34 protein-coding genes (2 of these 34 cut by a window edge) are annotated in these 57,671 nt (G+C 48.7%); 5 read left to right on the top strand and 29 right to left on the bottom strand.

Annotation, left to right across the window (positions count from 1 at the left end):
- From FGB90_RS09140 to FGB90_RS09120, 5 genes are all read right to left on the bottom strand, one after another.
- Window positions 1-228 carry the 5' portion of a sugar transferase gene (locus FGB90_RS09140; protein ID WP_138810514.1) on the bottom strand. It extends 1,152 nt beyond the left edge of the window, so only the first 228 of its 1,380 coding nucleotides appear in the window; the start codon lies at window positions 226-228; the stop codon falls past the left edge of the window.
- Window positions 229-332: 104 nt separating this feature from the next.
- A complete protein-coding gene (tuaD, locus tag FGB90_RS09135; protein ID WP_138810513.1) occupies window positions 333-1,661 on the bottom strand; it encodes a UDP-glucose 6-dehydrogenase TuaD in 1,329 nt (442 codons plus the stop codon).
- A gap of 9 nt (window positions 1,662-1,670) precedes the next feature.
- Window positions 1,671-2,564, bottom strand: coding sequence for a UTP--glucose-1-phosphate uridylyltransferase GalU (gene galU / locus FGB90_RS09130; protein WP_138810512.1), 894 nt, complete (start codon window positions 2,562-2,564; stop codon window positions 1,671-1,673).
- A 212-nt stretch (window positions 2,565-2,776) separates the two neighbouring features.
- Window positions 2,777-6,199 (bottom strand): peptidoglycan-binding protein, encoded by a 3,423-nt coding sequence (locus FGB90_RS09125; RefSeq protein WP_138810511.1) that lies wholly within the window; start codon window positions 6,197-6,199, stop codon window positions 2,777-2,779.
- A gap of 150 nt (window positions 6,200-6,349) precedes the next feature.
- Complete coding sequence (locus FGB90_RS09120; RefSeq protein WP_171051764.1) at window positions 6,350-10,708, bottom strand: peptidoglycan-binding protein; 4,359 nt, start codon at window positions 10,706-10,708, stop codon at window positions 6,350-6,352.
- Window positions 10,709-10,944: 236 nt separating this feature from the next.
- On the opposite strand from FGB90_RS09120, the gene FGB90_RS09115 reads away from it, so the two are divergent.
- On the top strand, window positions 10,945-12,639 hold the full coding sequence (locus tag FGB90_RS09115) for a beta-L-arabinofuranosidase domain-containing protein (protein WP_138810509.1): 1,695 nt from the start codon (window positions 10,945-10,947) through the stop codon (window positions 12,637-12,639).
- A gap of 49 nt (window positions 12,640-12,688) precedes the next feature.
- Here the strand turns inward: FGB90_RS09115 and FGB90_RS09110 are convergent, their stop codons facing one another.
- The 10 genes from FGB90_RS09110 to FGB90_RS09065 all read right to left on the bottom strand — a co-directional run bounded on the left by FGB90_RS09110 (window position 12,689) and on the right by FGB90_RS09065 (window position 26,640).
- The gene (locus FGB90_RS09110) at window positions 12,689-14,293 is read right to left on the bottom strand and encodes an ATP-grasp domain-containing protein (RefSeq protein ID WP_138810508.1); all 1,605 of its coding nucleotides are present in this window, start codon (window positions 14,291-14,293) and stop codon (window positions 12,689-12,691) included.
- 94 nt (window positions 14,294-14,387) lie between these two features.
- The gene (locus tag FGB90_RS09105) at window positions 14,388-15,989 is read right to left on the bottom strand and encodes an ATP-grasp domain-containing protein (protein ID WP_138810507.1); all 1,602 of its coding nucleotides are present in this window, start codon (window positions 15,987-15,989) and stop codon (window positions 14,388-14,390) included.
- Window positions 15,990-16,010: 21 nt separating this feature from the next.
- Window positions 16,011-17,606 (bottom strand): ATP-grasp domain-containing protein, encoded by a 1,596-nt coding sequence (locus tag FGB90_RS09100; protein ID WP_138810506.1) that lies wholly within the window; start codon window positions 17,604-17,606, stop codon window positions 16,011-16,013.
- 14 nt (window positions 17,607-17,620) lie between these two features.
- Window positions 17,621-19,114: an ATP-grasp fold amidoligase family protein gene (locus FGB90_RS09095; protein ID WP_138810505.1), complete on the bottom strand. Its 1,494-nt coding sequence runs from the start codon at window positions 19,112-19,114 to the stop codon at window positions 17,621-17,623.
- The gene (locus FGB90_RS09090; protein WP_138810504.1) at window positions 19,095-21,050 is read right to left on the bottom strand and encodes a glycosyltransferase family 2 protein; all 1,956 of its coding nucleotides are present in this window, start codon (window positions 21,048-21,050) and stop codon (window positions 19,095-19,097) included. The genes FGB90_RS09095 and FGB90_RS09090 overlap by 20 nt, the downstream gene beginning before the upstream one ends.
- A gap of 9 nt (window positions 21,051-21,059) precedes the next feature.
- Window positions 21,060-22,718: an ABC transporter ATP-binding protein gene (locus FGB90_RS09085; RefSeq protein ID WP_138810503.1), complete on the bottom strand. Its 1,659-nt coding sequence runs from the start codon at window positions 22,716-22,718 to the stop codon at window positions 21,060-21,062.
- 21 nt (window positions 22,719-22,739) lie between these two features.
- Window positions 22,740-23,513 (bottom strand): ABC transporter permease, encoded by a 774-nt coding sequence (locus tag FGB90_RS09080; RefSeq protein ID WP_138810694.1) that lies wholly within the window; start codon window positions 23,511-23,513, stop codon window positions 22,740-22,742.
- A gap of 77 nt (window positions 23,514-23,590) precedes the next feature.
- On the bottom strand, window positions 23,591-24,355 hold the full coding sequence (locus tag FGB90_RS09075; RefSeq protein ID WP_138810502.1) for a glycosyltransferase family 2 protein: 765 nt from the start codon (window positions 24,353-24,355) through the stop codon (window positions 23,591-23,593).
- Window positions 24,352-25,488 (bottom strand): glycosyltransferase family 4 protein, encoded by a 1,137-nt coding sequence (locus FGB90_RS09070; protein WP_138810501.1) that lies wholly within the window; start codon window positions 25,486-25,488, stop codon window positions 24,352-24,354. The genes FGB90_RS09075 and FGB90_RS09070 overlap by 4 nt, the downstream gene beginning before the upstream one ends.
- A 27-nt stretch (window positions 25,489-25,515) precedes the next feature.
- Window positions 25,516-26,640, bottom strand: coding sequence for a glycosyltransferase (locus FGB90_RS09065; protein ID WP_306419232.1), 1,125 nt, complete (start codon window positions 26,638-26,640; stop codon window positions 25,516-25,518).
- A 282-nt stretch (window positions 26,641-26,922) separates the two neighbouring features.
- Between FGB90_RS09065 and FGB90_RS09060 the strand changes: the two genes are divergently transcribed.
- Window positions 26,923-28,005, top strand: a complete 1,083-nt coding sequence (locus FGB90_RS09060; protein WP_138810499.1) for a YheC/YheD family protein — start codon at window positions 26,923-26,925, stop codon at window positions 28,003-28,005.
- A 220-nt stretch (window positions 28,006-28,225) separates the two neighbouring features.
- Here the strand turns inward: FGB90_RS09060 and FGB90_RS09055 are convergent, their stop codons facing one another.
- Complete coding sequence (locus FGB90_RS09055; protein WP_138810498.1) at window positions 28,226-28,900, bottom strand: N-formylglutamate amidohydrolase; 675 nt, start codon at window positions 28,898-28,900, stop codon at window positions 28,226-28,228.
- A 121-nt stretch (window positions 28,901-29,021) separates the two neighbouring features.
- Window positions 29,022-34,715, bottom strand: coding sequence for a pullulanase (locus tag FGB90_RS09050; protein ID WP_246056116.1), 5,694 nt, complete (start codon window positions 34,713-34,715; stop codon window positions 29,022-29,024).
- 402 nt (window positions 34,716-35,117) lie between these two features.
- Here FGB90_RS09050 and FGB90_RS19650 point away from each other — a divergent pair, with 402 nt between their 5' ends.
- Together FGB90_RS19650 and FGB90_RS09045 are read left to right on the top strand one after the other, a co-directional pair.
- Window positions 35,118-35,261: a hypothetical protein gene (locus FGB90_RS19650; protein WP_171051763.1), complete on the top strand. Its 144-nt coding sequence runs from the start codon at window positions 35,118-35,120 to the stop codon at window positions 35,259-35,261.
- A 119-nt stretch (window positions 35,262-35,380) separates the two neighbouring features.
- Window positions 35,381-36,535, top strand: a complete 1,155-nt coding sequence (locus FGB90_RS09045; protein ID WP_171051762.1) for a CapA family protein — start codon at window positions 35,381-35,383, stop codon at window positions 36,533-36,535.
- A 98-nt stretch (window positions 36,536-36,633) separates the two neighbouring features.
- Here FGB90_RS09045 and FGB90_RS09040 read toward each other — a convergent pair whose 3' ends face one another.
- From FGB90_RS09040 to FGB90_RS08995, 10 genes are all read right to left on the bottom strand, one after another.
- On the bottom strand, window positions 36,634-37,104 hold the full coding sequence (locus tag FGB90_RS09040; RefSeq protein WP_138810496.1) for a hypothetical protein: 471 nt from the start codon (window positions 37,102-37,104) through the stop codon (window positions 36,634-36,636).
- A 377-nt stretch (window positions 37,105-37,481) separates the two neighbouring features.
- Window positions 37,482-38,156 (bottom strand): beta-phosphoglucomutase, encoded by a 675-nt coding sequence (pgmB, locus tag FGB90_RS09035; protein WP_138810495.1) that lies wholly within the window; start codon window positions 38,154-38,156, stop codon window positions 37,482-37,484.
- A 25-nt stretch (window positions 38,157-38,181) separates the two neighbouring features.
- Window positions 38,182-40,452: a glycoside hydrolase family 65 protein gene (locus FGB90_RS09030; RefSeq protein ID WP_138810494.1), complete on the bottom strand. Its 2,271-nt coding sequence runs from the start codon at window positions 40,450-40,452 to the stop codon at window positions 38,182-38,184.
- Window positions 40,453-40,561: 109 nt separating this feature from the next.
- Window positions 40,562-41,569 (bottom strand): LacI family DNA-binding transcriptional regulator, encoded by a 1,008-nt coding sequence (locus tag FGB90_RS09025; RefSeq protein WP_138810493.1) that lies wholly within the window; start codon window positions 41,567-41,569, stop codon window positions 40,562-40,564.
- Between the two features lie 281 nt (window positions 41,570-41,850).
- Window positions 41,851-44,595 carry a phosphoenolpyruvate carboxylase gene (ppc, locus tag FGB90_RS09020; RefSeq protein ID WP_138810492.1) on the bottom strand — a complete coding sequence of 915 codons (2,745 nt, stop codon included), beginning with the start codon at window positions 44,593-44,595 and terminating at the stop codon, window positions 41,851-41,853.
- 519 nt (window positions 44,596-45,114) lie between these two features.
- Window positions 45,115-46,503 (bottom strand): argininosuccinate lyase, encoded by a 1,389-nt coding sequence (argH, locus tag FGB90_RS09015; protein WP_138810491.1) that lies wholly within the window; start codon window positions 46,501-46,503, stop codon window positions 45,115-45,117.
- A 148-nt stretch (window positions 46,504-46,651) separates the two neighbouring features.
- Window positions 46,652-48,883: a TRAP transporter permease gene (locus tag FGB90_RS09010; RefSeq protein WP_138810490.1), complete on the bottom strand. Its 2,232-nt coding sequence runs from the start codon at window positions 48,881-48,883 to the stop codon at window positions 46,652-46,654.
- Between the two features lie 35 nt (window positions 48,884-48,918).
- Entirely contained in the window at window positions 48,919-49,431 is a 513-nt protein-coding gene (locus FGB90_RS09005; protein ID WP_138810489.1) for a DUF1850 domain-containing protein, read from the bottom strand.
- A gap of 54 nt (window positions 49,432-49,485) precedes the next feature.
- Window positions 49,486-50,511, bottom strand: coding sequence for a TAXI family TRAP transporter solute-binding subunit (locus tag FGB90_RS09000; protein WP_138810488.1), 1,026 nt, complete (start codon window positions 50,509-50,511; stop codon window positions 49,486-49,488).
- 197 nt (window positions 50,512-50,708) lie between these two features.
- Window positions 50,709-51,737: an NAD(P)H-dependent amine dehydrogenase family protein gene (locus tag FGB90_RS08995; protein WP_138810487.1), complete on the bottom strand. Its 1,029-nt coding sequence runs from the start codon at window positions 51,735-51,737 to the stop codon at window positions 50,709-50,711.
- 219 nt (window positions 51,738-51,956) lie between these two features.
- Between FGB90_RS08995 and FGB90_RS08990 the strand changes: the two genes are divergently transcribed.
- On the top strand, window positions 51,957-52,868 hold the full coding sequence (locus FGB90_RS08990; protein WP_138810486.1) for a LysR family transcriptional regulator: 912 nt from the start codon (window positions 51,957-51,959) through the stop codon (window positions 52,866-52,868).
- A gap of 70 nt (window positions 52,869-52,938) precedes the next feature.
- Here FGB90_RS08990 and ggt read toward each other — a convergent pair whose 3' ends face one another.
- Window positions 52,939-54,720 (bottom strand): gamma-glutamyltransferase, encoded by a 1,782-nt coding sequence (gene ggt / locus FGB90_RS08985; protein ID WP_138810485.1) that lies wholly within the window; start codon window positions 54,718-54,720, stop codon window positions 52,939-52,941.
- A 624-nt stretch (window positions 54,721-55,344) separates the two neighbouring features.
- On the bottom strand, window positions 55,345-57,671 hold the 3' portion of the coding sequence (locus FGB90_RS08980) for a gamma-glutamyltransferase (protein WP_138810484.1). The gene runs 457 nt beyond the window's last position; only the last 2,327 of its 2,784 coding nucleotides appear in the window; the start codon falls outside the window, past its right edge — the gene reads right to left on this strand; the stop codon is at window positions 55,345-55,347.

Here is a 57,671-nt window from a genome sequence, read left to right as displayed (position 1 = left end):
GTCCCAGAGCGTATTTTTCCGATCCAGCGCATAGAGCTCATAAATACTCACAAAAAACAGCCCGATGAGGAGGATCCACGGAAGCAGGGCAATAAACGAGTTCCAGTTTTCCGCCGGAAAACCGCTGTAGCGGATGTAAAACGCACTGATGTATGCCAGCAGGATACAGAGCAGATCCGTCAGTATTAAAAATGATTTATGCGTTGTAAGTGAACTGCTGTTAGGCATGGTGTTTACATCTCCTCTTTCAAATCGGGCAGCAGCCCTTTGGCACAGTCTGCTTTATATAGACTAAATACACGGATTCATCCGCCCTTAAACCTTATAGCGGATTACTTCGGTACGTCTGCATAACGGTCAACATCCGGTCTTCCGATGGAATGATAGATGAGACCTGCTTCTTCCGCTTCTCCCAGTGTAAAACAGTTCCTTCCATCGATCAGTACAGGCATCTTCAGGCTGTCTCTTACCGCATTGAGGTTCATTTCCTTAATATCTTTCCAGTCCGTAAGAATCAGACATGCATCTGCATTTTTCACAGTTTCATAGAGATCTGTCGAATAGTTGATCATTTCCCCGAAATGCCTGCGCGCTTCCGGTACAGCCACCGGGTCAAATGCCTCTACTGCAGCTCCAAGCCTGAACAGCTCCGGAACAATCTCAAGCGAAGGTGCATCTCTCATATCGTTCGTATTCGGCTTAAAAGCAAGACCGAGAACCGCAATCTTTCTTCCTTTAAGATCAGGGAAAATCGACTGAAGTTTGGATACAACTTTTCGTTTCTGGTTTTCATTTGTTTCAATAACAGCTTTGGCCAGTTTAAAATCATAGCCGGCCTGTTCAGCGATATGAACGAGCGCCCGCGAATCCTTCGGGAAGCACGAACCGCCATAACCGATACCTGCCTGCAGAAACTGCGGGCCGATTCTCTTGTCGTACCCCATTCCTTCAGCCACTTTTGTAACATCAGCCCCCACGCGCTCACAGATATTCGCTATATCATTGATATAGGAAATCTTCGTCGCCAGAAATACGTTGGAAGCATATTTAATCATTTCGGCTGTTTCAAGATTTGTCCGGACGATATTCTTCGTAAAAGGCTCATGCAGTGCGGCAATAATATCCTCGGCATGAGTACTGGTTGCTCCCACTACGGCCCGTTCCATGTTCTTCGTATCGTATAGTGCCGACCCTTCCCGGAGGAACTCTGGGTTTGAAACTACGTCAAAACCGGCTTTACCTCCGCTTGCGTCAGCAATAATTTCCTGGACCATCCGCCCGGTACCAACAGGCACCGTGCTTTTATTCACGACGATTTTATATCCGTTAAGGTTTTCTCCTATCGTACGGGCCACATTCCTGACAAAAGTCAGGTCCGCCTCGCCATTTTCCGCCATTGGCGTGCCGACTCCGATATAAATAATTTCGGCATCTTTCACAGCAGAGGGAATATCTGTAGTAAAAGTAAGGCGTCCTTCACCGGTATTACGTTTGACGACTTCCTCAAGACCCGGCTCGTAAATCGGGATGATCCCATTGTTAAGAGAATCTATTTTATTCTGGTCAATATCACAGCACACAACCTGGTTTCCTGTGTCCGCAAAACACGTACCGGATACAAGTCCTACATAACCTGTGCCCATGACTGCTATTTTTCTCATATAAATCTCCTAACCTTTCAATGGAGTTAATCTTTCTTCGTATACCTGTTTGAGATAATCAGCCACATCCTCTGAAAGATCTTCCCGTTGAAGGGCAAAATCGACGGTCGCTTTAATAAAACCGAATTTATCTCCAACATCATAACGCACACCGTCAAAGTTATATGCCAGAACCGCCTGCTGCTGATTCAGCTCTTTAATAGCGTCTGTGAGCTGGATTTCTCCGCCTGAACCCGGCGGAAGGTTTTCAAGCACATCAAAGATTTCAGGACGAAGCACATACCGTCCCATTATAGCATAATTTGAAGGTGCATCTTCAAGGGCCGGTTTTTCCACAAGGGATTCAGCGTGAATAACATTCTGCTGAATTTCCTGTCCCTTCGGAGCCACAATGCCGTATTTGGAAACGTCCGAATCAGGTACTTCCTGCACCCCTACTACAGAAGAATGATATCTGTCGTAGACATCAATCAGCTGCTCCAGACAAGGCGTTTCAGACTGTACAATATCATCACCGAGAAGAACGGCGAAAGGCTCGTTTCCGATGAATTTTCTCGCACACCAGATGGCATGCCCAAGCCCTTTCGGCTCTTTCTGACGAATATAATGGATATTTGTCATACTGGAAATCTCACGCATCTGATTAAGCTGCTGCTGTTTGTTTTTCTTTTCGAGCGTTTCTTCCAGTTCAAATGATTTATCAAAATGATCCTCAATCGCTCTTTTCCCGCGCCCGGTTACGACAATAATGTCCTCGATCCCGGAAGCGATCGCTTCTTCGATAATATATTGAATCGTTGGCTTATCTACAATTGGCAGCATTTCCTTCGGCTGGGCCTTAGTAGCCGGAAGAAATCTCGTTCCGAGACCGGCTGCCGGAATGATGGCTTTTTTTACCTGCATGTGTTTCCACATCCTTTATGAACTTAGACTCAATTTTACAATATATAAATTATAGTACCTGTACCCGTTTGAGGCCAGCTTAACTACTAATTTTGTCGCGCATAATTTAAAAACGTTACATTTGTATGAAATAAAAGCAGGGTCAACGAGGACTTTCCCTCTCTACGCAAACAAGAAAAAACCCGCACCCATTTCGGGTACGAGTCATTTCCTTACTGAAAATAGTCTTTTACTCCATCAAGGATTCCTTTTGCTGCCCGATTTCGGTAAGCATTGTCTCTCAGTTTCGCTGCATCACCTTCGTGATCCATAAATGCGACTTCAAGCAGGGTACTCGGAATTCTTGTCTGGGTAATAACGGTGAAGTTCGCCTGTGCTACTCTGCGATAACGAGTTTCCATTTGACTGACAACGTTATTCTGCAGGTAGGTAGCAAGGTTCAGACTGTTTTGTCCTTCATATCTGGTGTTATAGAATGTTTCTGTTCCATTAGCATTTCCGTCGAATGCATTTGCGTGAACACTGATAAATATATCGGCATTCGAATCATTGGCAATTGCCGAACGCTGTGACAGTGTCAAGTAAACGTCAGTGGTTCTCGTCATGATGACGGTAGCGCCTTCAGCTTCAAGTAAATTACGAGCTCTCATGGATATATCAAGGGCAAGTTCACTTTCAACCATGCCTCCTGCTATAGCTCCTGGGTCACTGCCGCCATGGCCCGGGTCAAGAACGACCACTTTACCGGCAAGATCACCTGAACCGGAGACAATATTTACATACATTCCGGAAACGAATGCTGTGGAAGTTCCAAATTCTATTTCGTACCAGTTGTTACTCGTTTCATTAACAATTGTTACCTGGGACCCGTTCGGTAATGAACCGACCGTACTATAGCCTGTTCCCGGGCCTGATCTCACATTCAGAGAGGAGGCTGTAGTATAACCGATTTTTTTATCAGCCTCCCCCTGCTGAGCAAGCAGGAGCTGAATTTTTTCCAGCGTAATACTGTCTCCAATACCATTTACGATCAGATCGTTAGACTCCTGGAAGTCCATTACAACACCTGATGTAACAGAGCCATAGGCGTCGGAAGGTGACGTCGGGAAGTTTCCGTACCCTAACTCACTAAGATCCAGCTTCAGTTCCCTAACGTGATCTCCGCGCTGCCCGTCAGAGTATGGTGAGTTAAGCGTACTATGGATTGTTTCAAGAGTCTGTTCATCAGCAATCCCTGAGACAGGAAGACTGTAGTATGACTGAAGATCCTCTACAACTCCCATAGTAACTGGTCCATAGTTTTCGGATGGAGAAGATGGGAAATTCCCAAAACCGAGTGCTGTCATATTATTTTTTAATTCAACAACATGGGGACCCTGGTCTCCATTTTGGTATTGGCCGGAAAGCTGCTCTTCAATCAGATCCAGCGTAACTCCGTTTGCAGCCCCATTCACTTTAAGGCCGTTTGCTTCCTGATAATCACTTACGACACCTGATGTAACAGAACCATAACGGTCGGAAGGGCTGGAAGGGAAGTTTCCAAAACCAAGAGATGTGAGGTTAGTCTTCAGAATCACGATTCCCGGGCCTTCATCACCATCCTGGAACGTTCTCCCTAGCTCACTTTCAATCATGGCAAGAGTATTCTCGTCAGCAATTCCTGTGGCAGTCAGTCCATAATAAGTCTGAAAGTCTTCTACTACACCCATTGTTACCGGTCCATAATTTTCGGACGGTGATGATGGGAAAGTTCCAAAACCCAGAGTCGATAAATTCACTTTCAATTCAGTGACATGCGGACCCTGATCACCGTCATGATATGGCGGTACAGAATTGAGCTGCATGTCCAGTGTAGATAAAGTTTCTTCACAGGCAATGCCTGTTTCCGCAATACCATTGGCAGCTTGAAAATCTTCTACCACACCCATCGTTACTGGCCCATAGTTTTCAGATGGGTCTGACGGGAAGTTTCCAAATCCGAGTTCAGTAAGCTCGAGTTTCAGCTCCTTTACATGCGGACCCTGATCACCATCATGATAAGGGAGTGGAGAAAGCTGCATGTCAATTGCAGACAATGTTTCTTCACAGGCAATACCTGTTTCCTCGATGCCATTGGCAGCTTGAAAATCTTCTACCACACCCATCGTTACTGGTCCATAGTTTTCCGATGGGTCTGATGGGAAGTTTCCAAATCCGAGTTCAGTAAGCTCGAGTTTCAGTTCCTTTACATGCGGACCCTGATCCCCATCATGATAAGGCAAAGGTTTCAGGAGGCTGTCCAGCTTAGCAATGGTTACTTCACCGGTGACCCCTGTTTTCTCCAGTCCATTGGCGGCTTGAAAATCTTCAACGACTCCCATCGTTACTGGTCCGTAGTTTTCAGATGGTTCTGTCGGGAAGTTACCGAATCCCAATGCTGTTAAATCTTTTTTCAGTTCAACAATTTCAGGACCCTGATCACCATCAACGTACGGGATGTTCAACTCGTTTGATGAAGCATTCATGCTGAACGTACCGAAAGTCTGTACAGATGACTCTGATTCTTCTGAGTCCTTTCCGTCTTCTTTGGCTTTCAGATCTTTATCTTCCTCAGCTTCTTCTTGTGTTTCTTCAGTTGCTTCTTCTTTTGTTTCTTCTTTTGTTTCTTCTTTTGTTTCTTCTTGTGTTTCTTCTTTTGTTTCTTCTTTTGTTTCTTCTTTTGTTTCTTCAGTTACTTCTTCAGTTGTTTCTTCAGTTGTTTCTTCAGTTGTTTCCTCGGTTGTTTCTTCAGTTGTTTCTTCAGTTGTTTCTTCAGTTGTTTCTTGAGGAGCTTCTTTATCTTCTGCTGTTTCTTTTACATTATCTGCTTTTTCATCAGCAGTTTCTTCGTTTGTTTCTTCTTTAACTGCCTCTTCTTCTGATTCTTTCTCGTAGAGGACTCCTACATTAGATGTAAGAGAAAGGTTTTCATCTTCAACTTCAAAAGTGAGTAAATTCTCTCCCTCCTGAAGCTTGTCAGAGAGTTTGAACGTCCAGTCTTCCTCAACATCCAGAGTTCCCTCATCATAAATATTACCCTCATTCTCTACAGTGAACGTAACAGTTCCATTCTCCAGTACATCATTGAAATGGTACAGAAGGTTTCCTTCTACAACGTTATCAGATGTGCTGAGAACATCTTCTTCAGAATTCATTCCTGTGAAGGTAATGAAATCACGAAGGATTGTCAGGTCTTCCTGAACAAGCTGTTTTCTTTCACTATCCACGTAGGTTTCCAGAGAGAGTACATACTCCCCGGTTTCCACTTTCTCACGCTGTTCTTCATCAGCAGATTCATAAGTATAATCCCATGTGAATTCTGTGACTTCCTCTTCACCAGCGAGAGACCGAATAAGTCCCACTTTCTTACCGGTGGATGCCTCCAGCAGATAAATATGATGCTTGAGGTCCGTTTGCTCCATTGTCACACTTACCAGCATGCCTTCTTCATCCAAATCAGAATAAGGTGCTTCAACCTTAAGCTGTGGACCTTCTGTGATGTCCTCTTCAGATTTTTCTGACTCACCGGCTGCTGAGGCCGCAGAAGGAAGTGCAGTGGAGAGGAGCAGCAAGAACACGAGTCCGACTGTCAACCACTTTTGATACCACTTTCTCAAATCTCACATCTCCCATTTCTCTTTTTTTTTGACAAATGAACTTCTGCAGGACTGACGGCAATATGCCGCCTGGACCAGGCCTGCATTTTTTTCCATTTATCATATTTATATAAAAACAAGGAGGCCTCTTTAAGAGGCATCCTTGTTTTTTCACTTGTAATCGGGAATATCAAACGTTCTCGTCAGATAATCCAGTTTCTGATAGTGGTTGAACATGATGCTTGTCTGTTTTATTGCCCAGCCAATATCCGTTGCATACTGATGAAAGCCAGGCAGACCTGGATTCCATCGCATTTTGTAAAGCGTGTCCTGCTGATAGGTTTCATGATGGACATAATCATTGGCAATAAATTGTGCCCCGCCGATAATCGCTTTCTCCGGTGTTGTCCAGCCTTCGTTATATGCATGGATCGAACCGCGGGTATATGGACTGGCGTCGACTGCACGGATGCCGAACATGTTGTAGACAGCTTTCATATCCAGGCCGGATGTGTCGTAGCTGTCGACCTCTTCTTCATACCACGTGCTGCCGTTTCTTTCAGCAATAATATACCTGTGTCCGGATCCATCCCGGACAGGCTGAACCGAAAGCCATTTATTCTCTGAAATCTGCCCAACTTCTATGGATCCGTTGGACAGAGCAGACGTCCCGTGTCCTGTTTCAAGAATCGCGTGTGAGAGCAGATAGAATTCATTTACCTGTTTTGTTCTTCCTGCTTCCTGAAACGCTTTGCCCTGTCCATCCAGAATGCCTCTTCCTGCAAGCTGTTCATCAAGATACTCTGCAGAAACCCCGGATGCTTCAGAGAGAACAAGAAACTGGAACATGTCCCGTTCATCAGGATCGCGGGAAAAGCGATCCGGATCGATATACCTTTCCAAATCCGGTACCTGGGCAAATTGCCAGTGCTGCCCGTGATTAAATTCAATGGCATACCACTCACGATTTATTCCGGGAGCAGTATCCTGATGAGTACCCAGAATTCTAACCTCTGCACCCTCACTGAGCGTGCCCACCCGTGTAACACGGGTATTGGGTTCAAACCTGACATTCAAAGACGATGCAGTGACTGTACCTTTGTCTCCATCACTGTTTACATCAATGTAATCAGTAACAACATAGGCTACCCGCTCAGAATAAAGGTCGGTTCTCGGCCCCCGGTGGGATTGCAGTCTCACCATTTCATCAAGCGTAATGTTATAGCTGGAATAAATAATCTGCGTGATATTTTCAGCTCTGTCAGCAATTAATTCGAGCGTTTCCTGATCGGCGATGCCGGTCGCCTCCAGTCCGAAAACTTCCTGAAACTCTTTTACGACATCAGCTGTATCAGAGTCGTATGCATAGGAAGGGTTCGACGGAAAGCTTCCAAACCCGAGTGTCGACAGGTTCATCTTCATTTCCTGAATATAGACATTCCGGTCTCCGGGTTTAAACGGAGGAGTCAGAAGTGATTCAATCTTTTCAAGAGTTTCCTCAGTCACAAGACCGTTAGCAGGAATCCTGTGATCTGCCTGGAACTCTTCCACCACTCCCATCGTTACTGGTCCGTAATTACGGGAAGGATCGTCAGGAAAATTACCGTAATCAAGCTTCGTCAGCTGAATTTTCAGCTCTCTGATTTCATCGCTGGAAGCGCCATCGTAATACCCGAAACTGATAAGGTTATCAATCGTTGTAAGTGTCGCTTCATTTACTGTGCCAGTTTCCGAGAGTCCGTAAAACGCCTGGAATTCGGCAACAGTATCTCTTAGAGCGCGGTCATAAACATGTGATGGGCTGTCCCCAAAACCGCTGTAACCCAGTTTGGTCAGGTTTGATTTTAGAGCAGCTGTTTCTTCTCCTCCATCAAGAAGGTCAGAAATTACTTTCAGTGTTTCTTCATCTGCAATGCCCGTGACATCCAGACCAAACGCTTCCTGGAATTCTTTCACCACTCCGGAAGTAACAGAGCCGTAGGCGTAGGATGGCGAGCTTGGAAAGTTTCCGAAGCCAAGCTCAGTCAGATCCATTTTCATCGTCTGGATGTATACATGCCGGTCTCCTGACTGATATGGAGGCGCCAGTAATGAGTATATCTTTTCAAGTGTTGCCTCTGTCACTATACCATTGGCAGGCAGTCCCTGATCTGACTGAAATTCTTCTACAACCCCCATCGTTACCGGACCATAATTGCGTGAAGGGTCGGAAGGAAAGTTTCCGTATTCCAGTTTTGTAAGCTGAAGCTTCAGATCTCTAATGTCACTGCTGACAGCGCCATCGTAGTAGCCAAAGCTGATATGCTTTTCAATTTCCGCAATTGTTGCTTCATCCGGGGCACCTGAAACTTCCAGGCCATAAAAAGTCTGGAACTCTTCAAGTGCTTCTCTTAAAGCGCGATCATAGGCATTTGATGGATTTTCTCCAAAGTTACCGTAACCCAGCTTTTGAAGTTCTGCTTTAATTACTGCCACATCTGCATCGAGAAGCTCCTGGATCATTGTGAGTGTCTCCTCATCTGCAACCCCTGTCGCATCAAGTCCGTAGGCTTTCTGAAATTCCTTAACTACACCGGAGGTTACAGAACCGTATGCGTAGGAAGGAGTCGACGGGAAGTTACCGAAACCGAGGGCTGTCAAATCCTGCTTCATCAGCTGAATGTAGTAATGACGGTCACCTGATTCATAAGGAGGTGACAATAGGGCTTCGATTTTGGTGAGCGTTTCTTCTGTAACAATCCCGTTTGCCGGAAGCCCGTTAGCAGCCTGGAATTCCTCTACAACTCCCATTGTTACAGGACCATACCGATTTGACGGAGATGTCGGAAAGTTGCCGTACTCCAGTTTTGTAAGCTGTATTTTAAGCTCCTGGATGTAATCTCCCGCGGCGCCGTCAAAATACCCGAGCGCCAAAAGGGCATCAATTTCAGCAAGAGTAGAGTCATCAGCAAGGCCAGTGACAGGAAGTCCATAAAATTCCTGGAAATCTCCCACAACACCCATAGTTACCGGGCCATATCGCTGTGAGGGATTTTCCGGAAATGAACCAAACCCGAGCTTAGTTAAATTCTCTTTTAGGACGACAACGTAATTTCCTTCAGCACCATCGTAGTACTCTCCGTCCAATAGATTGTTCAGTCTATCAAGGACAGCTGTGTCTGCAATACCTGTCACAGGCAACCCTTCAGTTTCCTGAAAATCACTTACTACTCCCATCGTTACCGGACCGTACCGGTTGGATGGAGATGACGGAAAATTGCCAAATCCAAGGGCAGTAAGCTGCTGTTTAAGTGTGACGATGTGATCGCCTGCCGCACCGTCATAAAACCCGGTTTCAACCATCTCGTCTGTTAGAGCCAGAATTGCTTCATCAGCTTCACCGTCTGCAGGAAGTCCATAGTGTTCCTGAAATTCCTTGATAACTCCCTCCGTTACGGGGCCGTAATTTCCTGACGGATCAGACGGGAAATTTCCGAAGCCAAGCTCCGTAAGGTTAAGCTTCAGCCGACGGACTTTCTCTCCGGTCAATGCTGTTTCATGATCACTGTCGGAAGAAGTCTGAGCCGTAAACAGTTCAGCACCGCTCTCTTCTTCAGACTTCTTATCTTCAGACTTCTTATCTTCAGATTCCTTGTCTCCACTTACATCTTTCGCGTTGGTCTCCTGCTCCTTTTCACTGTCGGCCTCAGATGATGGAGTTTCTTCGTCTGTAATTTCTTCCGAAGCTTGTTGTTCCGCAGCTTGCTCTTCATCAGTTCTGAACAGTTTCAGTTCTTCACTGAACTTGTTACCTGCAAGATCGGAGCCGTGGATCACAAGAACGCTTTCCCCTTCAGGAAAAACGGAATCGATTGTAAACTCTCCGTTTTCTTTCAAATCCAGCGTGCCTGACTCAAGCACCTCATCCCCGTTCAGAACCTCGAATTCCGCTTCAACAGCACGAGATCCTTCCTCATTGGAAAATAAAGAATGAAGAGCTGACTCTACGACACCTGTAAACTCGTTTGTCTGCAGCTCGTAGTTATTTTCACCCTCAGCGTCCGGCAGAACCACAACCGGCCGTTCACTATGTAGAACGAAATTCTGCAGATGCGTAACCTTAAGTTCTTTCTCTTCAGCCATAACGGCCAGAATCACTTCATAATTGCCATCTTCCAGTTTAACCCTTTCACTGGACTCTTCCTCATCAGGAAATGGCGTAACATGAAGGTCCCATTCAAAAACGACTTCCCCGTCTTCCTCAACGTCTGTGATGACCCCTTCAAACTCTTCTGCTTCCCGGTTATAAACCAAAAGCGTCTGAGCTTCGTCATTGGAGTCTCCTGTGAATGTTAACAGAACAGATTCTCTATCCTGATTGGTGACGGCATAGTCAATTTCAATTGGGGCTATCTCTCTTTTTTCCCCTTCTTCGGTCGATGATGCCGAGTCCTGCGGCTGATCATCAGCCGCAACCTGCAGGCCGGGTGTAAATACCAGCGTAAAGATCAGCAGGCAGACTATGAAATTGTTAAACTTTGCTTTGAGCAACCCTATCCTCTCCCTCTCCCCATAATTGTAAAAAAACCAGCATGAATAAAAAATTCGATGTAATAGTTGATTAATGTATATAATTTGAGGTTTTTTTACACTTTTGGACATAAAATATCCTTTTCTATTATCTGGGTACCCGTAACAGATTTCAATAGGCTAAACCTTGTTTTTTTATGAAAACAGATAATTTTTTTAAGATAATATGGTAAAGTCTATCTATACGGAGGTGCCTTATGAAGAAGCAGATGAAAGCCATTTACAGATCCATCAGACAGCAGAAATCACTGGAACATATAGATGAATTTAATACAGAGTCTTATAGAATGGGCGACGAAGTGATTGTTTATCTTTCGGTAAGTGACCGCAAATCAAGAGCTTATGTCACTGCAGGAAAAGGACTTACGCACTACCTTGCAGTACAGGAAGCGGTGAGCAGATTTAACGAGCTCCGTCCGGCCCATTTCCGAGCCGAATCAGTGAAGCTCGATATTCTCCAGGATATCCGGGAAGTTACAAAGGACGGCAAAAATGTTAACCCGTCGTCAACAGAACTTTCTTTCCGAAGCAGGACGGACGGTCTGATGCTTGAAAATGACTACGAGGCTGCTTTCCTGCCCGAGGAAGTACTCTCATACAGTATGGTTAAGGATAAAAAAGTCATTCCTTCAAACATTCTGAAAGCCTTTGAGAAACATGGCCTTCAGGATCGCCAAAAGCTTATGACCAGTCTTCTCAGCTCCAAATCCCTTAAAATCAGCCGTATCCGCACAAAATCCTACTTTACGGATGGCAGTGAAGTCCATTCCCTGACCAGGGGCCGCCGAAAGGGACCTGCAGAACTGACTGCAGATCTTCTTTATGACACTATTAAGCTGACAAAGAATCATTATTATAAGAACGTCATCAACAACGAAGGCAGATTTATTTATACCTATCATCCCGAGCAGAATGAAACACCATCCAAATACAATATCCTGCGTCATTCGGGGACTCTTTATTCCATGATTGAGACTTATGAAATGATGCCCGATCCGGAGCTGAAGCAGGAAATTGACAATGGTTTAAAATACCTCTTTAAAAGAGTAAAAGACCTTGAAATTAACGGCCACCAGACAAAAGTGATCCTGGAAAAAGGACACTTCAAACTGGGTGGAAACGCTCTGGCTCTTGTGGCGCTTGCAAAATATACAAACGTTTTCGATGATCAGCAGTATCTGCCGTTAATGCAGAGCATGGCTCGATGGATGAAAGAGTCCCAGGACGAAACCGGGAAATTTTCCGTTCATAAGCAGAATTATGAGACCGGTGAGGATACAGGATTCGTTTCAGGCTACTACCCAGGGGAAGCGATCCTTTCACTTGTCCGTCTCTATCAGATAGACCGAAATGAAGAATGGCTCGATGCGGCAGAAAATGAAGCAAAATACCTGATTGATATTCGGGACAACGATGCAACAATCGACACAATTACGCACGACCACTGGCTCCTTTATGCACTGAATGATCTTTACAGAGAAAGACCGGACCAAAAATACCTGAATCATGCCTTTCTGATCGCAGATGCCATGATTAAAACCCAGCTTTTCGATAATGTTAACAGCAAAGACAAAATCGGTGCATACGCCTCCTCCGGAAATGCTTCTACTCCTGTGGCATGCCGAAGCGAGGGGCTCTCGGCAACTTATCGTCTTGCGGCCGACCACGGGTATACGGAAAATGCCGCCAAATACAGAGAGGCGGTTGAGCATGGGATCAGGTTCCAGCTCCAGCTTCACTTAAAACCCGAATCGGTCATGTACTTTGATAATCAGCAGCTCTGTCTTGGCGCTGTTCACCAGGGCCTGAACAATTTTGAACTGAGAAATGACTATACCCAGCACAACATTTCAAGTTTTATCGCCTATCACAACATTCTTATGGAACGTTAAATGCATTAAAAAATGGTGTCCTCCTCATTGGGGACACCATTTTTTTGATCTATCTTTTTAGTCTTACAATTTTTTTGACGGCATCAAGAATTAATCTGACAGGTGAAGTGATCTTCCAGGAGTTACTCTGCTTCATCTTGTTGAGTTCTTTTTCCAGTCGCTCTTTATCACGAACAAGCTGATTAACTTCTTTTTCCAGATCCTTCTTACTCTTGCTTTTTCCTTTGGAAAGAGCCTCAAATCCCATCTTAACGGGTTTTTTCCATTCGGACTCTTCGATACTGATACCCTGTGAATCTTTCAGCTCTTCAAGGCATTCATCTTTAAAGTTCTGGATATCCGCATAGTTCTCTCCTACAACAACGATAACGGCCTCGTCATCTTCAGCACCGCCGCCTGCCTTTACGTACCCCTGAAGGTTGTTCTGCAGCGCCTGCCTTTTGACAAATTTCTTGAAACCGTTCATTTCGATCGTTCCGGAAATAACGAACCTGCGGCCCTTCAATGTTCCAAGCGGAGGTACAGGTAATTCAACCGTAGTTGCCGAACGGCTTTTAATAGGCTCCAGAATACTGTCAAAATTAAAATAAAGGCTGGATCTATCATTCTCTACTGTTTCAGGAAAGTAGAAATCAATGAATTCCTTGGCGAAGTCACGTGCTTTCCCTTCCATGGGGAACAGATGGCCGCCAAGACCCGGTCTTGAATTCACTTCTATGACAACACCTGAACGTTCCTCTTCATCAATAATAAGGTCTACACCACTGTGAGCCAGTCCCGGCACTGCCTTCGTTGCTTCAATGGCAATGTGTCTCATCTCAGGTGTCAGCTTGTGGGTGACATCTACAGAGTCCCCTCCATTGGAGAGATTGCTCTGAACCCTCAGGAACAGACGCTTGTCCTGCTCAAGTACCTCGTCCAGCTGATAACCGGCTTCTTTGATCATGTAGAGAACTTCTTTGTCAATTTTAATAAGACGGCTCGTCAGATGAGGATTTTTCTTACGGAAATCGTTCTTCTGATAAATCAGTTCACGAATGGTATGAACCCCGTCTCCCACAACATTGGCAGGAATTCTGTGCATGGCACCCAGAACCCGGTCTTCAAGAACAATAATTCTGTATTCCTTATCCCCCGGTACGTGAGTTTCAATGATGACTTCCTTATAACCCAGTTCGCTGCGGACATACGGGAGCGCTTCCTTTAGAACCTGCATATCTCTGACATTGGCAAATACCCCTTTGCCGCCGTTCGCACTTACCGGTTTTAAAACAAGAGGGAAGCCCAGTTCAGCAGCATAGCGGAGGATTTCCTCATCGCTTACGTTTCCGCCGAATTTTTCTCCCCTGGGAACCGGCACACCTGCTTTTGCAAGTACTTTCTTTGTAAGATCTTTATCATCGCAGATATGAAACGCTTCTTTGGTTACTTTATCCCCTTTTGACAGTTCAAAATGGTGCTCTCTCCCACCATAACTCAGGCAGTAGCGTACCTTCAGTTTATTTTCCTCATCAAATTCGCTGTAAAATTTGGTGGCAATCCCTCTGCGCCAGCCTTCCAGTGCAACTGTGTAGGTACTGATCCGTTTTCCCTGTCCGGCAGTCGGTACTGCTCCTTCAAGGTGAGGTAGCCATTTATACGTTGTCGCTGCCATTTGTTAATCCTTCCTTCCACGTCCTTAGATGAATTCTGCTTTATTATAACAAAGTCCGCTGCTTTTTTCCGACACAATTCTTCCTTACAATTTTTTACCTGGATTTAGCTCGATCTCCCAGTGTTCTCACAAAGGCAGTCCATTTCCATGCCTGGCTCCCCAGCATCTCTGAAATCCTCTTTTCCGCACGCTCCAGCTGCCTTTTTTCCCGATCCAGTTTTTTCTGAAGCAGTTCATAGTCATGTTTCATGGCTGTAAGTGTGCGCGATTCCGAATAGATAATATGAAACCCTGTTTTTTTGACCTGTTCTTCGGGATTATCCCTGACTTCAGCCGTCGATGAATCCCCTGCCAGCTTCACTGCCTGCTGGATAAAATCATCCAGGATTTTTCTTTCCTCATGCAGTGCAGACACTTCCAATTCCGTCTCACTGACTCTTTTGACATAGCCATGCAGACCCGCTCCCACTGCCAGGTTCCTGATTTTTTCAAGCAGGTGATGGTCCACCTTCAGACCCGCATCCGATATGAGGACCTGCTCCTGATCAAGAGGTCCTGCAGGGCAGGGAGCCAGTTCAATCTCATTGGTAACTCCATTTTTAAGACAGTCTTCCACAAGGGAAAAGTCGAAGGTAAAGGGTGACTTATCCTGAAGAGTACCAGGAAAATAAAAGTCAATCAGGGCTTTTGGAATATCTCTGGCCCTCCCCTGCACGGGAAACAGATGAGAACCAATGCCTGGACGGGTATTTACTTCAATGACCACACCGCTGGTCATGTCATGATCGACAATCATATCCACACCGCTGTGCACCAGCCCGGGAATGGCCTGGGACGCCTTTACCGCTATATCCTTAAGCTCTTCAGGAAATTCATCTGTCAGGTCAACAGGATCGCCCCCGGCTGAAACATTACTCACTCTTTTAACATACACTTTTTCGCCTTTCGGAGGCACATCCGTGAAGGCAACCTTCTTCGAACGAAGGGTACTGTAGAGGTGTTTATCGTATTTAATTGGCCGGTGGTACAGGTGAGGAACCTGCTTTCTCGCCTCATTTTTCATCTCAATAAGTTTTTCAACAGAATGGACACCGTCTCCTGTAACGTTGGCAGGTACGCGATTTACAGCTGCCAGCACCCGGTCTTCGAGTACATAAAGACGAATTTCCTCTCCTGTTACAAACTGTTCGAGAATGACATCGTCAAACCCCAGCGTACCGCGCACATAAGCGAGAGCTTCCTCAAGTGCTTTTTCCGTTTTGATATTAACGACTACACCTTTTCCCCCGCTTCCGTTTAAAGGCTTAAGAACCACCGGGTAGCCTATTTGTGAAGCAAATGAAAGAATATCGCCATCCGTTTGCCCGGCGTCAAAGGTCTTCCCTTTAGGATAGGGAACCCCTGCATGTTCAAGGTACTCATACGTCCTTTTCTTGTCATCACAGATGGCACGTGCTTCATCTGTAACCAGGTCTCCTTTGGAGCCTTCAAAAACGTGAGTGTTCCGCCCGTCGCTCAGGGAATATCTGATATCCGAGAGCTCACCTGAAGATCCCTTTACAGAAGAAAAACACAGGGAAAGCCCCCTACGCCAGCCTTCAAGAGAAATCGTATACATGCTGATTTTATTTTTAACCGCCTCAACAGGGATCCCTTCTTTCAGATGGTCCAGCCACTGATTCTTATCAATTTCCACTGTTTTCCCTCCCTTCTCCCATTACCTGAGTTTCCTTAACAATTTTGCAAACGCACGGATTGGCAGACTGATTTTCCACGACGTGCTTCTCCGCATCATTCGCAGTTTCTTTTCGGCGTTTCTCCGTTTCTTTTCAACCTCTGTGATCGTCAGTTCCAGCTCCCTCAGATTCTCTTTCATTTTCCGGGGTTCATCTTCTATGGCAAATCCCGGACGAAGGATCCCTGAAGCTGGAGCGGCAGGTCCTATGCCGACATCATATTCACTAACGGCTTTTGCCTTAAAATTTTCCAGCTGTGACTCTGAGGGCCCGGCAATCACCATTTCCAGCTCCGACTCCGATTTGCTCTTAAGCGATCCATGAAGCTGATAACTTTCGGCCAGCTCCCTGAGACTGAACTGAAGCTGAATATCGTGATCACGGCAGCTTATAATAACTGATTCACCCGTTAATGGCTGAGGGGCAGCCGGGCTCACTGCTGCCCAAACAGCAGATCCGCTTTCAAGTGGGCGCATCGTTTCCTTAAAACTGAAATACAGCGTCGATCTTCCCTTGCCTGCCGTTTCCGGAAAATAGTGATCCACAATGGCCCCCGGTATATCCCTGGCTTTTCCGGAAGAAGGGAAAAGGAGGGAGCCGATCTGTGCGGTCGGATTAATTTCGATTACTTCTGCTTTACCGCTCTCTTCATCCAGTATGAGGTCCACTCCTGCATAAGGCAGTCCGGGAATTGCCTTCACGGCTTTCACGGCCTCCTGTTTCGCCGCATCCGGAAACTCATCGGTTACGTCAACAGGGTCACCGCCTGATGATATATTGCTTTTGGCAGTAAGAAACACAGTACTCCCTTTGTCAGGCACACTCTCAGGACTTAACCCGGATTTTTTAAGAAACGCTTTTTCGTCCGCTCCGATTACGATAGGACAGCTTTTCAGTCGCGGATTCTGCATCCGCTTTCTGTTTTTTTCCTCAGCAAGCATTTGAATCGTACTGCGCCCGTCACCAGTTACATTGGCCGGAATCCTTTTCAGTACGCCCACTGTACGGCTGTCCACCACATATACTCTGTATTCGTCCCCCGATACGTGCTTTTCGAGGATCAGATCTTCCACATTACTGCTGCGGAGTTTCTTTACAGCCTGTTTTAACTGCCGCCCGTTTTCAATACCTGGGAAAACACCTCTGCCAAAACTGCCGTCCAGCGGTTTAATAACAAGGGGAAAGCCGATATCCTCTGCCGAAGATATCAGCTCCTGTTCTGGTTGAGAGGCACGAACACTTGTCCCCGGAGGCGTGTTCACCCCGCCTTTTATAAGCTCTGCTTTTGTCAGATTCTTATCTGCGCAGATTTCCACTGCACGGTTTGTGATCGTATTCCCCCGGGTTCTGAAAAAGTAATATGTCTTTCCGTCATTCCCAGTAAGAGAGAAGAGTTTGCCCGGTTTTTGCGTGTACCAGGTCTTCATCTCCCTGAACGGTTCCGCAGCCTCTTTGTACCACTTGAGTGTCAATCCGCGTCTCCAGCCTTCAAGAGCCACAAGGTAGGGACAAAGGTAATGACCGGAGGCTTCGGCAGCCACTTCTTCTGTTAGATGTTTTAGCCACTGTACCGTCATCTCGTTTCCCCCTGTCAGTTATACCGGCCTTCTTCAGACCGCGTCCTCTCATAAGACTGGAACATTTTCTGATTGAGTAAATCACGAAGCAGCCTCTGTTCAGCATTCATGAAAAATTCACCCAGGATCCGGTCTGTCTGTTCGTCGAAGGCATCGTAGTTACCCGGCTTTGGTGTGAATTCACCGAACATAAATACCCGTTCCGTTTTAAGAAAGTCGATTCTCATAAAGGGAACCGGCATGTCCAGGCTAAGCCTCTCTGCCGCTTCCCGTTCCTCCTGTGTAAAGCCGTTTCCATTAAACAGCCGGTCACCGTATTTACCCGTGTGCAGCTTTTCACCATCAGGCGACCACCAGCAGTATTTCGTCTCGGGATATCGAATTACCTCAAGTACAAGGGCCGCCTTACCGTAGAAGCAGTAAAACTTCAGGTCCCTGGCAGGCTCCCCGTCTGCATCTGCAACAAGCTCCTCAAGCACCCACTCGTCTTTCTCCACTCGCCCTGCAGCCAGGTCTTCGCGCATGCTCGTAAGAAGATCCGTCCGGCTGTTAAGGGTCTGGGAGCGTTTCACGTCTTCAATCCGGTCACTGCTGAAAACAAGATAGACTCCGCGTCCTCCTGCCCCATCAGCAGGTTTTACGACTACACGATCCTCTTCGGGCAGGGTATCCACCGAATACACACGATCACTTACCCATGGCCGCTTTACTCCTGAAAGATCTGCCAGACGGTACGCTGCCTTTTTACGATCAAGGAGCCACTCCGGCATTCCATGATCGGTCTGCCGCAGAATGGAGCGGCTGGTAAGGCTTCCACGGAATGAGGCTAACCTGTTCAGCTCAACTCCCGTATCTTTTTCAGCGGACCTGATCATAAATTCAGGCACTTCATCCATCTTCATGCCGGTAAGAACACGATTGTAAACAGCATTTCTCGGGAGGCCCTGCTGATGCAGATAATGACCGGCAGCTTTTCTTAACGCGGCAAGGTATTTGGTTTCATGGGCGCCTTTAGTGGAGACAAGCTGATCGAGAGCTGAAAGAATCTCCCCTGTTTCAAGTGACTTCGTCACAAGTGCCTGCAGCTCGTCCTCACTGATTTCTTCAATTTCCATGCGAAGCCGGGTAATGTCAGCTTCCAGCGCATCTTTTGCTGAAGCAAGGCGGCCAACCTCGTCTTCTTTATTTTTCAACTGCCGGTTAAGGCGGGTTTTATCGTTTTGAAGCTGCAGGTTTTTCCGCTTCAGCTCGTGAATAGTACTGCCAAACAGGAACCTGTGCACTTTTTTCAGCGCTTTCCTCAAACTGCTCCTCGTTTTCCACCCCACCGTGCTGACTGCCTGTTTATGCTCTCTTGCTACTGCCTGCTTTTCTTCCTGCACGCGTCTGTATTTCCGGTCAAGCTGCTCTTTTTCCGCCGATACGCGGACAAGCTCCTCGATGAGCTGCTGTTCACGGTTTTCAGGTCTTTTTCCGGGTAAGGAACGATCATCCTTGTTCATGGACATTCAGAGCCTCCACCTTCCACTTATCCCGGGAAACATCCGTTCCTTCGGGTAAATCTTCTGGAGAAAGAGAAGCATCATCGCCAGCCATCCAGGTGCCTTTCTCCCCGAAATATAGATCAGCATGTTCACAGCGTTTTTGCAGGCTGGCCTTTTCAGGTTCCGCTTCAACCACGACCGTCATCTCTTCGGAACGGATCGAAGGAACATATTTCTGCCATACGTCCAGAACCTCCGAGTCACGGATGACCAGGTGACGGCAGGTCACACTTTCCCCGTATACAACCATATAAGCTTCGTTACGATTGAGAAGCTCTCTTATTTCACTGCTGACAACTTTCCCAGGGTCAAGGTCGTACGTGAAGAGCTGGACAAGTCCTACCTTCAGACCGCTGCTGCTCAGCTGGCGAATTTCACTCACATACCGTTCTGCCTGTTCTTCCGGCTTTCTGAAATCTGCAGCATATACCACGTCGAACATACGGTATCCGTCTGTTTTATCCTCTTTTTCCGGCCACATCGGTTCAGGGACAGCAAAAGGTCTTTCGTGCTGGGGAAATGAATAGTAGAGGCTGCTGCCTGCCTTGTTATGATGAAAATCATGCGCTTCTTCGTATTCCCGCCGGGCCCCCATTTTAAATCCGTGATAACCGAATGCCGAATTTCCTGTAAGGGAGGTTTCTGTCTGGCGCTGAAAACTGAGCGGCCCTGTTGGGACTTCCACAACAGACCTTTCACCAAACACCTTTTTTATTCTCCTGATAAATTCGGAATCAGCAGCAAACCGAACCGTATCCCAGTAACCGAGCGCCTCGGTTACCTCTTTTCTCCGGAACATAAAGGAGGACATATTGCTGAAAATGTAGATCCCCGGCTTACCCCGTCTGTAGAATTTCAGGTCATTCGTTGCTCTCGCCTGCTGTGATGTATTACCCATTACATTTTCATGTTTAATCAGGTGTTGGACCTGCTTTTCGAACTTCTGAGGGTGTGACCAGTCATCAGCATCGTGAACGGTGACAAAATCACCGGTTACCCTGGATAGAGCAAGGTTCCTCGCTTTATAGGCTCCCCCGTTCCGGTCGGCCTGGATGACATTCACCCTCGAGTCCTGCTCTGCAAATTGTCTGGCAACGCTGAGCGTTTCGTCCGAGCTGCAGTCATCAACCACAAATAACTCAATGTTCGTCCAGGTCTGGTTCAGGATGGAACAAAGAGAGGTGTGGAGAACATCTTCGGCATTATAAACCGGCATGATCACAGAGACTTTTTCCGCTTCACCACGTTCAATTTCACCCGGTCCGCTATCTCTGTTCCCAATCCGGTCGTAGGGAGGCTTCTCCGCGTCATCAGACAAACGAAGTGGCTGAAGGTCCAACTCTCTGTACATCCGGTTAATCCAGGACAGCCTTTCCTTTTCCGAGCTTTCAAGATTAGCACCGGCGAGCAGAAGATCCGGGTGGACTTCTTCCTTCAGATCACGTTCTATTACAGCTTTAGCCTCATCGATCTGCCCAAGCAGATCGAGACATTCCGCTTTCATAATCCCAAGCTGACGCTTCCGTACCGGGTCATGCTCCTCCTCTTCAAGCTCACTGATTATTTTCAGGGATTCTGCTGCTTCCTCCTGTGAATACTGGTTCCCATACCATTGCACAAGCTCCCATTTTGCGAGCCGTGACAGATATGGATCATCGGCAGACGTGAGGCTTTTAAGTTCTTCAAGTCCGGCTTCCGTAAATCCCAGATTATTCATCCGGTGTTTCGCTGCGTTGATCTCCCTGCGCTGCCACTTCCCCGAGAAAAAGAGCTTTTTTATGACTTGTTTCTGCTTATCCGTAAGGCGGTTTTTAAGATAATCCCGCTGTTTCGGCGGTACCGCCCTATACACTGTTCGTTCAGCAGTTGCGATGGTTTTTTTGATCAGTTTTTTCAGCATAGCAAGCACCTATTTCCTGTCGGCCGATTTTCGTTCATGCTCCTGAACGGACACGGACGGATCGCTTTTTTGATCTTTATTTTTCCGAGCCTGTTTTTCCCGGCGTTTTCCGCCGGTTGGTTTACGGCGTTTTTTCTTTTTCTCGTTTCTAGCTTTTTTCACTTCAGCTTTATACAGACCTACCGCTTCTTCCGGATCCCCGTCGAAACGGACCTGGCCTTTCTCCATCCAGATCGCCCGGGTACAGAGCTTTTCAACAAAGCTCATACTGTGGGAGACAATGATGACCGCTTTCGCTTCCTCCATCATTTCCTGGATCCGTTCACTTGCTTTCTGTTTGAACGCCATATCCCCAGTGGACAGGGCTTCATCGATAATGAAAATATCCGGTTTAATAGTGGCTGCAATACTGAAGCCAAGCCGGGACTGCATCCCGCTGGAGTAGGATTTGACCGGTTTATCGATAGCGCTTTTCAGTTCTGAAAAACGCACGATCTCAGGATAATCACGGTCGATTTTCTCCTTATCTATACCAAGCAGCATCCCGTTAAGGTAGATATTATCCTTTCCTGTCAGCTGTTCATTGAAACCGGTCCCGTAACCGAGAAGGGCAGTCGTGTCCCCATTCAGTTCAAGAGAACCTCTGTCGGGAAAAAGGATACGGGTCATAAGCCGGCAAAGCGTGCTCTTCCCGGCACCGTTATGACCGATAATCCCTACAACTTCGCCTTCCTTTATATCAAAGTTGACGTTTTTAAGCGCCCAGTATGTTTCTTTTTTGTATTTATAGCCGACACTCAGGTCACTGGCTTTTACTACCGTCTTCTGCCTGACATTTGTATCCGTTTTGCTGATCTGAAGTTCACGTTTCTTCCGCCTTTTCCGCTGGGGAACAGAGGCTTTGTAATTGTCCGCAACTTCCTCAGGATCGCCCACCTCACGGATTACACCTTTATCAAGCCACATGAGACGGTCACAGTATTTGACAGCATATTTCAGACTGTGCGTAACAAGGATGACCATTTTGGCTTTTGAAACCAGCTCTTTCATTTTCTTCGCAGCTTTTTTTCCAAAGGCCATGTCCCCTGTATTCAATGCTTCGTCGAGAATGAGAACTTCCGGCTCAAGAAACGCCGCCACACTGAATCCGAGCCTTGCCTTCATTCCGCTTGAATACATTTTCATCGGTCTGTCCATGAACGTGCCAAGCTCTGAAAATTCATAGATATCCTGAAAAAAATCATCAATTTTACTCTTCTCAATACCGAGCATCATTCCATTCAGGTAGACGTTTTCCCGGCCTGTCAGTTCCTTGTTAAAGCCCATACCAAGAGAGAAAAGGGCCGATACTTTTCCATCAACCGAAATCGTACCTTCGTCAGGATGCAGAATGCCTGAGATCATTTTGCACAGGGTTGTTTTCCCTGCACCGTTTGATCCGATAATGCCGAGGATTTCCCCCTGGTAACCGGTGAAATCCATGTGCCTTAACGGCCAGACCGTCCGCTTGTCCTTTTCTTCCCTGTCCTTTTTAAACATATTGATGACATGGGACTTGTAATCATCTTTACGGTATCCGGTATTAAAGGAAACGCCGAGATTCGCCGCCTGGATGACCACTTCTCTATTGTTCTGTCCAGTCTTTGCTGTTTTTTTAGTTAAAGACATAGAAATCCCTCATTTAAAAGTTTAGAGCGCTTTTATGATTTTGTGCTCGTTTCTGCTGTAGAAATACAGCATCCAGACGATTACGGCGACAGACAGGATTCCAATTATAAAAAGACCGGTAAACTGCGGAGTCGCCTGATACATAAGTACTGCTCTGTAGGATTCGAGAATGATCGCTACCGGATTCACCGCAACAAGCCACTGGGCCCATTCATAGTTTTCCGGGAGATTGTCTGCAAGACGGCCCCCTTCCCAGATAATCGGGGAGGCGTAGAAAAAGATCCGGAGCACGTGCGACAGTATGTGATCGATATCACGGACAAACACACAGATATAGGCTACAAACAGACTGATTGCCGATAAAAACAGCAGCTGTATGAAGACAATCAAAGGAAGATATACCGCCTGCCATCCGGGCATGACGCCAAAGGCTGCCAGGAAAATTGCTACAACGACCAGACCGAAGATAAAGTTAAAGCCCTGTGTAAAGGTCGCGGCCATCGGAAAAATCGATTTCGGCAGGTAAACCTGATTTATAATCGACGCGTGTTTGGTAATGGAACGGGCCGACGTATTTACCGTGGTGTTCATCCAACGCCAGCCTACAAGTCCAATTACAAGGAAAACCGCATAGTTTTCTCCGCCTCTCTGGAGAATAATAACGACAAGAAAGTAATAGACAAGAACATTTAAAAGGGGATCGAGCAGCCACCAGAAGTATCCAAGATAGCTGTTCCTGTTTTCCGCCTTTAAGCCGGATTTCACAAGGTACAGAAGGAGGTCTTTTCTCTTCATTATTTCTTCAATATAATTCCGTAACAACGTCACACACTTCCAATCTGCAGCTTCATGCTAAACTCCCGACCCTGAAGTCAGGTTAAGTATTTCCTTATTTTAAGAAGAACAAAATGACTGAAGTACCATAAGCTTCTGGCAAAGTTCAGCCGTTCGATGTCCCGGTACACGCGCCAGTTCTGCTTTACCATTTTCACTTTATTACTGGAAACGGAATTTTTCGTCACTCTGTAGAGAGAATACACCTCGTTGATTCCCGTCGGGGGGAATCCTTTCTTACAGAGTTCAAGCCACAGAACATAGTCCTGTCTCGTACGGATATTAACCATTTCCAGCGGCCCTGTCTGTTCGGTATCAATCATCACAGTCAGACAGCCGATCATATTCTCTTTCAGGAGATCACGATAAGTCACCTTTTCCGGTGCTTCAATCGTTTTCCCGGTTTTGTTACCGACTTCGTCCACAACCCGGTAGGCGGTGAAAGTGAACGCTTCTTTATTCTCTCTCATAAATTCAAGCTGCCGGGTCAGTTTATCGGGTAGCCACTGATCGTCGCTGTCGAGAAAAGCCAGATAGCGACCGCGGCTCGCCCGGATGGCGGTGTTTCGCGATATTGCTGCACCTCCGTTTTCAGAAAGAGCAATTAAACGGATTCTTGAGTCCTTCTGTGCATACTCCTGAACGATCGAAAAGGTCTGATCGTCCGAACAGTCATCAACAATAATCATTTCCCAGTCTGAAAAGGACTGGAGCTGGACGGATTCAATCGTAGAAGTAATGTATTTTTCCGCGTTGTAGGCCGGTGTAATGACCGAAACGAGCGGTCTTTTTTTATCCGTCATCTTTTCCACTCCAGTGTACCTTCTATTTCACGATACCAGCTTACCAGTTTCTCTTCCTCTTTTGACCAATTAAGCTCGTTTAAAACGGCTTTTTGACCATTTGCCCCCATTTCCGCTGCCCGGTCAGGATTTTCCATCAGGTAAGTAACAGCACCCCGGATTTCTTCAGGACTGTCCGGATTTACAGCAATCCCGCAATCGTACTTACGGACGAAATCCTTCCATACCTGAAAATCAGAACAGATAATCGGAATCCCTGCTGTCATATATTCAAAGAACTTCGTAAGTTCTTTTTTCCTGAAATGAGGCGATGGGGGAAAAACCGCAAGGCCCGCAAGCCATTTCCCATTTGCAAGGTTTTCATCTATTTCATTTTTCGGGACGTAGCGCCCGACTCCCTCAATCGTCACTTTATCCATCTGTTCTTCTGCCTGCTTTTTCATACGGTCAGCCAGGCTGGACGAGCATTGCCCGAAAAAAGAAACAGAAACTTCGGGGCAATAGGAGGGAATGGCCGAGTGAATGAGTGCCCCGCGGTCGATCCGGACGTTTCCTGTATAGATAAGCTGATTCTTCGGCCGGCTGTTTTTGCCCCCGGCCAGCAGCTTTTCATTAACAAGGGGGTAATTCAGAATACAGCGGCCTTCAGGATATTTCTCTTTGTAATACTTTTCCGCCAGACAGAGTTTCATTGAGGATGATAAAAGCTTTTCAACGCCTTTATACACTCTGCTTGCCAGTACCCGCAGAGGACGATTCAGGTAATTCCGCTGCACAATCCCCGTTTCGTAGTCCTCATGGATATCATAAATAACGGCATTGGTCTTCCTTTTCAGCAGCCATGCAATTGGAAGGAGCTCCGGATCATGAAAATGATAAATATCCGCATTCATCCCTTTTGCCATCCGGTAAGCCTTAAAAGGGGATAACAGCATACTGACAAAACGGTTCCTGCTTTTGCTGAACGCTGCCACAGGAACCGGATGCTCCTCGCCCATCCCCTCCGCTTCCGGTGCAATCAGGGTTACGTCATAGCCTGCCTTCTGAAGAGACACACACTCTTTATAGTAAATCCGCGGGTCAAGCGGGTGATGCACAGTTGTGATATGAACGACTTTTCCGGTATTCCCCATTACTACACCTCTATTTACTAGTCGACATTACTTCGAGCAGGTTTCGAGCATAATTTTCTCGTACTGCGCCACCATTTTACCGGCATCAAAAAACGCAGCGCGCTCGAGCCCCTGCTCTGCCAGGTATTCCTTCTCTTCCTGCGGCAGAGTCAGAACTTTCACCATGTACTCTGCCATCCTGTCTGCATCCCCTACATTGCACAGATATCCGTATTTGCCAAAATCGAGCACTTCCTCCGGGCCGGATTTGCAGTTGGTCGATATGACCGGCGTTCCACATGCCAGTGCTTCTGCAATTACGTGACTGAAACCTTCATGCAGGGAGGAAAGCGCAAACACATCAGCTTCCCTAAAATAGACGTAAGGATTTCTCTGAAAGCCTATAAAATGAACTGATTCCCCAGCTCCGGCTGTTACAGCCTGTTCTTTCAGTGATGATTCCAGTTCGCCTTCGCCCAGGATGACAAGTCTGCATGCCACCTGCTCCCTGGCCTTGGCAAAGGCTCTTATAAGTGTAGCCTGATCCTTCTGTTTCACCAGCCGTCCGGCTGTTACAATCACTTTTTCGTCTGTGTCAAAGATCTCTTTGTGTTCTGCCGGGATGCCGCTCTCCAGTTTCCGGTTAATCGCCTTAATATCGATCGGATTGTACACAACTTTTATGTTCTCGGATTTTAAGCCGTACCTTTTCACCAGGTTTTCCTTCACTCCTTCAGATAAGGAGACCACCTGACCTGCACATTTGTAGGCGAGTCCAAAGGCTTTCAGCTGAAGAGAGGTTTTCAGCCCTCCGCTTAAGTTATCTGCCTCGCGGACAATGTTTCTCGCTTTTGAGAATGAAAGCATCCCTGCAAGGATCGCAATCGTATTGACTCTCGGTATTGTACTGAATACAAGATCAGCTTTTTCCTGTCTGATCACACGAGCCAGCCTGAAAACTGACCGGCTCAGCCTTTGGGTATTAAGCTTAATAAGCTTCACATCATCTTTCAGTTCCGACTCATAGGAGCCGTCAAAATCAAGGGTGACGAGAACAGGAACAAAGCGCTCTCTGTCAAGGTTGTTAATAATATTCAGGAGTGTCCGCGCCGCGCCGCCTGCTCCCATCTGATAAATAAAAAACATTACTTTTATCTTTTTCAACAAAAACATCTCTTTTCTGTCGGTAATTAACAAAAGGACAGTACAGTCCAACTACAAATTATAACACATGAACCGCCCTTTTTCGGCAGTCGTCTGCCTGCCATATACTGTTTAGTTCGGGTGTCCTTTTTCCTCCACTGTGTTTAACCCTGCCTGTGTGAAGGGAATGTTACCAGGTACACACGGTGATCCGTCCCATACTCTCACGAATTTTACCAACTTTCTTCTATTGCTAATCACCCTGCCCCAAAACATAATGAGTTCACACACATACAAGGAGGTCAGATAGATATGGCAGTCATCGGCATGCTTAGAAGAAAAAAGAAAGTACACAAAAATAAACAGGCAATTTCAAATGCCCTGGTAGCACAGTCACAGGGCCACCGGTTCTTTTACTTCAATCCCGACGGCATTGATTTTGACAGGAAGAAAATCCACGGGCACGAGTATGATGGTTACAAGTGGAATGAAAACCTGTTTGATTTTCCTGATGTGGTTATTAATGACTTTCCACGGAGGGACCCCGAAATCAGGGCCATTTATAAAAGGCTTAAAAAAGATGTCCCATTCACAGCCCATTCGGAAGGAAGCAAAGTAAAAGTCTACAATAAAGTTAAAGCAGCAGGTGAATTCAACGACTATCTGATTCCATCAGACGAACTGAAAAACCCAGAAATGGTCATTGACTATCTGGAGGAATTCAATCAGGTTATCATTAAGCCGATCAAAGGCAATCAGGGGCGGGATGTGTTTTTCTTTGCAAAGGAAGATGAAGACTCCTACACCTTTTATGATTATATGGACCAGCTCTCCCTCAATAAAAAAGGCGTCCTCAAACTGGTGGAAGGCAAAACCGCTGAAGAGTCCTACCTTGTTCAGCCGTATATCGACAGCCGGACAGCGGAAGGTCATCCCTGCGATTACCGCACTGTGATGCAGAAGAACGGAGAAGGAAAGTGGGTCATTAATTTCTTCTTCTCAAGGGTCTCCCCGGGTTCCGGCATTAACTGCAGCAGAAGCCGCGGTGCAGCCGTAGCAGATATGAAAAAAGTACTGACGGATAAATTCGGGGAGCAAGAGTGTAAAAAGATTATGAAAAACGTCAAACAATTCTCCAGACAATTTGCCGCCCACATGGATGAACTGTATGACCATCCGTTTGACGAGCTCGCTTTTGACATTGGAATTGACCAGAACGGAAGAATCTGGCTCTACGAAGCCAATACATTTCCGGGTACGGAATTTAAGGAGCTTGAGCGTGCGCTGAACATTATTCCCTACGCTGCCTACCTGGCTGCTCAAAATGATACGAAACATTCCAAACCAGGTGATCATTCCGGCAAAAAAGGCCTGCTGGCCAGGATGACTAAATAAAAGGCTCTGTTAAAGTTCGTTGTTGATTTTCGCTCACTTCGCTCCAATCAACTTTTAAAAATTAACATTAAGATTTAACAGAGCCAAATAAAAAAACGTCTTCTGTAACACTGCAAAGAGAGGCTGAAAAAAGAGGATGTCCCGGATTAAGGGGACATCCTCTTTTTGTAACCGGAATAACCTTTATTAGTTCGCCGGTCCACCGGTACTCTATCACTTTTTAATCCAGGTAATCTGCAAAAGCAAGAAGTGTCCGGTAAAATGCCTCAAAGTTATGCCGGGGATCCCGCATGCTTCTGTTCAGTTCCACCTGCATAGCCGTGACACCACGCTCATTTACAGCATAATTGGCTACGTGGGAAGCATCAGAAGCTGTGAAAGTATGATTCTCGTATGTTCTGTGATAATCATATTTTGCCAGACTGTCTTTCAGTCGGCTCACATCACCAGCTCCTGCCAGAGTACCGTGACTCGTTCCAATGTCCACGTCAAATGGCCGGTGACTGGCTGCTCCATGAAGGTCGATTACAAGTGAAATATTGTATTTACGGATTACACGGCTCATTTCCTCTTTGAAATATGTATCGTTGTACTGGTTGGGATCGCGTGTTTCCTTCAAGGCGTAAAGAGTATGGGCACCGGAATATTCGTTCATCAGAAGAGCAAGAGCTCCTGTGTACGGCTCCGATAGTTTCACCTCACCGTCTCTGATATGAGTCACAGTATGGGGTGCTGTAATCAGGACACTGTTTGAACCTTCCCGGAAATCGGCAGGTACCGAAGCATCCATATTTCCCTTATATCCGTTTTGGGAAAAGCGTGATTCAAGCTGAAAAATCCGATCATAAAGCGTTCCGTTTTCATAGTGCGCTTTGAGCTTCATCATCCCTCCCATATCCCCCTCCTTTTTCTGTGATTCCATTTTAATAGTGCGGTAACAGACAGAAAAATTCCACCCTTAAAATACCACCCACCGGTTATTAAAACCAGTGGGTGGTAACAAGGTAATTAAATCGTTATCTGTTCCCCCGCGCATGCGGTGGTGGTCCAGGCTCCCCGGCATGAGGCGGGCGTCCGGGCTCACAGGCGTGCGGTGGCGGCCCGTTTCCTCTGCCTTTACCAGGGTGTCCCGGGCAGAGATCGCCGTCAGAGAAGTCGCCGCCGATGCGGACAACCACTGCCGTTAAAGCATCGATGGTAATCTGGCTTTCGGAAAGCTCAAAGCCCTGCGGGTCAGATACTTCAGTGATTCCCGCTTCGTTTCCGTCCACAATGACGGTTCCATCCGTAATATCTTCTTCAAGAGTCAGTGTACGCTCCTGATCATCTGCGTTTACAAACACGTGATACGTGCCTGTGTCATCGGTGGATACTGCTTTATAACCGATGACAAGATCCGTATCCCCGATTTCCGGAGCGTCAATCATGGAGACGCGCTCATCGATTTCTTCCATAGTCCCCAGGCGGAAGGCGTCTGTTGACCGGCGCAGTTCAATGAGACCGGTCGTGTACTCACGGGTCATATTATTGATAGGATATTCCTCTGCGTTCGTCGCTTTGTTCCAGTCGAACATGTTGATGGCATCCGTAGAGTCATACGAATCGTGGATGAAGTACGGATACGTGAACGGGTTTCCGTCTTCATCAGTCATGTAGGTCGACTTGTACGGCGCTTCGTCTGTTTCGGAACGGAACTGCTTTGTGCGGCCGAACTCCTGTCCGGCATGAATAAATGAAGTTCCCTGCGCCGTCAGTACCATCGTGTTCCCCAGACGGATCCGTTTATGAATTTCCTCCTGGTGGAATTCAGGGTCTTTCTGTATCGACTGGGCAATGACATCGTGAAGCGTCAGGTTATCGTGCGCAGCGATATACGGCACTACGTCCCCGGGGTTCGTTGCGGTAAAGTTATGCGGGTTCGCCGTCAGGTTGTCATAGATGCGCTGAATGTCGCGGGCACCGCCGGTAATAAAGCGCGGCTGTCCTTCGCTTCCAAACCCTGATTTCAGCTCGTTTCGGAAGTCATCGGAAAAAGAACCGACACTTTCCGTGTACTGCATCCAGTCCTGATCGGCAGGCATAACATCTCCGCCGTTTTCGTCACCGACAAACGTGCGCCACCCTTCCCCGATCATTACGATGTTCGGATTAATTTCCTTCGCTTTATCGTAGGCAATCTGAATGCTTTCCGCATCGTGGTCACCCATCATGTCAAAACGGAAACCGTCAACTTTGAATTCCTCTGTCCAGTAAGTGATGGAGTCGACGAGGATTCTTCTTGCCATTTCATGTGTGGTGCCGAGACGCCCCCCGCCGAAGCTCGTGCGCGGAGTCCCGTCTGCGTCCATGAAATGGTAGTAGTTTGGAACGAGATCTTCAAAGATTTTCACCTGGGCCGTGTGGTTATAAACCACATCGAGAACAACTCCCATGCCGCGGTTATGAATCTCGTCGATCAGGTTTTTCAGTTCTTCAATTCGAAGTTCTGCATCCTCAGGGTTTTCCGAATACATCCCTGTCGGCGAGAAGTAACTGTGCGGGTCGTAGCCCCAGTTGTAGTTGTTTCCTGTTGAAGACCATTCCAGCTCTCTTTCACCGCTGGCCAGTTCGTCACCCCAGAAATAGCTCATCACCGGGAGAAGCTGAATGTGGGTCACGCCGAGATCTTCGATGTAATCGAGTCGTTCCACAAAGGAAGCAAACGTGCCGAACTGTGCTTCCAGTTCATCATCGATCGATGGGTCGGACGTAAAGTCGCGCACATGAACTTCATAAATGATCGCGTCTTCACGCTTTTCGAAACCGTCAATGTCGGCAAATTCGAGGTCCGGACCGATTGCGGATGGATCCACGATCGCCGCTTTTCCGATCACTTTATCCTCATCGAGATTTTCGTCGAAGTTGTTCCACGCTGCCATGGATTTCGCGTAAGGATCGAGAGCCACTTTTGTTTCCCCGTCACGCTCAATGGCGTAGTGGTAGTAGTAACCGGTAAGGTCGTTTACGCCTGTGTTTGTCTCGTCAAGGGTAATTTCCCATACGCCCCTGTCACCGTAGGTCATATCAAGACCGTCTGCCGTGACTTCGTACTGATCGTCACGGTCGTAAAGAATGACCGAAACGTTATCCGCATTCGGCGACCACAGTTTCAGTGTGGCAGAGCCGTCATCGTGAAGCTGAACGCCGAGATCACCGTCATAGGCATACATTTCATCGATGAGGCGCCAGCCTGCAGAAGCGGTCACAGACCGGTCACCGTATGTGACGGTGTATGGTTCCTGCGCGACAGGGAACGTTCCATACACACTCACTTTGGTTTCACTGTCGATTGAAACGGAATCAGCAGTGATGCTGTTACCGTCCCTGTCCGTAATGGCAAGGCCTTCCATCAGCTCTTCCTCTGTAAGCCACAGTGTGGAGGAAAACGTCAGTTCAATTCTCTCATCAGAGAGCAGTTCACCTGAAGTGAGGCCTTCCACTTTTGCAAAATAAGGATTCGTATACACTGTATCGTCTCCTTCGCGGACGAAGAGCTGCTCGTCTGCGTTGTTCATATTCACGTGCATATCGCCTGACTGTTCGCCGTTTTCACGGTTTACGACAATAAAGCTGATTTCCTGTGCGTCTTCTATAACTTCTATATCGAGGTAGGCGCCGTATTTACCCACATCTTCATTTGAGAACGGGGTGGCACCGGTCGGCCAGTCACCTGCTTCTTCAGAAGGGACTGCCACATCGCCCCACATCCAGAGCCCCCAAGGCTCATAGGTCACACCTGACAGTGCACCGAAATCGGACTCGGATGAAGCGCGTTCATAATTGATTCTTACTGTATTTTCAGGCAGGTCAATTGGCTCATAAAGCCATACGCGGTCAGACCCTTCCTTAATCCATACTTCCTCCATGTCAGGAGAAATAATCTCAAGGTATTTGTCGTCCCCCTCTTTATCCCCCTGCGGGTTCAGAACAAGGAAGCCGATTTTTTCCGCATCTTCTGCCAGTTCAATATCCAGATAAGCTCCGTAATCGGTCACCTGGTCAGGATCGAACCACGTCCCGCCTGAAGGCCAGTTGTCGGAAGGTTCAGCAACATCATCCCAGAGCCACAGGCCCCAGTTCTCATAATTATCATCGTCCCGGTCGTAGTGAATCCGGATGGTGCTGCCTTCTACGGGCTCTGTTACACCGTCATCTTCGGAACCAGTAATTGTCCCGTTTTCCACAGTGAGAAGTACCGTTCCGCCTTCACTCATGGCAGGAATCGGGAACGTCACAAGGTGATCCTCCCCGGCTTCATAGGAATTGCCGCTGTAGAAGTCAGTTACCACGGCGTCTGCAGAGTCCACTGCAACCGTAACTTCTCTCTGGTCTTCACCGGTACTCAGGCCTACAAACACACTCTCATCGTTGTGTGCCCGTTCAAACAGAAGGAATTCGTCTTCATCAGACCCGCTCACAAAATTCCGGTCTCCGCGGGCAAAAACTTCCGAATGATCTCCACGGAACGAAAGAAGCTTCTGGTAGTGCTCGAGGATGCTGTTTCCTTCCACATCATCCCACGCCAGGTCGTAACGGTTATCGTAGAACGGGTAATTGTCAGCGCCTGACTGGCCGAGCTCTTCCCCGTAATAGATGACCGGCTGGCCTTTTGCAGTAATCTGGAGGCCCGCTGCCACTTTCAGCTTTCCTTCGTCACCGCCGACACTGTAGAGGAAGCCTTCCTCATCGTGGCTTCCGAGGAACTGCCCAAGCGTTGCGGTATTATCAAGCTGGCTGTTCCGCGTTTCAAGGCGGCTGTTCGCAGCTTCAAGTCTTCCATTTACAAAGTCGCCGGCAGTAGATTTGAACTCAAAATCCAGCAGAGAGTCCATCATACCGGTATTCAGGTAGCCGTGATCGTCGTTCTGACCGGCTCCCCACGACTCTCCGATCATCTTAAACTCAGGCATTTCACGTGTGAGTTCGTTTTTAAACGCCATCCACGTCGTGTCTTCCACGTGCTTCACCGTGTCGACACGGAAATAGTCGATGGTGTTGCCGTTTTCCGTACGTGATTTTTCGATCCACCCTGTCTGCCAGTCGATGATCTGCTGGCGCACTTCAGGGTCTTCAGTGATGAAATCCGGAAGTCCCGCAAGTTCTCCGGTCACTTCGTCAGTTCCAACGTCATCCCCCTGACGCAGCATGTCGCTGAAGAAGGCCCGTTCCTCATCCGTCGGGTACCCTTCAGGACGCTCCTCTTCCGGCAGTTCGCCGTCAATTTCCTTCAGCCCGTAACCGGTGTGGTTCAATACCACATCGATCATCACTTTCATGCCGCGATCTGCCGTTTCGTCGATAAGCTCGTGGAAATCCTCCATCGTTCCGAAGTGAGGATTCAGCTCCTCGAAGTCGCTTGCCCAGTAGCCGTGGTAGCCGAAGTACGGCTCGTCCTCTACTCCATCCTCATCGTTAAATCGCACATCGTGCTTAACGTTTTCCACAATCGGACTGATCCAGATCGTATTGATGCCGAGCTTGTCAAGGTAATCAAGGTTTTCCGTGATTCCTTTGAAATCTCCGCCCTGATACGCTCCCCGCTTGTCAGTATCGTAATTCAGTCCATATGGATCGTTGTTGGAGGCATCACCATCAAAAAAGCGGTCCGTAAGCATGAAGTAAATCATCGCCTCGTCCCAGTCGAAGTCGTCTTCACCCACAACCTGACGGGCATTCACTTCAAGTTCCGCCTCGCCGTAGTGACGGTTCCCGTACTCATCAACCAGCGTAAGGGGAATATCCTTTACACCTGCTGTAACATCATGGGCCACTGACACCGTAATTTCCATCAGCTCAAGGTCAACTTCAAGCTCTTCAGGCCCGCCCAGGGCTGACGTATCTGCGTAAATACGGCTGATTGCTGTTTCACTGTCAGTATCCACTTCAACCGAAAGAACGGCATTTTCGTTGTAATCAATTGCTTCAGGCTCAACTGCACCTGTCAAGTTAAAATCAGAAAGAAACGACCTGACGACTGACTTGCCGTCGACCGTGTTGTAGGGATCCGTAACCTCTGCGGTCTCCCCGTTCTGTGTCACACTGAACGAATATTCGTGCTCTCCCTCAGGGAGTCCTCCATATTCATACACAAAACGCTCATTGGCTTCCTCGTATGTCATTTCGTACGTTTCGCCAAGAAAATTCAATTCCGCTTTTTCCACTGTATCCATCTCGTCATCCAGGTACAGTGCCGGATCCCGGTAGTAAAAAGTGACGTTGCCGCCATCGACTGCAGGTCCGGAAACTTCAGGTACGGTATGGAAGTCTTCCTGCCCCTGCTGGATATGTACCTTCGTTACAGGATCCTGCCGGTTTACATCGATGAACCGGTCACCACCGGGTTCGCGGTCTTCCCAGTCATCTTTTCTGATAATAAACCCGATCCGCTCAACTCCAGGAGCAGTTTCAATGTAGGCTGTGGCTTTTCCGTCTTTAAAGTCCGTAAAATCAATGTTGTCATCCTGGACTCCGGTATTCCACACCCACACGTCCCAGTCATCGTAATTTCCGTCTTCTCTTTCGTAGGTAAGTTTAACAGTACTGTTTTCACTGGCAGACGCTTCAGTACCTTCTGATGCGGCTGTCTGCATTGGATAAACTGCAGGAAAAATGCTCAGCATCATTACCGCAATCATAAACACGGAAGCATACCGCTTCGTTTTTCTACCCATTTTTTTATTTCCCCCTCAATTAAAATAGCAGAATTGTTATGCCTGTATGTCCCTCCCCTCATGAACAGTGCAATTAATGTGCAAAACTGCGCAATTTATGAAAGCGTTTGCACAAATCTTTAAAAAAGACAGCTTGAACGAAAACCGGAATTTACAGTTTTTGTGCAAGCGCTTTCGCAAGTATTATACAATGAATTGTCAGAAAAGTAAGGTGTTTTTAAAAGTATTTTGAAATTGGTTCTATAGTCACTTATTGGAGACTTACTGAACGTAAAGACCCGGTATGACATGTTTAAACTTCAGGTTTTCATGGTAATAACTCAATAAATCCCAAAAAACCTATTTACCTGACAAGAAATTCGCACTATATTTAATACATATAATGTAAAAGGAGGTTTTCGCTTGAAGACGCTGGAGGAAAATATGCTATCCCAGGAGGATTTAAAGGTGCTGCTGTCCGAACTGCTCGAAATGGGAAACCAGGAAAACGCAACTGCTTCTGCCCTGATCGAGAAAATCAGAACCTCCATGCCTAAAGAAACATAAACTTACATACTTCGCTCCTGTTTTATAAAAACAGGAGCTTTCCTGTCTCTTTTTGCCCATATAAATCCCAGATGGTGTTACAATTGTTACAAATCATGCCAGGAAGGAGACTGTATCCCTTGAAACGCACTGCTTATGTCCTCATCCCCTTTGTTTTCACAGCCGCAGCGGTCATCCTGTTTTTCACATTCCTTCAGCCTGAAGAAACAGCTTATGCAGACGAACTGGGCCTAAGGGGAGCCGAAACCCCTGCTGACCTCAGCCGCAGCGGGGAGGCTGCCAGGACCTTTGTCACCGAAGCCAGCATTGGGGCTGTAGGAGACGTTCTGCTTCATGCCCGGGTCTACGACGACGCTGAAACCGAAGACGGCGGATACGATTTCCTGTCGATGCTCGAACCGATTGAACCCTACATACAGGAACTTGACTTCGTTATGGCAAATCAGGAATCCATGCCGGGCGGAACGGACATCGGCCTGTCCACCTACCCGCTTTTTAACAGTCCCCGGCAGATCGCAACGGACCTTCAGACTGTAGGCTTCGATTTTCTGAGTCTGGCAAATAATCACTCTCTCGATGCAGGGCTTGAAGGAATCTACAGCAGTATTGATCACCTTAATGAAATCGGGATGGACTATACCGGTATTTTTGAAAGTGAGGAGGACCGGGCCACCGACCGGATCATTGACGTAAACGGAATTGATTTCGGGATCGTTTCCTATACCTACGGCACGAACGGCATTCCGATACCCCAGGGGCACGAGTACAGCGTCAGCCTGCTGGATAATCCTGAGCTCCCGGATGAGATTGCCGCTCTCCGTGAAAAATCCGATGTGGTGATCGTCCATGCCCACTGGGGGGACGAGTACGTACTGATGCCGAACGCCGAGCAGCAGCGCATGGCCCAGGTGATGGTGGATGCAGGGGCGGATATCATAATCGGGCACCACCCTCACGTCCTTCAGCCGATCGAGTGGCTGGAAGATGAAGACGGACGTGAAGCGATCGTCTATTATTCACTCGGGAACTTCCTGTCCGGTCAGGTTTTTGAATACACAGACATTGGCGGTATCGCCCGCCTGAACGTACAGAAAACCGTCACAGCCGGGGAAACGGAAATCAAGCTTTCAGAGCCCAATATTCTGCCAACGTTTGTGCATCACAACGATCACGACGACTACCGGGTGATTCTGCTTGAAGATGCTTATGAAAAAGGATACATCGATAAGTCGGCAGAGAAAATGATCAATCATACGGAACAGCTGCTGGAATAGAAAAAGAGGGTGCCCTGTAGATGGGGCGCCCTCTTTTTGATTGGGATTAGTGGTGGTGGTCACGCGCGGAGTTATGCCGGTTCTCCCTCCGCTGCGGCCTACTGCCCGTTAAAATCCCACAGCACCTTCCACTCTCCGTTCTCCTGAGCCACGAAGACGTGCTGCACAAATTCAAAATAGCCGTACTTTCCCCGGTACTTTTTCGTGGCGATCACTTTGTAGACATCAAGGGCAACGGCTTCTTCGTGCTTCTGCCAGTGGGTTACTTTTTTCGGGGACGAGAGCTCGTATTCAAACGTGTCTACGCCGAAGTGATTAATAAATACGTGGGAGCGGTCCTGAATGTAGGATTCACGGGTAAAGCGGCTCTGCATATCGGTATGAAACAGCTCCCATGAGGATGCGAATTTGCCTTCCTGCTCGAGGGAGTAAAACGTATCCACCGTACGTTCCGCCTGCCTTGACCCCGAGGTGAGGACCAGGTAGACAGAAAACGCCACGACTGTGAGCGTTACAAGTATCATCAGCACGAAACCGGCTGACGGTCCTCTTCTTCTGCGTTTTAACACCTGCTCCCCCTCCCTCTCCAAGGCCTGTCACGGTTGTCTCTCTGATTATCCTATTCGGGGAGGGGGTGGTGTATGATTCCAGAACGTCACCGCAGGCATGCAATCTCCCCATTTTTCCTGATAGTCGCATAGGATGCCAGGCTTCTAAAAATCTGGTCCCTGTGAAAGGGACGCTGAATCCTGGAAATACAACTAAAAGCTGAATCCATGAAATTAACAGCTAAATCACTGAAACTAATAGCTATATCTTTCAAAATTACAACTAAATAAATTAATTAACTACCAAATCCCCTCAAATAAAAGCTGAATCAATTCTTACAGCCCGGCAAAAAAGACCGGACCCTGCATCAGAGTCCGGTCATAAACATTACAAACTGCTATTCTTTCCTGCCGAATGCCTCAACCAGCGCATCAAACTTCAAATCAGTCGTACTTTCCACAAGGAAATCCGCCTCACTCAGATGCTCCTCAGAGCCGACTCCGACAGCAAACATGCCTGCTGCCTTGAGAGCCTGTATGCCTGCATGGGCATCCTCGATTCCAATGCAGTTTTCATATGGAACATCGAAGTGATCCGCTGCCACGGTGAACGTTTCCGGATCCGGCTTGCCCGCCTTCACTTTCCCTGCGTCCACGATGTAATCAAAATACGAATCCAGCTCCAGCAGGCTGATAATCGCCGGGGCATTTCTGCTGGCGGAGCCGATTGCTGTTGGGATGCCTGCTTTCCGGATCGCTTCAAGAAGCGGTATGATGCCCGGAAGAATATCGTCTGGCGTAATTCCCTGAATCAGTTTCTTGTAGTGCACGTTCTTCTGATCACACAGCCGGCCCTTTTCCTCCGTCGATAGGTCGGCTTTACCGTCTCCCAGCGCCAGAATCCGCTCCAGGGACTCTTCCCGGCTGACGCCTTTCAGCTGTTCGTTAAACTCACGGCCAAACTCGATACCGAGCTCTTTTCCGAGTGCCTGCCACGCTTCGAAGTGATATTCGGCAGTGTCTGTTATTACACCATCGAGATCAAAAATGAATGCTTTTACGTTGTTCCCCATCAAAATCACTCCTCCAATCCTGACGCTACAGCGTCACCTTTTCTCCCTGCTTCAGCTCAATCGGCTCACCTTTATGGGACACAGAAAGTCCGCCGCCTTCTACAACCGTGTAACTTGTCCGGTCCTGCTCCCCAAGTTCCACTTCCACCAGGCTGCCCTGGTACTGCATACGGAAAGTGAGACCGCTCCACTGTTCAGGCAGAGACGGGTTGAACACAAGGCCGTCCTCTTTTACCCGTACGCCAGCAAATCCGTAGACGATTGCAAGCCACGTGCCGCCCATGTTGGCCATGTGAAGTCCGTCCTTCGTATTCCCGTGTGTGTTGTCAAGATCAAGACGGGCGGTTTTGTTAAAGTAACGGTACGCTTTTTCCCCGTCGCCGAGCCTTGAGGCCATGATGCTGAACACACAGTAAGACAGGGATGAATCGTGAGTGGTCACTTTTTCGTAGTACTCGTACGAGCGGCGCACTGTTTCGAGATCCTGCTCATCCAGAAGGAAATGCGCAAGAATCGTATCCGCCTGCTTACAGACCTGGTAGCGGTAGAGAGTCAGCGGATGATAGTTGAGAAGCAGCGGAAACTTTTCCTTCGGCGTGTTATCAAGATCCCATACTTTCTTGTTTAAAAACGTATCATCCTGAGCGTGAATGCCGCGCTCTTCGTCGTACGGCAGATACATCTGCTCTGCTGCAAGCGCCCAGTCGTCCGTCTCGTCACCCGTAAGTCCAAGCTTTTCAGCGAGCTTACTGAGCGCTCCTTCGTCTTCCTCTTCAAGCTTCCGGTACGCCTTCACTGCCCACGCCAGGTTATGTTTGGCCATGGCATTCGTATAGTAGTTGTTGTTTACGATGCACGTATACTCGTCAGGTCCTGTCACATCATCGATGCGGAACTGCCCGTTCTGGAAGTGCCCTGTATCAAGCCAGAGGCGCGCTGTTTCAAACAGCACTTCCGCCCCGTAATCGCGGAGGAACGCCTCGTCCTTTGTGACCAGATAGTACTGAATAAAGCTGTAGGCAATGTCGGCACTGATATGATACTGTGCTGTTCCCGCCGGGAAAAAGGCCGAGCACTCGTTGCCTGTAATCGTCCGCCACGGGAAAAGTGCTCCTTTGTCATGTCCCACTTCCTTTGCACGCTCACGTGCGGCGTCAAGGAGGGAATACCTGTGCATGAGAAGGTTCTTTGCGAAATCCGGGTTGCTCATGAGGAATACAGGAAACATGTAGATCTCTGTATCCCAGAAATAGTGTCCTTCGTATCCCTCGCCTGAAAGCCCTTTGGCAGCAATGTTACTCACCGAGTCTTTACCCACAGACTGCAGGAGGTGAAATAGGTTGAAACGCAGGCCTTCCTGCAGATCATCGTCCCCTTTAATCTGAATGTCTGTCGTTTTCCAGAATGCGTCCATGTAGGCTTTCTGATCACCGGCAAGTTCACCGAACGATTTGGCCGCCACCTCGTCCAAGACGCGTGCACCTTCCTCTTCAACACGAGTTCCGTGTCTTAGTGTATCGGTATACACGTTCTTTTTCGTGAAATTGACAGCTTCCTTCAGTGGCAGCGTATACGTCTCCGTAATCTTCCCGCCTTCTTTCAGGACTTCTTTTTCTGCGTCCTGGAGGCTAACCTGCGTCTGCGCTGTACAGGCGACTTCAAGTTCCGACTCGAGCGTGCGGTCGATCACAGTGGTTTGCCCGTTTTCGTGTTCTGCTTTCAGTACCTCCAGCCGCTTAGCGTGCCCCGAAGCCACACGCGGGTCGTTTGGATCGGTAAAGTTGGATACGTCTCCGTTTATCGTACTCACAATACGCGCCTCGTTGATTTCCGAGAGAGGTTCGATCCGGATCTGCAGGGCAAACAGTTCTTTTACTGTAAAAGATACGAGACGGCGAAACGAAATTCGCACTTCTTTCCCCTCCGGTGAACGCCAGTGCACGAGACGCTCGGAGATCCCCCGGTCAAAGTGCAGCGTCTGTTCGTAATCGATAACTTCACCGTCAAAAAGGGAAAACTTCTCGCCGTCAAGGTAGATTTCCAAAGTCTGTCCGTCGATAACGTTAAGAAGCTTCTGCTGGGTATCGGGAAAACCGTGCAGTTTCTCACCGTATTCAATGCCCGTAATGTCGTGGAAAGCGTTCAGGTATGTGCCGCGGATGGAAGTCTGACCTTCCCCGTACCCCTCTTCAAAATTCCCTCTAACACCGATATAGCCGTTCCCGGTGGCAAACAGGCTTTCGTTTACAAGAAGATCATCCGTGTTCAGTTCTGTGCGTGTCAGTTTCCAGGTCAATGTGAGCACTCCTTTAAAATGTATTAAAGTTTTCGTGAAAAGCCTTTCAAATAAAAATGTATTTTCCCCTGTTGACTGAAAAGCCTTTCAACAATTCTTAAAAAACTTATTAAATCTCTGCGACCGACTCCCGTTCCACAATCTTGTGAGAAAGGTACGTCCGTTCGTCACCACTTACTTCCCCGTCCAGACGGTCTATCATTTTTTCCACTGCCGTACTGCCGATCTCATACATCGGCTGTGCAACGGTTGTCAGCTTCGGTGTGTACATACTCGCAAATTTCGTATTATCGTAGCCCATGACCGAAACATCCCCGGGTACTCGCATCCCCTTTTCGCGGAGATACGTAATCGCTCCTACGGCCATTTCATCACTTGCAGCAAATACTGCCGTGATGTCGGGTTTTCGCCCGTAAAGCCGCTTCATGGCTATGTAACCATCTTCAAACCGGTAATGGCCAAACTCCACCATACCGTCCGCCCGCGATCCCAGCTTTTCATTTACTGCTCTCTGAAATCCGTAGTACCGCGTGGCACCGGAGATAACATCGAATGTGGGACCACTGATCATGCCGATCTTTCTGTGACCTTTTTCAATGAGGTAAACGGCTGCATCGTAGGCTGCCTGTTCATCATCCACTTTTACAGAAGGCAGGTTGTACTCCAGGCTCTGTGTAGAGGCAAGGACCACCGGCAGCTGCAGTTCGGTAAATAAATCATTCAGTTCGCCTGTCACCGGTTCACTCATAAAGATGATTCCGTCCACCTGCTTCTCCTTCAGGACTCTCAGGTATTTCAGCATTCTCTCCCTGTTCATGTCGGTGTTGCAGAGAATCAGGCTGTGACCGTGCGAGTTAGCAGTATCCTCCATGCCTCTGATGACTTCCGCCACGTACCCGTTTGAGATATCCGGCAAAAGGACACCAAGAGACTGCGTCCTCTTGTAAACGAGGCCTCTTGCAAGAGCGTTTGGATGATAATTTTCCGCTTCAATAACTTTTAGTACCCGCTGACGCTTTTCTGCATGAACGCTTTCAGGATTGTTGAGCACTCTCGAAACCGTACTCATGGACACTTCCGCCATCCGTGCCACGTCTTTCATTGTGATTTTTCCCATCCTGTCCATTCCTTTCGCGCCTGTTTGAAAAGCCTTTCATAGACTCATAGTAATACATCAGGAAAGCGCATTCAAGTGTATAAATAAATAACACGGGATGTTTTTGCCGCGGCCGGCGCTCCGTTTAAAGGAGTTAGGCAGTTAATTAGAGGATTAAAGTTTTTGTTCAGGGAACTTATTTTGGGATTTAGCGGTCTGACCTGACCTCCTCTCTCCTCTCTCACTTCCTCCACACAAAAAACCGGGCCACGCGATTGGCCCGGTTTTCCACTATAGTTTCATCACCCTGTATTCACGAGCCCGGCAGCTACACCGCTGATCGTGAGCAGCACTTCAGTCAGATGATCCTCCGACTGCTCCTCCGAGGCACGCATTTTTTTAATGAGATCCACCTGCAGGAAGCTGAGGGGATCCACGTAAGGGTTACGGCGGTGCACCGATCCCTGGATGTTCGGCGTATGAGAGAGGAGATCGTCTCCTCCTGTAATGCGGAGCAGCACGTCCCGGGTACGGTGGAACTCATCGGTAATATCCCCGAAAATCCGCTCGCCGACAGCGCGATCCTCAATAAGATCCACATACTCTTTCGCCGTCTGCAGGTCGGCTTTCATAAGCGCCATCTGCAGATTGTTGACGGTCGCCTGGAAAAACGGCCATTTTTCGTACATTTCCTGAAGCAGCTTCAGGTTTTCTTCTCCTTTGTCCGCAAAAGCTGCCAGTCCGGTACCTGCAGCGTACCATGCCGGCAGGTTCTGACGGCACTGTGTCCAGGAGAATACCCATGGAATTGCACGGAGATCCTCGAACTTTTCGCTGCCTTTCCGGCTCGTCGGACGGGAGCCGATGTTGAGCTCCTTAATTTCCTTGAGCGGTGTCACCTGCTTGAAGTATGTCAGGAAGTCGTCATCACCGAACACGAGTCCCTGGTACTTTTTCAGGGAATGGCCGGAAATTTCCTCCATCGCTTCGTCCCACTCGTCTTTCACTTCATCCGGCTGCACTTTTGCCTGGGCGGAAGCTTCAAGAAGGGCCGATGCGGCCTGTTCGAGGTTACGGAACGCAATGTCCTTCAGCATGTACCGAGAGGACAGCACCTCACCCTGCTCAGTGATCTTCACGCCGTCGCCGAGCGTCTTGGCCGGCTGGGACAGGATGCTCCGGTTGAGCGGGCCGCCGCCACGGCCGAGGGAACCTCCGCGTCCGTGGAAAAACTTCAGTCCGATGTCGAACCGGCTCGCCATGTCGTGGATTTCCTGCTGGGCCTTGAACAGCTTCCAGTTGGCAGTCAGCGTGCCGCCGTCCTTACTGCCGTCCGAGTAACCGAGCATGATTTCCTGGTGGTTGCCACGTTCGTGAATGTGGGTGCGGTACACATCCATTTCAAACAGGGTCTTCATAATTTCAGGACCGGCGATCAGGTCGTTAACTGTTTCAAGAAGCGGAGCCACATGCAGCCCGCTTTCCACTTTTCCATTAGGGTGGAGACGGTAAATGCCTGCTTCCTTCGCCAGAACGAGCACCTCAAGGAGATCGCTGGAAGACTGGGTCATACTGACGAGATACACTTCGATGGAGCGTGGGCCGAACGTATCGTGCGCTTCTTTAATGAGCTGGAACACGCTGAAGATTTCCCGCGTCTCTTCAGAATAGTCTTCGTGTAGCAGCATAAGCGGGCGCGGATCCTTCAGCACACCCTCAAGCACTTTCAGCTTTTCATCTTCCGAAAGGCTTGCGTAGTCATTGGTAATGCCCACCATCTTCAGAATCTCAGCAACAGCTGTTTCGTGCTCGCCGCTGTGGTTCCGGATATCGAGCGTGGCAAGGTGGAAACCGAACAGCTCCACCTGGCGAATGAGTTTGTCGAGCTTTTTCAGCTTTTTACCCGGCTGGTTGTGCTGAAGAGCGCTGCGCTTGATCATATTCAGATCTCCCAGCAGCTCCTCTGCTGACTCGTAGCCGGCTTTTGACTTGTCCACGTTGCGGAGGCGCTTCAGCATAATGCCGAACTTGCGGCGGTAGTACTCTGTCTCAAGCTTCCACGTTTCTCCCCGTCGCATGTACAGCTTTTCTTCTTTCTCAACCGACTCGCGGAGCTCTTCTGTCACCGGCACGTACTTGGCAGACTGACTGAAGCGGCGCATCAGTTCGTTCAGGGATTCTTCGTACTTTTTCAGGGCAAGCCCCCGCTGGAGCTTGAGCGTTTCCCACGTCACATCAGGCGTTACATAAGGGTTGCCGTCCCGGTCCCCACCGATCCAGGATCCGAAATGAAGGAAGTTCGGCACCCGCCACGAATGTCCCGGGAAGTAGTCATCAAGCTGATCCTCCAGCTCCTGATGAACAGCCGGCAGCACGCTGAAGAGCGTTGTATCAAAGTAGTAAAGCCCATTTTTCACTTCATCAATAACAGTTGGTTTCACCTGACGGAGCTCGTCTGTCTGCCAGAGCGCTGTTACTTCGTTCACAAGCGATTCGTCGAGGCGGCGCCGCTCTTTTCGTGTCATAAGCGGGTTGTCCTGCTTCTGGATGATCGTTGAAATACGCTTCTGAATCTCAAGAATCGTCCGCTTCGTCGCTTCTGTCGGGTGAGCCGTCATGATGAGCTCGATGGACAGGTCATCGAGTACTTCCTGAATGACATCTTCCGAGTAATTACCGTCTTTGACAGCCTGCACAGCGCTCTCGATGGAGAACGGCTGAAGCACACCATCGTCCAGCTGATACTGGCGCGAGCGGCGGATCCGGTGGTTATGTTCGGCAATATTAATAAGATGGAAATAAGTAGAGAATGCCCGGATTACATGCTGTCGCTGTGGTGACTCCAGGCTTGAGATTTCCTGCTTCAGTTTTTCGTACGCTTCATCTGTGTAGTCTGCACGCAGTTCTTTGGCAGCTTCGCGAATGCGCTCGACCTTTTCGAAGAGCTCTTCTCCCCCGTGCTGTTTAAGCACATCGCCGAGAATCGCCCCAAGGCGTTTTACGTCATTTCTTAACTTTGTATGGTTATCTGTCGTCATCTCCTGCATCCAATCATCCTCTCTCGCTGTTTATTATTATGTCCCGTCCGGGTCTGCTGTATTGATTTTACCCCGGCAGCGGGGAATCATAACCGATCGGGCAGGGACAAATTCGATCCCGCAGGTCACCCTGCGTCCCTACCTCTGTAAAAAAAAGCGGTTATGCGTTTGAATTGTTCTTATTTTAACAGAAAGGCTTGTTCAGTGCTAATTATCTGACGACTCAGTGTCATAAAAGGCCATTAAACATAATTTCTAATTTTCTCCAATAAACTGCTTTATTATTTTCCGTTGCTTCTTCATACGTCTTCTTTCGGCAATTAATGTTGTATTTCCCGGGAAAGTGATACCTTTACTCTTTAATGTAAACGGTCATTTCGCTATAATCAGCTGCATGACCGCTGCGTTTTCACAAATTACGTATCCGACTGCAATGACGAATTAACGGATAAAGCTGTAGACAGGAGTTCGCGCACTTCCAGGTACTTAAATTTCCCCTCCATTTACGGAGGGGGTCATGACACATGATTACAACAGGCGTGACCTCGCTCTCTCCAGCTGTCTTTTTACTTCCTCCACAGCAGGGCCTCCCTGCAGACTTCGTACAGCAATAAAAAATTCCGGGTCGGTCATTTCAGAGTATTTCTTATCAGGAATTTTTATTTCCCTTCCTGTTTCCTCCGCTAACACCTGCTCCAGAGTCTCTTTTGCCCCGTTGTCAGACGGAACTATGCCACTGCTGTTAAGCCTCTTCACATATTCGGCAGTTATACCGTGCGCTTTTCTGAATGGAAAATTATAATCCCTTACAAGCCTGTCTGCGATTTCGGTTACTGTGGAAAAACCCCGTTCACAGCGCTCTTTCATCAGTTTTTTATTGAATGAACACCCTTTAATCACTTCAGTCAGTAATTCCACAGCCGTAGCGCCACCCGATATGCCCCTGTAAAGCCCTTCCTGGATATCATCTCCCACGTCCACCACGTCACCAAATGGCACGTTATGAAGTACGTCCATTGTCCCTTTGAGCTGGCCGATATGTTTACTGATCATTGCCCGCGTATGTTCCAGAGCAGATGGATTTCTTTTCTGGGGCATCACACTTGAGGTCTGCACAAGCTGAGCGCATAGATAAAGCGTCCCCACTTCATTACTCGCCATAAACATGAAGTCGTGTACTATCCTGGAAAGTGTCGTAAGCGATATAACAGCGGTACATGCGAATTCCAGCATATAATCGCCGGCACTGATGGCGTCGTATGTGTTTTCCATAACCCGGTCGAACCCAAGCGTATCGCACATAAACTGCCTGTCTATGGAAAAACCGGTACCACTGAGAGCCACCGCTCCCATGGGACATTCACTGATTCTGCTCTTCAGTGCTTCAGCCCGGTCACAGTCACGTTTCAGGTTTGCCTCTGCAGCGAGCAGATAATGAGCCAGCGTAGTCGGCTGAGCCTGCTGTCCGTGGGTATAAGCGGGCATGATCGTCTCCAGATGCTCTTCTGCAGCCGCTAAAATTACTTTCCGCAGACCAATCACTGCTTCGGTCCATTCCGTAAGACGCTCTCTCCAGAACATCCGGTACATCGTGGCATCCATATCGTTTCGACTGAAGGCAATATGAAGATTCCCCGCTTCCTTTTCCCCGAGCTTTTCCTTGAGATGATGTTCAATCATAAAGAACAGATCCTCGAACTGCTCATTATACTCTTTCGCAAATCCATGGCGCTGCAGGCTTTCAAGTTCCCGGATAAGCTTTTTTGCTTCACCGTCCCGAACCAGCTTTTGTTTCTCGAGCATTCTGATATGGGCCAGGCTGATAGCCAGAATATGCTTAAGAAAATGAGACTTCGTAAAGTTATATTGCGGTTTAAGGATATGACTGACGTAAAGCTTTGATCTCGACTGTTCCACCGTTTTCCCTCCGCATCCGCTGTTGTTAAAGGATATGTTCAGGCAGACGAAAGAGTGTTAAAAGAGCAGCAGGCATGCACCATAAATAAAAACCGGAAGGCAAACCCCTCCGGTCTTCATCTGAATATATACTGATTTTCTATTTACGTTACCCCTGCACCTCAACGGTTTTCGAACCGGACGCTTTCTCTTTTCGTCCACGGATAAACTGTGACGTAAAGAGTACGGTTACGATTCCGATTCCGATCAGATCCGAAATCCAGTGGTGGTTGATGAGAACGAGTGCTGCAATAAGTGCCGACCAGCGCTCAAACCAGTAGTACTTCAATACAAACCAGCCCTGGATTACCGAGGCAAAAGCGATGATTCCCACGAGAGCTGTAAAGATGTTAACTCCGACCACCCACCATGATGCATCGGTTAGAAGCAGAATGATCGGGTTGGTGGCAAAGGCAAATGGAAGAAGAAGCGCCCCCGAATCGTACTTAAAGCCCTGTACACCTGTCCTCACCGGTTCGGCATTGGCAATTCCCGCCGTAGCGTACGCCGGCAGGTTGATCGGCGGCGTGTCATCGGCAAGGACCCCGTAATAAAGCACAAACAGGTGAGCTGCCAGAATCGGCACACCGAGATCCACAAGTGCCGGTGCCACCATCGCCGCAAGAATGACGTACGTTGCCGTCGTGGGAAGACCGAGCCCGAGAATCAGACAGGCAATAACCGTCAGAATCAGGGCAAAGTACAGCTGGGTATTCTCAAACGTAAGAAACGCCGGAATGATGTCTGCCAGTGTACCTGAAAACGAGATAATCATGTTCGACAGCTTCAGTGACAACCCTGTCAGGTTAACGACCCCGATCAGGATTCCCGCCGTGGCCGTCGCAACGATCACCGAAAGGGAGTTACGGGCAGCAAGCTCGAGCCCGCGGACGAGCTGGGGCATACCGTATTTCACCGGTGCCGACTCGATCTTAAGCCCCTTCTGCCCGACTGCAAACAGACCTGCAATCACCAGACTGATCACCACAAGGACCGGTATTTCATCGCGCCACTGAATATCGCGCGGTGTGAACTGATTTAAAAACACGATAATGTACTGAAGACTGAAGGCAAACGCCATCAGAATCCCGGCATACACAAGACTCCGCCCGAGACGCTCCTTAAATCTGTGGGCAAAGAACGCCATTACGAGAATAACAACAATCGCAAAGAACGCCGCATTCGGCACCGTAAAACGCTGTACGAGGAAATAAATGAGCACAAAGATCGGCAGGATCAGATATCCCTGCTGCAGGAGCAGGCGCCTCGCAGAGACAAGCTCGCTTTTTTTCAGGCCGCTGATATTGTACTTCGACGCTTCAAAGTGCACCATTAGTAAGATTGCAATGTAACTCAAGATTGCCGGAATGAGTGCGCTTCGGATAATCTCCACGTAGGCAATTCCCGTATACTCGATCATAAGAAAGGCGGCGGCCCCCATAATCGGCGGCAGAAACTGTCCGCTCGAGGAAGCGGCTACTTCGATCCCGCCTGCTGTATGCGGACGGAAGCCGACACGCTTCATGAGCGGAATCGTGAACGTTCCTGTCGTTACGGCATTTGCAGTCGAACTTCCCGAGATGCTGCCGAGCATCCCGCTGGAAACGACCGCTGCCTTGGCAGGCCCGCCCTTGAACCGGCCAAACGCTCGGAGGGCGAGATCGATAAACATTTTCCCTGCACCGGTTGATTCCAGAATCGCACCGAACAGGATAAAGATAAATACATATGTCGCCGATACGCTCAGAGGCGTACCGAAAATTCCGGCAGTTGTGTACCCCATCTCATAGAAGAATCGTTCAAAGTCGGTCCGTGTGTGCCTGAGAATTCCAGGCATGTATTCTCCCAGGAAGTAATAGGCAATAAAACACGCTGCAATAATAACGAGTGGTTTACCTACCACCCGGCGCGTCGCTTCAAGTACGAGGGCGATGAGCGCCACACTGATAAAAATATCAAACGTCTCAGGCCGGGCACTCAATATCGCCTGGGACTGCTGATTCTGAATGATATAAATACCCACAAACAGAACAAGCCCGCTTAACAGGAGATCGTACCAGGGTACCTTCGTCTGGCCGAGCCCTTTTTTTACCGGGTACAGAATAAAGACGAGGGTGAGTCCCATCATCAGGTGAAAAAGCAGATGAGTCCGTGTTCCTACCTGAAGCCCAAAACCGGCTGTATAAAAATGATAGATAGACAGAATAAGGGCGAGAACCGTGAACAGAAGCGCCCAGAACCCTTTTAACATACGGTCACTGGCCTGAAGCTCAAGAGCCCGGGATTTCTCTGCCGGATCCTTAACCGCCTCACGGTTGTCCGGCGTTTTGTTGTTATCCATAATGAGTGAAGCTCCTTTCCAGGGTGTACCCTCCTTCAGGGACGGGTAAAAAGCCAGGTGATCCGCTCGAAAGCGGACAACCGGGATACATGTATTCTGATGTGAGTGCGCTTAAACGGCGGGTCGGAAAGCACCAGTTCCTCATCGCCGTAATGAAACGTATGTAGGTGTAAATGAGAAGGAAGCATTCGCAGCTCCTCAAGTGGACTGTAAAGATCCTTCAGAATGTACCAGCCATCCACGATCTCAGCAGTTCCCCTGTCTTCATAGGGCAGTCCTGCCCCAAAAGAGCGGGTCCAGCTCTCCATGGCGTACAGCTGGCCATCCGAAGCAAGCTTGTACTTTTCCATGACCTTCGATTTTTCCACAGAATGAATATATTCATGGTGAAACCATACTTCAGGCTCAATCGGCGCCTGCCACAGCACCTTGTTCGACTCTACTTTTTCAATTTCCAGCACCTGTTCCGGGCTGATTGCATATAAAAACGCTGCAGCACCCGATGCCGTAACAGCCACGAGAAGCAGGGAAGTCAGTAATCTTTTCATAACTAATTTTGCAAAAGGGCACTGCTTTGCAGCAATGCCCTTTCACTCAGTGTTTTACTGTTCATCAAAGTAACGTTCTGCCCCCGGATGAAGGTCGATGGACATTCCGTCCTGAGCCGATTCGATTGTAATATCAGCACCACGGGCGTGCGTACCTTCAATTACATCGAGGTTTTCAAAGATCGCACGCGTCATCTCATAAACCTGATCTTCCGGCAGGTCATTGCTTGCAATCAGCATCGCCTGAACAGCTACTGTAGTCGCATCTTCTGTACCGTAAGTATCACCGTCAACCGTGAATTCTGTGTAATACGGGTACTCGGAAGTAAGATCGTCGATGGCATCCTGGTTGATGCTTACAATTACGATATCGCGGTTGGCCTGAAGGGACTCAATCGCACCAGTAGGTGTACCTGCAGTAATGAACGCTGCATCCAGGTTTCCGTCCTGAAGACCACCGGCTGCGTCACCGAATGCCATGTATTCAGGGTTGATGTCGTCGTACGTGATACCGTGAGATTCAAGGATCTGGCTGGCATTTGCTTCAGTACCGGAACCCTGGTCCCCGACAGCTACACGCTTGCCTTCGAGATCATCAACGGTTTCAATACCGCTGTCCTCCAGCGCAACGATCTGAACAACTTCCGGGTAAAGTGTGGCAATACCGGAGAACCCGTCCAGATTTTCATCAAACATAATCATACCTTCCTGGGCAAAGTAAGCGATATCATTCTGAACAAGAGCAAGCTCTCCCATACCGTCCTGAATATCGTTCACGTTTACAACCGAGGCACCTGTGGATACTCCGCTTGCAGCCACATCGTCCACGTTGTCACTGATAATCTGTGCCATAGCACCGCCGAGCGGGAAGTAGACACCCTGCTCACCGCCTGTAAGTACGGTTACGTCAGATGCCCAGTCTGCTGCTGTTTCCTCATCGCCGTCTCCGTTGTCGTCCCCTGTTTCTTCTGTCTGGTCGTCATCGCCTTCTGCGTCCCCGCCGGTTTCATCGGCTTCCCCGCAGGCAGCAATCACAAGCATCATGGCAAGAAGCATGACTGAAAACGAATATTTCTTCATGTGTGTGTCCCCCTATAAAAAGTAGTAAATGCCTATAACAACAGACGGCTTTACCGCCTATCATCCCGGATTTGCAACTCGTATTCTGCAAAAAGGAGCAGAATAACGCTGTCGATTTGTTTAAATTATATCTATTTTCTGATTTTTACACAACTGTTAAGGTACGTATTTTTGAAACTTTAGGAATATTATCCTGCTTATTTCACTGATTCAGATGCGGCTTTTCTCACACCAGCATTAAGCGGGAGAGGAAGATCCGCCATGGTCAAAAGTCCTGAAAACCTGCCTGCACCGATTCTCTTTGCGGTATTAATCGCCATCGCTGCCGTGGCTGTATCACCAAAAATCCCGTCTGGAATCACCATCTCAAGACCTTCATTTCCACCAACCTGGACTCTGTCCTCCTGCTCTGCACCGGCTGCCATGGTCAGTTCCAGCGTGATCTTTCTTCCGTCAGCCGCCTCCCCATTAACCACCTGGTACTGTCCGCACACAAGGCCAGGTTCCACTGTTCCGGAGGTGAGTTCCAGCTGTCTCTCGGCAACGACAGGGCTGATCGTGTTTGTTACTTTTTTCAGTTCCAGGCCGAGGCCGTATGCGATTAAACGGGCGGATTCCTCAAGCCCCACGTGACCGATGGCATCTCTCTCTGCCAGTAATTCGAACTCTTCTACCGTCATCCCGCATCCTGTTTTTTTCTGGAGAGGGATTCTGCGCCGGGAGACATCGACTTTTCGCACTGCCCGGATATCCCCGAACGTATTCGTTACTGCAGTCAGACAGAGTGTCATCGTATCCATGACAAACCCGGGATTTACTCCCGTGCCAATCACAGCAGCTCCCTTTTCCCTGGCGTAAGCGTCTATTTCCCCTGCGAGCTCAGGGTGACGGTGCCACGGATAGGACAGCTCCTCACAGGTGGACACGACCGAACACCCGCAGTCGAGAAGCTCCTTGATCTGAGGCCAGACTGCACTCAGGTCCGACCCGGTACAGTGTATGGCAACAGCTCCCTTGAGCTGCTTTTTATCAAGTGAGCTTAGATCAGCCGTTACCTTGGTTCCAACAGGGGAAATCCCTGCAAGCACACCGGCATCTTTATCAGTAAATTCAGGATTAATGTCCACTGCACCAACAAGTGAAAGGCCGTGAACATCCACCGCTTTTCTGACAATTTCCAGACCAATCGGACCGAGACCAAACTGAAGAACGTTTAAACGATTCATACAACCAGCTCCTTTTTCTGTTCTGTATCGACCGTACCACCTGGAAGCGGGAATTAGAAATACCGGACCGTTATATATTCATAACCAGAGGTTATGAATACCTTCCTGCAACCGCTGTCACGAACAGGCCTTTTTCCACTGTCGGTGTCCGGCGCAGGTTTTTATAATAGAGAGTAATAGAAAAATGAACCAGATTTTCTTTAAAAAGGAGGTATACATATGAACCTGCAGTCCCTACGCTACTTTCTCGAAGTGGCCCGCTGCCTTAACTTCAGCAGGGCAGCGGAAAATCTTCATATCTCCCAGCCCGGACTCAGTCAGCAGATCCATGCACTAGAAGAGCAGCTCAGCTTCAGGCTTTTAACTCGGACGACCAGAAGTGTAAAACTGACAAAGGAAGGAGAATTTCTTTATAAAAGGCTTCTGCCATCATTCGAGACGATCGAGCAGACGCTGAACGATATCCGCGAACACGGGACAATCCCCCAGAAAAAGATTTCGATTGCTGCCGTTCCATCCGCTGCCGGCAACTGGATCCCGTCCCTCGTTCCCAGGCTGAGAACAGAGTTTGGAGATGTGGCATTTAACATTCAGGAGACCTCGTCGGCAGGGGTGATTGCCTCTGTTCAGAAGCGCGAAGCGGACCTCGGGCTGTTCCGTACTGATGCCAGCCTCCACCATACAGTGAAGCATCCTCTCGAAGCGGTTGAACTGACCCGCCACCCTGTCCGTCTGGCGGTCTCTGTCTCCCATCCCCTTGCGGCCAGGGACAGTATCGACCTGAGTGAAGTCAGTAATGAGACGTTCCTTCATTACGACCCTGATACATCTTCCTCCCTCCATGCTGTCCTCGAGGATGCGTGTAAGACAGCAGGATTCGTACCAAAAACGATGGGCACAGGCCCTGAGCTCCTGACGATGGCCAACCTTATAGCCGGAGGGATTGGCATCACTCTCATGCCTACCGATATGATTGCCCTCCTGCCTGGAGAGAAAATAAAAGGCCTGCGTATTGAAAACCAGGAGCTGTTCAGCTCTGTTTCTGCAGTGTGGAACACCTCCACCTTTATTCCCCCCGTTACCCGCTACGCTCTGGAACTGCTGAAAGAGTCGGTGTATCAGGAGGCATGAGAAGAGAAAGGTTATTGATCACCCGGTAAAGCGAAGACCGATGCGGCAATGTCCGCACCGGTCTTTTCTGTTATCTGTTACCGCCGCGGTTTCCCGGACGGGTAATGCCGATTGCTGCACCGTCGCGGCGCTCATCGGCTACACCGTAAAAATGGCCTGCGTCATAGTCAATCTGAAGTGCCTGTACGTTACCAACGAGGTTCGGGCTCGACTGGAGGCGGTGACCGAGTTCAGTCATCTGATCGCGCACGTCAGCCGGCACTCCTTCCTCCCACCACGTCTGTGTAGTGTGAGTGTTGTAAATTCTCGGCTCGGCTACCGCTTCTTCAAGATCCATACCATATTCGGCAAGGTTGATGAATACCTGAAGCACGGCGGTAATGATCCGCGGTCCGCCAGGGGAACCAAGAGTAGCAACAGGTTTACCGTCATCATCAAGAATCATTGTCGGTGTCATGGAGCTTAGCGGCCGCTTATTCGGCTCAACCTGATTCGCTCCACCTGGTACGGCATCGAAGTCGGTAAGTTCGTTATTCAGAAGGAGACCGTATCCGTCCACCATGATACCGGATCCGAATACCTGCTCGATGGTACTCGTGTAGGAAACGACATTACCCCAGCGGTCCGCAACGGTAAAGTGAGTCGTTTCACCCGGGCTGCTGTCCACATCATGGGCCCCGGCTTCCACTTCATAGTCTGCATCCCCGTTTTCATAAGCCCACGGGTCGCCTGGTTCAATGTCTTGCATTACAGAATCAAGTGAAATAAGCGAACGGCGCTCGGCAATATAGTCGTCATTCAATAGACCGTTCACAGGAACATCCACAAACTCAGGGTCACCTGCATACGCTGCCCGGTCCGCGTAAGCAAGTCTCATTGTTTCAGAGAGAAGGTGGTACTTTTCAAATGAACGAACGTCGTACTGGCCGAGATCAAAGTCTTCGAGAATTTTCAGCATCTGAATGAGGAATGTCCCACCAGAGCTCGGCGGCGGCATGCTGGCAATGGAGAAATCCTTGTAGTCGCCGTACACCGGTTCGTCGATCGTCAATTGATAGTTTGCAAGGTCATCAGCTGTCATGCTTCCACCAAATTCCTGAACGGTTTCAGCAATGGCTTCGGCAATCTCTCCGTTATAGAATGCATCCGCGCCGTGAGCCCGGATCGTTTTCAGTGTATCTGCAAGGTCGGACTGCACGAGCCAGTCTCCTTCCTGGACAGGTTCACCGTCCGGCAGGAACACATCCGCAGCAGGAGTGAGTGAGAGTTTTTCCTCGTTGCTCTCGATCGCCTGAGCGAGCTGGGTGTCCACTTCAAACCCTTTCTGGGCAAGCTGGACTGCCGGCGTAATCAGCTGCTGGCGGGGACGGGATCCCCAGCGGTCAAGCGCTTCCTCGAGTCCTTTCAGCGTACCAGGAACACCTACGGCATTACCATGCCGGACCCTCTGCTGGAACGGAATAGGGCTTCCGTTTTCATCGAGGAACATGTCCGGTGTCGCTCCGGCAGGCGCTCTCTCCCGGCTGTTCACGATGGTCACATCATCTTCATCCGCATCGTACACCATCATGAATCCGCCGCCGCCGATTCCGGACATCATCGGCTCTACAACGTTGAGCGCATACTGAATTGCCACTGCTGCGTCAACGGCATTACCGCCGCGCTCCAGTATATCGGCCCCAACCTGTGAGGCAATCGGGTGAGAGGTGGACACCATACCGTCCGTACCTTCCGCTACATTGCTGATGTCACTTTCGTAATTTCTTGCTTCTGCGTGAAAAGGTGTCGCAAAAAGCAGTGCTGCCGCCGTAATGGCGGTAACAGACTTCGTCAGTAGTTTATGTGCTTTCATCACAATCAGCCTCCTATGATATAGAATCACTGTCGGTTCAGCTCAGACCTGCTCTTTTTCCCTCCTTTTATGCAGAATAGTCTGACTAATTATGATGTTATCATTTGGAGACACGAAACATTTATACAGATCGATTATAGTTTTATAAGTTTAAATTATATGGAAGACGTTTGAACCAGATTTATTCAGTTGGAAACTAAAATAGTTTTACTTTAACAAGGCCTATTCTCCCACCCCTGAACGACACACCGGAAAAACAGGAAAATGGAAACAGGATCTATGACACATCCTGCGGCTGGCCTTCGACACCCTTTTATAATGAAAGCCGGGGAATTAATCAACCTGGTGTATCATTTCCCGGGAAAATGTCATATTTCCGGAACGAACAATGTGCTTACGCTCTCTTACAGCTTCGCTTCACGTCGTCCGTTCGCTTTACGCGGCGGTCCAGGGAGCCTCCTCTGGCTATCGCCATGCGGAGTCTCCCCTTGGCCCCGTCTGCCGTCGTAAAGCTTCGCATATATAAATGATATTTTTCCACAAAAAGTGGAGTTTATAGTTTCATTAAACGAAGAAAAAAGGACTGTGCAGAATCTGCACAGCCCATTGAGTTGGTACAATTGATTATCTTTTTCCAGGAGGATCAAACGGAGGTCCCGGAGTTGAACCTGGAGGACCAGGTGGATCAAACGGTGGTCCCGGTGGATCAAATGGCGGGCCTGGTGGGCCAGGCGGTCCCGTGATTGGATCAGTGGATTCCACCATGGCACTTCCTCCGCCGCGGCGTACCGGTTCCGCAGCAGGTCTCACTTTCCCGTCTTCAAGGAACTCAATGGCTGTCACAGCCCCGATTCCCTGCGTTGCGTTGACCGCACTGAAGCGGTGCCCCATGCTTTCAAGTGCCTCGAGTGTGGCCCTGAACTCTTCATTTTCATCATAGAAAATCCCTTCATACTCGGCAAGGCCGTTAAAATTGTTCCGCTGATTCATACGCGGCTCGGCAATTGCTTCATTAACAGGCATCCCGAATTCCAGGTTGTTGAGCATGACCTGGAGCACTGTCGTAAGAATCGTATCGCTTCCCGGTGCACCAAGAGTGAGAACAGGATCACCGTCTTTCATAACAAGTGTCGGCGACATACTGCTCATGGACCGCATTCCTGGTCTCGGGTAATTCGGGTGATTCTCAGGCTGTACAGGAATACGGCCAAACAGAGCGTTGTTGAGAAGGAAGCCGCGATCAGGAACCACCATACCGTTACCGCCAATCGAAACGATCGTGGAAGTGTAACTTACGACGTTTCCGTCCCGGTCACTTACTGAAAGGTGGATCGTGGACTCATCTGCTCCCATTTCTTCTTCATCCATAAGAAGCTCTTCTTTTTCCAACTCCATCAGGGCTTCTTTTTCAAAGTGAATCACTTCAGCATCTTCTTCAGCTTGTGACATGGAGGGAGAAGATACCGGAACACCCGCTGTGCCCGCTTCATCGCTGTCCGTCACTTCACCAAGGTCTTCCACTTCCACGGAATCGAGGTTGAACGTCACGCCGTTCAGCTGGGTAAAGTTGATGGCGCTGAGGAGAAAACGCCCCCGCGGATCGGCAATCTGGTCATTTTCCGCCAGCGTGTGGTCGAGCATCCACTCATCCGGCTCCTCTTCATCTGCGTTCCACAAGCTTGCTTTCAGCACGTTCCCTTCGACGCGGAAGCGCAGATCCCTCCAATCCGTATCCATGTCCAGATCCACCCGGTCGAGGGTGCGGAGACTGCTGTCGACCGAAGTATAGAGAAGAAGCTCGTTCGTATTAAGGTTCACTTCCACACCGTAGCCGTTTACCGGCAGAGAGGAACCTGAACGCCAAACGTCAGCCTGCAGCCAGAAACGGAGACGCTGATTCTGTCCCACATTGTCTGTTTTAAACCGGGTCGTTAGTTCGGCATTTTCAATCGCGTCCATCGTAGCAGTGGCTCTCCCATAGGCACTTCCCCGATCCGGATGGCGCGCGTTCACAAGAATCTGCCCGGTTTTATCCTGAATCGTAATTTCCGAATCAAACGGGCTGCTTGTCGGTCCTGTATCAAGCCGGTGGAATTTGCCGAGTGCCCAGAGATCGCCGTCTTCTCCTTCAAAATCGTAATGGAGTGCCGGTCCGTCAGAAGGCGGCTCCTCCGGCCAGCGGTCCGGATCCTCTTCATACGGCCATGGATTCCCCGGTGCAACCTGACCGATGTCTGCCAGGTTGTCGTCGATTTCCCAGCGCCGCTCCTCGGCATAACCTTCAGATGTAAGACCGGTTACCGGAATGTCAGAAAAAGCCGGATCGCCGATATACTCCCTGCGGTCCGCAAAAGACAGGCGCGTCGCTTCAAGATAGTAATGAAGCGCCTGTTCCCGGGTCATATCGGAGAGGGCATAATGTTCAAGCATATTCAGCGTCTGTGCGATCGTCGCCCCGCCGCTTGAGGACGGCGGCGCACCGTAAACATCGTAATCACGATACGTGGTATGAACCGGCTCGGAGACGAGCGCCTCATAATTCGCCAGGTCATCGATCGTCATCTCACCTGGCAGGACACCGAATTCCTCGTCCCAAAGGGAGCTTACTGCGGAATAGTCCGGATCATCCACTACAGGAGGATTGTTAACCGTATCAACGATATCTTCGGCAATCGCACCTTCATAGAAAATACTGCTGCCGTGTTCACCGATCAGACGGTACGTTTCAGCCAGGTCCGGGTTCGTAAGCACGTCCCCCGGTTCCGGCAGGTTACCGTCTTCATCAAAGTACAGGTCCCTGGTTGGCTCAAACAAAGCAAACCGATCGGCGTTCTGGGTAAGTTCCCTGACAAAGTTGCTGTCAGCCTGGAAACCTTCCTCTGCAATCTGGCGGGCAGGCTCAAGCACTTCCGCCATCGTCATTGTGCCGTAGTTTTCAAGGGCTTCCTCCC

The organism is Alteribacter natronophilus, from assembly GCF_006007885.1.
GTDB lineage: Bacteria > Bacillota > Bacilli > Bacillales > Salisediminibacteriaceae > Alteribacter > Alteribacter natronophilus.
The sequence above is the reverse complement of the archived record's forward strand: the minus strand, read 5'-3'. Positions and strand labels throughout refer to the sequence as shown.

What these genes read in the sequence shown, in the direction of transcription:
- tuaD (WP_138810513.1), bottom strand. Translation starts at nt 1,661, where the DNA reads ATGAGAAAAATAGCAGTCATGGGCACAGGTTATGTAGGACTTGTATCC.
- galU (WP_138810512.1), bottom strand. Translation starts at nt 2,564, where the DNA reads ATGCAGGTAAAAAAAGCCATCATTCCGGCAGCCGGTCTCGGAACGAGA.
- FGB90_RS09115 (WP_138810509.1), top strand. Translation starts at nt 10,945, where the DNA reads ATGAAGAAGCAGATGAAAGCCATTTACAGATCCATCAGACAGCAGAAA.
- FGB90_RS09110 (WP_138810508.1), bottom strand. Translation starts at nt 14,293, where the DNA reads ATGGCAGCGACAACGTATAAATGGCTACCTCACCTTGAAGGAGCAGTA.
- FGB90_RS09100 (WP_138810506.1), bottom strand. Translation starts at nt 17,606, where the DNA reads ATGACGGTACAGTGGCTAAAACATCTAACAGAAGAAGTGGCTGCCGAA.
- FGB90_RS09095 (WP_138810505.1), bottom strand. Translation starts at nt 19,114, where the DNA reads ATGTCCATGAACAAGGATGATCGTTCCTTACCCGGAAAAAGACCTGAA.
- FGB90_RS09090 (WP_138810504.1), bottom strand. Translation starts at nt 21,050, where the DNA reads ATGCTGAAAAAACTGATCAAAAAAACCATCGCAACTGCTGAACGAACA.
- FGB90_RS09085 (WP_138810503.1), bottom strand. Translation starts at nt 22,718, where the DNA reads ATGTCTTTAACTAAAAAAACAGCAAAGACTGGACAGAACAATAGAGAA.
- FGB90_RS09080 (WP_138810694.1), bottom strand. Translation starts at nt 23,513, where the DNA reads ATGAAGAGAAAAGACCTCCTTCTGTACCTTGTGAAATCCGGCTTAAAG.
- FGB90_RS09075 (WP_138810502.1), bottom strand. Translation starts at nt 24,355, where the DNA reads ATGACGGATAAAAAAAGACCGCTCGTTTCGGTCATTACACCGGCCTAC.
- FGB90_RS09070 (WP_138810501.1), bottom strand. Translation starts at nt 25,488, where the DNA reads ATGGGGAATACCGGAAAAGTCGTTCATATCACAACTGTGCATCACCCG.
- FGB90_RS09065 (WP_306419232.1), bottom strand. Translation starts at nt 26,640, where the DNA reads ATGTTTTTGTTGAAAAAGATAAAAGTAATGTTTTTTATTTATCAGATG.
- FGB90_RS09060 (WP_138810499.1), top strand. Translation starts at nt 26,923, where the DNA reads ATGGCAGTCATCGGCATGCTTAGAAGAAAAAAGAAAGTACACAAAAAT.
- FGB90_RS09055 (WP_138810498.1), bottom strand. Translation starts at nt 28,900, where the DNA reads ATGGGAGGGATGATGAAGCTCAAAGCGCACTATGAAAACGGAACGCTT.
- FGB90_RS09050 (WP_246056116.1), bottom strand. Translation starts at nt 34,715, where the DNA reads ATGGGTAGAAAAACGAAGCGGTATGCTTCCGTGTTTATGATTGCGGTA.
- pgmB (WP_138810495.1), bottom strand. Translation starts at nt 38,156, where the DNA reads ATGGGGAACAACGTAAAAGCATTCATTTTTGATCTCGATGGTGTAATA.
- FGB90_RS09025 (WP_138810493.1), bottom strand. Translation starts at nt 41,569, where the DNA reads ATGGGAAAAATCACAATGAAAGACGTGGCACGGATGGCGGAAGTGTCC.
- ppc (WP_138810492.1), bottom strand. Translation starts at nt 44,595, where the DNA reads ATGCAGGAGATGACGACAGATAACCATACAAAGTTAAGAAATGACGTA.
- FGB90_RS09010 (WP_138810490.1), bottom strand. Translation starts at nt 48,883, where the DNA reads ATGGATAACAACAAAACGCCGGACAACCGTGAGGCGGTTAAGGATCCG.
- FGB90_RS09005 (WP_138810489.1), bottom strand. Translation starts at nt 49,431, where the DNA reads ATGAAAAGATTACTGACTTCCCTGCTTCTCGTGGCTGTTACGGCATCG.
- FGB90_RS09000 (WP_138810488.1), bottom strand. Translation starts at nt 50,511, where the DNA reads ATGAAGAAATATTCGTTTTCAGTCATGCTTCTTGCCATGATGCTTGTG.
- FGB90_RS08995 (WP_138810487.1), bottom strand. Translation starts at nt 51,737, where the DNA reads ATGAATCGTTTAAACGTTCTTCAGTTTGGTCTCGGTCCGATTGGTCTG.
- FGB90_RS08990 (WP_138810486.1), top strand. Translation starts at nt 51,957, where the DNA reads ATGAACCTGCAGTCCCTACGCTACTTTCTCGAAGTGGCCCGCTGCCTT.
- ggt (WP_138810485.1), bottom strand. Translation starts at nt 54,720, where the DNA reads ATGAAAGCACATAAACTACTGACGAAGTCTGTTACCGCCATTACGGCG.